Source organism: Kaistella haifensis DSM 19056, assembly GCF_000735695.2.
Lineage (GTDB): Bacteria > Bacteroidota > Bacteroidia > Flavobacteriales > Weeksellaceae > Kaistella > Kaistella haifensis.
In genome coordinates this window covers 1-57671 of record NZ_JASZ02000006.1, presented here as the reverse complement: position 1 = coordinate 57671, position 57671 = coordinate 1, and the positions used below count along the sequence as shown (strand labels likewise).

The 57671-nt window shown below is 36.1% G+C and carries 55 protein-coding genes, 1 tRNA gene and 1 pseudogene (1 of these 57 running past the window's edge); 25 read left to right on the top strand and 32 right to left on the bottom strand.

Translation table 11 applies throughout. The features are described from left to right. From AP75_RS04515 to AP75_RS04450, 14 genes and pseudogenes are all read right to left on the bottom strand, one after another. A pseudogene (locus AP75_RS04515) lies at positions 1 to 113 on the bottom strand (bifunctional nuclease family protein); it reaches 480 nt to the left of the window's first position. 77 nt (positions 114 to 190) lie between these two features. Continuing rightward, positions 191 to 937, bottom strand: a complete 747-nt coding sequence (locus tag AP75_RS04510; RefSeq protein WP_031504327.1) for a sensor histidine kinase — start codon at positions 935 to 937, stop codon at positions 191 to 193. Further along, positions 918 to 1562, bottom strand: a complete 645-nt coding sequence (locus AP75_RS04505) for a 7TM diverse intracellular signaling domain-containing protein (protein WP_084186144.1) — start codon at positions 1560 to 1562, stop codon at positions 918 to 920. The genes AP75_RS04510 and AP75_RS04505 overlap by 20 nt, the downstream gene beginning before the upstream one ends. A 157-nt stretch (positions 1563 to 1719) precedes the next feature. Then, a complete protein-coding gene (locus AP75_RS04500) occupies positions 1720 to 2667 on the bottom strand; it encodes an electron transfer flavoprotein subunit alpha/FixB family protein (protein WP_088263703.1) in 948 nt (315 codons plus the stop codon). Between the two features lie 30 nt (positions 2668 to 2697). Then, the gene (locus AP75_RS04495) at positions 2698 to 3444 is read right to left on the bottom strand and encodes an electron transfer flavoprotein subunit beta/FixA family protein (RefSeq protein WP_088263702.1); all 747 of its coding nucleotides are present in this window, start codon (positions 3442 to 3444) and stop codon (positions 2698 to 2700) included. A gap of 150 nt (positions 3445 to 3594) precedes the next feature. Then, positions 3595 to 4299: an SDR family oxidoreductase gene (locus AP75_RS04490; protein WP_088263701.1), complete on the bottom strand. Its 705-nt coding sequence runs from the start codon at positions 4297 to 4299 to the stop codon at positions 3595 to 3597. Positions 4300 to 4318: 19 nt separating this feature from the next. Then, a complete protein-coding gene (locus AP75_RS04485) occupies positions 4319 to 5701 on the bottom strand; it encodes a dipeptidase (RefSeq protein WP_031504324.1) in 1383 nt (460 codons plus the stop codon). Between the two features lie 100 nt (positions 5702 to 5801). Next, positions 5802 to 6068 carry a hypothetical protein gene (locus AP75_RS04480; RefSeq protein WP_088263700.1) on the bottom strand — a complete coding sequence of 89 codons (267 nt, stop codon included), beginning with the start codon at positions 6066 to 6068 and terminating at the stop codon, positions 5802 to 5804. Positions 6069 to 6214: 146 nt separating this feature from the next. Further along, positions 6215 to 7363 carry a class I SAM-dependent methyltransferase gene (locus tag AP75_RS04475; protein WP_088263727.1) on the bottom strand — a complete coding sequence of 383 codons (1149 nt, stop codon included), beginning with the start codon at positions 7361 to 7363 and terminating at the stop codon, positions 6215 to 6217. Positions 7364 to 7370: 7 nt separating this feature from the next. Then, positions 7371 to 8537 (bottom strand): methylmalonyl-CoA mutase family protein, encoded by a 1167-nt coding sequence (locus AP75_RS04470; RefSeq protein WP_088263699.1) that lies wholly within the window; start codon positions 8535 to 8537, stop codon positions 7371 to 7373. Positions 8538 to 8540: 3 nt separating this feature from the next. Beyond that, positions 8541 to 8894: an FtsB family cell division protein gene (locus tag AP75_RS04465; RefSeq protein ID WP_031504323.1), complete on the bottom strand. Its 354-nt coding sequence runs from the start codon at positions 8892 to 8894 to the stop codon at positions 8541 to 8543. 34 nt (positions 8895 to 8928) lie between these two features. Beyond that, a complete protein-coding gene (gene udk, locus AP75_RS04460) occupies positions 8929 to 9546 on the bottom strand; it encodes a uridine kinase (protein WP_031504321.1) in 618 nt (205 codons plus the stop codon). Between the two features lie 81 nt (positions 9547 to 9627). Continuing rightward, complete coding sequence (locus AP75_RS04455) at positions 9628 to 10188, bottom strand: SanA/YdcF family protein (protein WP_088263726.1); 561 nt, start codon at positions 10186 to 10188, stop codon at positions 9628 to 9630. 76 nt (positions 10189 to 10264) lie between these two features. Next, on the bottom strand, positions 10265 to 11389 hold the full coding sequence (locus AP75_RS04450) for a 2Fe-2S iron-sulfur cluster-binding protein (RefSeq protein ID WP_088263698.1): 1125 nt from the start codon (positions 11387 to 11389) through the stop codon (positions 10265 to 10267). 31 nt (positions 11390 to 11420) lie between these two features. On the opposite strand from AP75_RS04450, the gene AP75_RS04445 reads away from it, so the two are divergent. From AP75_RS04445 to AP75_RS04400, 10 genes are all read left to right on the top strand, one after another. Beyond that, a complete protein-coding gene (locus tag AP75_RS04445; RefSeq protein WP_031504319.1) occupies positions 11421 to 12002 on the top strand; it encodes a TlpA family protein disulfide reductase in 582 nt (193 codons plus the stop codon). Positions 12003 to 12020: 18 nt separating this feature from the next. After that, positions 12021 to 12989, top strand: a complete 969-nt coding sequence (locus tag AP75_RS04440) for an iron ABC transporter permease (RefSeq protein WP_088263697.1) — start codon at positions 12021 to 12023, stop codon at positions 12987 to 12989. Positions 12990 to 13011: 22 nt separating this feature from the next. Then, positions 13012 to 13935 (top strand): ABC transporter ATP-binding protein, encoded by a 924-nt coding sequence (locus AP75_RS04435; protein WP_031504317.1) that lies wholly within the window; start codon positions 13012 to 13014, stop codon positions 13933 to 13935. A 164-nt stretch (positions 13936 to 14099) separates the two neighbouring features. Then, a complete protein-coding gene (locus tag AP75_RS04430) occupies positions 14100 to 14552 on the top strand; it encodes a MarR family winged helix-turn-helix transcriptional regulator (RefSeq protein ID WP_031504315.1) in 453 nt (150 codons plus the stop codon). Positions 14553 to 14557: 5 nt separating this feature from the next. Continuing rightward, positions 14558 to 16951, top strand: a complete 2394-nt coding sequence (locus AP75_RS04425) for a 3-hydroxyacyl-CoA dehydrogenase NAD-binding domain-containing protein (RefSeq protein WP_031504313.1) — start codon at positions 14558 to 14560, stop codon at positions 16949 to 16951. 19 nt (positions 16952 to 16970) lie between these two features. Continuing rightward, on the top strand, positions 16971 to 18152 hold the full coding sequence (locus AP75_RS04420; RefSeq protein ID WP_031504311.1) for an acetyl-CoA C-acyltransferase: 1182 nt from the start codon (positions 16971 to 16973) through the stop codon (positions 18150 to 18152). Positions 18153 to 18185: 33 nt separating this feature from the next. Continuing rightward, a complete protein-coding gene (locus AP75_RS04415) occupies positions 18186 to 18539 on the top strand; it encodes a four helix bundle protein (RefSeq protein ID WP_031504309.1) in 354 nt (117 codons plus the stop codon). A 58-nt stretch (positions 18540 to 18597) separates the two neighbouring features. Then, positions 18598 to 20376, top strand: coding sequence for an acyl-CoA dehydrogenase family protein (locus tag AP75_RS04410; RefSeq protein WP_088263696.1), 1779 nt, complete (start codon positions 18598 to 18600; stop codon positions 20374 to 20376). A 135-nt stretch (positions 20377 to 20511) separates the two neighbouring features. Beyond that, positions 20512 to 20697, top strand: coding sequence for a type II toxin-antitoxin system HicA family toxin (locus AP75_RS04405; protein ID WP_088263695.1), 186 nt, complete (start codon positions 20512 to 20514; stop codon positions 20695 to 20697). A gap of 38 nt (positions 20698 to 20735) precedes the next feature. Then, positions 20736 to 21122, top strand: coding sequence for a type II toxin-antitoxin system HicB family antitoxin (locus tag AP75_RS04400; protein ID WP_031504306.1), 387 nt, complete (start codon positions 20736 to 20738; stop codon positions 21120 to 21122). Between the two features lie 270 nt (positions 21123 to 21392). Here the strand turns inward: AP75_RS04400 and AP75_RS14225 are convergent, their stop codons facing one another. Then, positions 21393 to 21551, bottom strand: a complete 159-nt coding sequence (locus AP75_RS14225; protein WP_158212064.1) for a helix-turn-helix domain-containing protein — start codon at positions 21549 to 21551, stop codon at positions 21393 to 21395. A gap of 356 nt (positions 21552 to 21907) precedes the next feature. On the opposite strand from AP75_RS14225, the gene AP75_RS04390 reads away from it, so the two are divergent. Then, positions 21908 to 24166: a cation:proton antiporter domain-containing protein gene (locus tag AP75_RS04390; RefSeq protein WP_088263694.1), complete on the top strand. Its 2259-nt coding sequence runs from the start codon at positions 21908 to 21910 to the stop codon at positions 24164 to 24166. A gap of 3 nt (positions 24167 to 24169) precedes the next feature. Continuing rightward, the gene (locus AP75_RS04385; RefSeq protein ID WP_031504303.1) at positions 24170 to 24613 is read left to right on the top strand and encodes a phosphohydrolase; all 444 of its coding nucleotides are present in this window, start codon (positions 24170 to 24172) and stop codon (positions 24611 to 24613) included. Here the strand turns inward: AP75_RS04385 and rluF are convergent. The 5 genes from rluF to AP75_RS04360 form a co-directional block, all read right to left on the bottom strand. After that, positions 24610 to 25332 carry a 23S rRNA pseudouridine(2604) synthase RluF gene (gene rluF, locus AP75_RS04380; protein WP_031504301.1) on the bottom strand — a complete coding sequence of 241 codons (723 nt, stop codon included), beginning with the start codon at positions 25330 to 25332 and terminating at the stop codon, positions 24610 to 24612. The two genes, AP75_RS04385 and rluF, sit on opposite strands and share 4 nt — an antisense overlap. A gap of 14 nt (positions 25333 to 25346) precedes the next feature. After that, positions 25347 to 26048, bottom strand: coding sequence for a tRNA pseudouridine(55) synthase TruB (truB, locus tag AP75_RS04375; protein WP_031504299.1), 702 nt, complete (start codon positions 26046 to 26048; stop codon positions 25347 to 25349). Positions 26049 to 26171: 123 nt separating this feature from the next. Continuing rightward, the gene (locus tag AP75_RS04370) at positions 26172 to 26984 is read right to left on the bottom strand and encodes an undecaprenyl-diphosphate phosphatase (protein ID WP_088263693.1); all 813 of its coding nucleotides are present in this window, start codon (positions 26982 to 26984) and stop codon (positions 26172 to 26174) included. Positions 26985 to 27075: 91 nt separating this feature from the next. Next, positions 27076 to 27378, bottom strand: coding sequence for a DUF3098 domain-containing protein (locus AP75_RS04365; RefSeq protein ID WP_031504297.1), 303 nt, complete (start codon positions 27376 to 27378; stop codon positions 27076 to 27078). Positions 27379 to 27380: 2 nt separating this feature from the next. Beyond that, the gene (locus AP75_RS04360; protein WP_088263692.1) at positions 27381 to 28280 is read right to left on the bottom strand and encodes a cell division protein FtsX; all 900 of its coding nucleotides are present in this window, start codon (positions 28278 to 28280) and stop codon (positions 27381 to 27383) included. Between the two features lie 131 nt (positions 28281 to 28411). Here AP75_RS04360 and rsmA point away from each other — a divergent pair, with 131 nt between their 5' ends. Further along, positions 28412 to 29179, top strand: a complete 768-nt coding sequence (gene rsmA, locus AP75_RS04355) for a 16S rRNA (adenine(1518)-N(6)/adenine(1519)-N(6))-dimethyltransferase RsmA (protein WP_088263691.1) — start codon at positions 28412 to 28414, stop codon at positions 29177 to 29179. Here the strand turns inward: rsmA and AP75_RS04350 are convergent. The 5 genes from AP75_RS04350 to AP75_RS04330 form a co-directional block, all read right to left on the bottom strand. Continuing rightward, complete coding sequence (locus AP75_RS04350) at positions 29176 to 29706, bottom strand: DUF1003 domain-containing protein (protein WP_031502919.1); 531 nt, start codon at positions 29704 to 29706, stop codon at positions 29176 to 29178. The genes rsmA and AP75_RS04350 overlap by 4 nt on opposite strands. A 25-nt stretch (positions 29707 to 29731) precedes the next feature. Beyond that, on the bottom strand, positions 29732 to 30496 hold the full coding sequence (locus AP75_RS04345) for a TIGR02757 family protein (protein ID WP_031502920.1): 765 nt from the start codon (positions 30494 to 30496) through the stop codon (positions 29732 to 29734). 47 nt (positions 30497 to 30543) lie between these two features. After that, on the bottom strand, positions 30544 to 31458 hold the full coding sequence (locus AP75_RS04340; protein ID WP_088263690.1) for a ribonuclease Z: 915 nt from the start codon (positions 31456 to 31458) through the stop codon (positions 30544 to 30546). Positions 31459 to 31607: 149 nt separating this feature from the next. Beyond that, positions 31608 to 34901, bottom strand: coding sequence for a cytochrome c biogenesis protein CcsA (gene ccsA / locus AP75_RS04335; RefSeq protein ID WP_088263689.1), 3294 nt, complete (start codon positions 34899 to 34901; stop codon positions 31608 to 31610). 136 nt (positions 34902 to 35037) lie between these two features. Next, positions 35038 to 35688, bottom strand: a complete 651-nt coding sequence (locus AP75_RS04330; protein ID WP_031502922.1) for a protein-L-isoaspartate(D-aspartate) O-methyltransferase — start codon at positions 35686 to 35688, stop codon at positions 35038 to 35040. Between the two features lie 121 nt (positions 35689 to 35809). Between AP75_RS04330 and AP75_RS04325 the strand changes: the two genes are divergently transcribed. The 6 genes from AP75_RS04325 (at position 35810) to AP75_RS04295 (ending at position 41706) form a co-directional block, all read left to right on the top strand. Beyond that, positions 35810 to 36772: a Gfo/Idh/MocA family protein gene (locus AP75_RS04325; protein WP_031502924.1), complete on the top strand. Its 963-nt coding sequence runs from the start codon at positions 35810 to 35812 to the stop codon at positions 36770 to 36772. A gap of 2 nt (positions 36773 to 36774) precedes the next feature. Further along, the gene (gene bla / locus AP75_RS04320) at positions 36775 to 37653 is read left to right on the top strand and encodes a class A beta-lactamase, subclass A2 (protein WP_088263688.1); all 879 of its coding nucleotides are present in this window, start codon (positions 36775 to 36777) and stop codon (positions 37651 to 37653) included. A gap of 63 nt (positions 37654 to 37716) precedes the next feature. Beyond that, positions 37717 to 38607 carry a 3-hydroxybutyryl-CoA dehydrogenase gene (locus tag AP75_RS04315; protein ID WP_088263687.1) on the top strand — a complete coding sequence of 297 codons (891 nt, stop codon included), beginning with the start codon at positions 37717 to 37719 and terminating at the stop codon, positions 38605 to 38607. Between the two features lie 340 nt (positions 38608 to 38947). Next, a complete protein-coding gene (locus AP75_RS04305) occupies positions 38948 to 40165 on the top strand; it encodes an IS4 family transposase (RefSeq protein WP_088263686.1) in 1218 nt (405 codons plus the stop codon). Positions 40166 to 40174: 9 nt separating this feature from the next. Next, positions 40175 to 41428 (top strand): hypothetical protein, encoded by a 1254-nt coding sequence (locus AP75_RS04300; protein WP_088263685.1) that lies wholly within the window; start codon positions 40175 to 40177, stop codon positions 41426 to 41428. 38 nt (positions 41429 to 41466) lie between these two features. Continuing rightward, positions 41467 to 41706, top strand: coding sequence for a hypothetical protein (locus tag AP75_RS04295; RefSeq protein WP_031503638.1), 240 nt, complete (start codon positions 41467 to 41469; stop codon positions 41704 to 41706). A gap of 62 nt (positions 41707 to 41768) precedes the next feature. Here the strand turns inward: AP75_RS04295 and AP75_RS04290 are convergent, their stop codons facing one another. The 5 genes from AP75_RS04290 to AP75_RS04270 form a co-directional block, all read right to left on the bottom strand. Next, positions 41769 to 42167: an META domain-containing protein gene (locus tag AP75_RS04290; protein WP_088263684.1), complete on the bottom strand. Its 399-nt coding sequence runs from the start codon at positions 42165 to 42167 to the stop codon at positions 41769 to 41771. Positions 42168 to 42356: 189 nt separating this feature from the next. Beyond that, entirely contained in the window at positions 42357 to 44759 is a 2403-nt protein-coding gene (gene pheT, locus AP75_RS04285) for a phenylalanine--tRNA ligase subunit beta (protein WP_088263683.1), read from the bottom strand. 176 nt (positions 44760 to 44935) lie between these two features. Then, complete coding sequence (gene dnaN / locus AP75_RS04280; RefSeq protein WP_031503636.1) at positions 44936 to 46066, bottom strand: DNA polymerase III subunit beta; 1131 nt, start codon at positions 46064 to 46066, stop codon at positions 44936 to 44938. 170 nt (positions 46067 to 46236) lie between these two features. Then, entirely contained in the window at positions 46237 to 46950 is a 714-nt protein-coding gene (locus AP75_RS04275; RefSeq protein ID WP_088263682.1) for a DUF2490 domain-containing protein, read from the bottom strand. 32 nt (positions 46951 to 46982) lie between these two features. After that, on the bottom strand, positions 46983 to 48791 hold the full coding sequence (locus AP75_RS04270; protein WP_088263681.1) for a TonB-dependent receptor: 1809 nt from the start codon (positions 48789 to 48791) through the stop codon (positions 46983 to 46985). 392 nt (positions 48792 to 49183) lie between these two features. Between AP75_RS04270 and uvrA the strand changes: the two genes are divergently transcribed. Continuing rightward, positions 49184 to 51970: an excinuclease ABC subunit UvrA gene (gene uvrA, locus AP75_RS04265; protein WP_088263680.1), complete on the top strand. Its 2787-nt coding sequence runs from the start codon at positions 49184 to 49186 to the stop codon at positions 51968 to 51970. 299 nt (positions 51971 to 52269) lie between these two features. Here uvrA and AP75_RS04260 read toward each other — a convergent pair. Both AP75_RS04260 and AP75_RS04255 read right to left on the bottom strand, forming a co-directional pair. Continuing rightward, positions 52270 to 52341 (bottom strand) — tRNA-Arg (locus tag AP75_RS04260). A 74-nt stretch (positions 52342 to 52415) separates the two neighbouring features. Continuing rightward, positions 52416 to 53432: a M28 family metallopeptidase gene (locus AP75_RS04255; protein ID WP_031503633.1), complete on the bottom strand. Its 1017-nt coding sequence runs from the start codon at positions 53430 to 53432 to the stop codon at positions 52416 to 52418. 76 nt (positions 53433 to 53508) lie between these two features. Here AP75_RS04255 and AP75_RS04250 point away from each other — a divergent pair, with 76 nt between their 5' ends. The 5 genes from AP75_RS04250 (at position 53509) to arsB (ending at position 57257) form a co-directional block, all read left to right on the top strand. Then, the gene (locus AP75_RS04250) at positions 53509 to 54651 is read left to right on the top strand and encodes a methionine aminotransferase (RefSeq protein ID WP_031503631.1); all 1143 of its coding nucleotides are present in this window, start codon (positions 53509 to 53511) and stop codon (positions 54649 to 54651) included. Positions 54652 to 54739: 88 nt separating this feature from the next. Then, on the top strand, positions 54740 to 55066 hold the full coding sequence (locus tag AP75_RS04245) for an ArsR/SmtB family transcription factor (protein ID WP_031503629.1): 327 nt from the start codon (positions 54740 to 54742) through the stop codon (positions 55064 to 55066). A 57-nt stretch (positions 55067 to 55123) separates the two neighbouring features. Beyond that, the gene (locus AP75_RS04240) at positions 55124 to 55591 is read left to right on the top strand and encodes a DUF6428 family protein (protein ID WP_031503627.1); all 468 of its coding nucleotides are present in this window, start codon (positions 55124 to 55126) and stop codon (positions 55589 to 55591) included. A gap of 19 nt (positions 55592 to 55610) precedes the next feature. After that, positions 55611 to 56225: a low molecular weight phosphatase family protein gene (locus tag AP75_RS04235; RefSeq protein ID WP_088263679.1), complete on the top strand. Its 615-nt coding sequence runs from the start codon at positions 55611 to 55613 to the stop codon at positions 56223 to 56225. A 3-nt stretch (positions 56226 to 56228) separates the two neighbouring features. Further along, positions 56229 to 57257: an ACR3 family arsenite efflux transporter gene (arsB, locus tag AP75_RS04230; RefSeq protein WP_031501733.1), complete on the top strand. Its 1029-nt coding sequence runs from the start codon at positions 56229 to 56231 to the stop codon at positions 57255 to 57257. Positions 57258 to 57671 lie beyond the last annotated feature (414 nt).

The following is a 57671-nucleotide window of genomic DNA, read 5'->3' as shown; positions in this document are numbered from 1 at the left end:
ATTACGATTGGTAATTTTACGTTGGTTTCTTCATCTTCTAGCAGAAGTGCGTACGCTCCGGATTGCGATTGGCTGTATGAAATTCCACGTATGATTAGTCTTTTGTAATCCATGGCTACAAATATAATTGATTTTTTAGATTCAGAATTTATAATTCTTAATATTTCTTAAAAAAAGCATTAAAGATCATCTACAAATCAACTATTTTGTCCAAAGAAATGTCAACGATAAACCAGCTTCCTTTCTCTATTTCAATCTTTTTAAAATCGGCATTCAAAAAACGAATTCGCGAATCGATGTTGTTTAAACCAATTCCTTTACTGATTTGTTTTGGTTGAAAGCCAATTCCGTTGTCTCGAACAGAAATTTTCAGCTCAGGATGATGGTAGTTGATTTCTATAAAAGCTTCTTTCGCTCCGGAATGTTTGATGATATTATTGATGAGCTCCTGGATTATCCGATAAATATGCGTTTCAATTACTTTATTAAATTGAATTTTTTCGCCAGTGAAAAGAAATTTGAACCGGATTCCATAAAACTTTTCTCCTTTTAAAAAGAGGTTTTCAATGGTTTTTACCAATCCAAACTGGGTAATCGAAGAAGGAGAAAGATTGTGAGAAAGTTCCCGAATTTGTAAACAAGAATTGTCGATAATTTCAGTAATTTCTTTAATAATCGACGAGTTTTTCGGTTTCATCTCTTCAGAATTCAGTGCTAAAAGATTAAATTTTATAGCTGTTAAATCACCTGCTACTCCATCATGCAACTCTTCGGCGATTCTTTTTCTTTCTTTTTCCTCGCCTTCCAAAACTCCATTTAATTTGCTTATTTGCTGTTGATGTCGATGTTTGGTAACTTGCATTAAAATTCGGTTTTTATCGTCATTAATCAATTTCACCTTGTAAGCCAAACCTAAACTAAAAAAAAAGTGTTTCAATGATGATTCCGATATAGAAATACTTGATTGGATTTTCCATATTCAAAGAAGAAATCCGACTTCCGCTGAACGCCATTAAAGCAAAAAAAACAAATGCACAAACGCCAACCAAAAAGAAATTTTTATGTTTTCCGGAATGTTGAATTGCATGGTAAAAAGTGATCACAAAAATGCTGAGCATTATGGGTAAATATAGAAATGTGAACAATTTCATGTACAAATGCGGAGTTTTGAAATAATATGCAATGATTGCCCAACCGAAAAATAAACCACCGAGATACCTCACGATTCTCATGATTCTGTTGAAATATTTTCTAATATGTTTATCGAGGTCCAGAAAGTGTAGCGCAAATCTGCAGTAGTAATTATAAAAAACAATTTGCAGAAAAAGACATGCGATGTAAGTGAAAATTTCCGCGTTATTTTGAGTAAGAAATCGAGCGATAAAATGCTCAAAAGCATAGTAAAAATAATCGTTTCTGCTTAACAGATATGTTAATAGAAAAACAATATAAAGCGCATAATATTTAAAGCTTCCTTCTCTAATGTAAATGAAAATTACTCCACTTATAATAAGAAAAAGTACCTGAAAAGAAATCGCCATATTCCATACAAACACATCCATTTTGGTATTTTAGCAGGATATTTAAGTAAAATTACTGTTTTTCGTTATGAAACAGAATTTTATCATGAAATATTTAACAATTTAAAGAATATTATTTTTGCAAACAAAAAAAACGCCGGAAAATTCCGACGTTTCGTGTATTTTTTAAGGAAAAAAATTATCCTTTCAAAGCTTTGATTTTCTGAGTTAATTCCGGGATAATCTGGAATGCATCACCTACAACTCCATAATCTGCTGATTTGAAGAAAGGAGCTTCAGGATCACTATTGATTACCACAATGGTTTTTGAAGAATTTACTCCCGCCAAATGCTGAATCGCGCCGGAAATCCCAATTGCGATATACAAATTAGGAGAAATTGCTTTTCCGGTTTGTCCAACGTGCTCGGAGTGAGGTCTCCAACCGATATCGGAAACTGGTTTAGAACAAGCAGTTGCTGCTCCTAATACGTTTGCCAAATCCTCAACCATTCCCCAGTTTTCTGGAGCCTTCATTCCACGACCTGCGGAAACTACGATTTCTGCTTCTTTTAAGTCTAATTTACCGGAACTTTGTTCATGAGAAATCACTTTGGTATCCTCATTCGCAACGGAAAGATCTTTTACTTCTTCAGTTCCTGCAACTGGATTTTCTTTAACACCGAAAGCGTTTTGAGAAACGGTAACGATAACACCCTGTGCATCAGCTTTCGCGTGCATAAACCCTTTTCCGGAAAAAGCTCTTCTTTTCACTTGGAACGGGGAAATACTTTCTGGTGCTTCCAAAACATTGGTAATTAATGAAAAATCTTTCATCACCGCCAACATTGGAGCTACAGAAGACGCATCAGTGGTGTGAGGAAATACGATGATATTGCCGTTTGCAACTTCTTTTACTGCTTGTGCGTAAGCTTTCGCGCTGAAGTTTTTCAATCCTTCGTCTTTCACATTGATTACATTATTTGCACCATATTTATACAAAAGATCTGAAGAATCTGTAGGATTAATGGTAATTGCGCTCACGGTTTCGCCCAATTGATCGGCAATTGCTTTAGCGTAAGAAACCGCTTCGAAAGCTGCCTTCTTGTAAATTCCGTTTATATTTTCTGCGTATACGAATACTGCCATTTTTTGAAATTTTAAATGTTGAATTTTAAATTAAATTACTTTTGCTTCCTCATGAAGTAATCTTACCAACTCATCAAGCTGATCTGCTGCAACCATTTTCACTGCAGCTCTTGCAGGTACTGAATCGTAGGAAACTCCTTCAACGCGAACTTCAGTAGAGGTAGGCTCTTGCACCTGTAATGGTTTTGTTCTGGCAGACATAATTCCTCTCATATTCGGAATAATTAAATCTTTTTCATCAACCATTCCTTTTTGACCAGCAATTACAGCAGGAAGTTTAACAGAAATTGTTTCTTTTCCACCTTCGATTTCTCGAACTGCTGTAGCTTCGGAACCGTTTACATCAAGTCCTACACAAGCATTTACAAAAGGCCGATTAAGCAATTGAGCTACCATTCCGGGAACAGCACCACCGTTGTAATCGATAGATTCTTTTCCACAAAGTACTAAATCGTAACCACCGTTTTGAGCGAAATTGGCGATTTCTTTTGCAACAGAAAAACTATCTTTAGGATCGGTATTTACACGAACTGCATCATTAGCACCAATTGCCAAAGCTTTTCTGATTACAGCCTCAGTACCTGCATCACCAACGTTGATTACCGTTACCGTTGCACCTTGAGTTTCTTGTAACTTAACGGCTTTAGTTAATGCAAATTCATCCAAAGGGTTGATAACCCACTGAATTCCGTTTTTGTCGAAAGCAGATTTATCTGCTGTGAAATTAATTTTGGAAGTAGTATCCGGAACACTACTGATACAAACTAATATTTTCATGTGTTAAATAATTTAAAATTTTTTAAAAAATACACCTCAATAATTTATTGATTACGGAGCTGTAATTTGTTTTTTCAGTTTTGCTAAGTTAAATAATAATATATTATGCATGCATAGTATTTTTTGAAAATTAATATTTCATACATAATTTTAACTGTTTGGTTTAGACGGCCTAATCTCGATTTTACTAGGTAAAGTACGTGGATTCATTTTGAAAAGATCGATGATTAACTCGCCGATATCTTCCGGTTGAATTTTCCACGCGTCTTTTTCCGAAGGTTCATTATCATTAAAATTAGAAGAAACCGAACCCGGCAAAATTGTGGAAACTTTAATATTGTACTTCCTTAAATCAATCATCGCAGCTTGGGTGAAACCTACAACTCCGAATTTCGAAGCATTGTAACCTGCTCCGTTTTCGAAGAAATTGGTTCCGGCCAAACTTGCAATACTGATGAAATATCCTTCTGTTTTCTTCAATTCTTCTACAGATGCTTTCAAACTATGAAATACACCGGTAAGATTGGTATCTATCATATTGTTCCAATCTTCAGTATCGAGTTGATCTACTGGTTTGAAAATCCCTAAACCAGCATTGGCAATTACATAATCTAACCGACCGAATTTTTTAATAATTTCCGAAACTGCATTTTTTTCATCTTCAAAAATTTTAACATCTGAAGCAATTCCTAAAACCATCGATTGATCTTTTGATAAATGGTTTGCTGCTGCTTCCGCATCTTCTTGTTTTCTACCGGAAATTGCTACTATAATTCCATTCTGCAGTAATACTTGTGCGATTCCAAAACCAATTCCTTTGGTTCCGCCTGTGATATATGCTACTTTATCTTTCATTTTTTAATAATTTGTTGTGCTATGCTTTAGCGTAATTTTCAAAGAAAAGCGGAATACTTTCGATTCCTTTATAGAAATTAAATAATCCGTAATGTTCATTCGGTGAGTGAATTGCATCCGAATCTAACCCGAATCCCATTAATACAGATTTCGCTCCCAAAACTTGCTCAAACATCGCTGTAATTGGGATACTTCCGCCACTTCTGTATGGTAAAACTTCTTTTCCAAAAGCTGTTTCCATTGCTTTTTTGGCCGCCAAAAACTCTTTCGTATCGCTTGGTAAAACATAAGGCATTCCACCGTGGTGAGGCGTTACTTTCACTTTTACATTTTTAGGAGCAATTTTCTCGAAATACTTCGTGAATTTTTCGGTAATCTCTTCTGGAGTTTGATAAGGAACCAAACGCATCGAAATTTTAGCGAAAGCTTTCGAAGGGATCACTGTTTTCGCACCTTCACCGATGTATCCGCCCCAAATTCCATTGCAATCTAAAGTCGGTCGAATCGAGGTTCTTTCCAATGTCGTGTATCCTTTTTCACCTTCAACATCAATTAAACCGATCGATTTTTTGAAACCTTCCGGATCATCTTTCAACTTGTTCATTTCTGCTCTTTCAGCATCAGAAACGTTATCGACATTATCATAAAATCCGTCAATTGTGATGTGACCGTCTTCATCGATCAATTTGGCAATCATTCTCGAAAGAGCGTGAATAGGATTTGGAACTGCGCCGCCGTAAAGTCCGGAATGCAAATCTCTGTTCGGACCTTCCACTTCTACTTCTACGTAGCTCAAACCTCTAAGACCGGTAGTTACCGTTGGTTGTTCCTTTGAGTAGATGTGAGTATCTGAGATCAAAATAACGTCGCAAGAAAGTTTTTCTTTGTTGTCATTCACGAAATCTTCTAGACTTTTCGATCCAACTTCTTCCTCGCCTTCTAAAATAAATTTCACATTACAAGGCAAAGAATTGGTTTTCATCATCGCTTCAAATGCTTTTAAATGCATAAAAAACTGTCCTTTATCGTCAGCAGAACCTCTTGCGAAAATGGCGCCATCTGGGTGAAGCTCCGTTTTCTCAATATACGGTTCGAAAGGTGGTTTTCTCCAAAGTTCCAACGGATCTGGTGGTTGCACATCATAATGTCCGTAAACCAAAACGGTCGGCAAATTTTTATCTAGAATTTTCTCCCCAAAAACGATAGGATAACCCTTGGTTTCGCAAATTTCAACTTGATCAGCTCCTGCGGATTTCAAAAATCCGGCAATGGTATCTGCACATTTCAAAACTTCATCTTTATACGCAGGATCGGCTGAAATAGAAGCAATTTTTAGTAGTTCAAACAATTCATCTACAAATCTCTGTTTGTTTTCCTGAATGTAATTTAATGTTTCTTGCATTTTATCTTTATTATTAATTATGAAAAATCGAATCTTGTAAAAATAAAAAAAATGCCTCGCAGGAGCAAGACATTTTATCTGTTTATAATAAAATTAAGAATTATTTGCTGTGATTTTCTGCAGTTTCTACTTTCGCTGAATCGGTTTTTACAGAAGTTGCGTGAGCATCTGTAATTTTTGCAGAATCTTTTGATACTTCTTCGGTATGATGAGTCGCAGCCGGCATTCCGTCTCCATGAATCTCATCGTCGCTGTATCTTTCTGTGTTTTCGTCTAATTTCAGAACTCCTTTATTGCCACCTGCTTGTATTTTTTTACAGCTAATCACCAAACTTGCAAGCGCTACACCTAAAATAATTTTTTTCATAAGTAATCTCTATTGTTTTTATAGGTTATATGAAATTGCTGAATTTTCACCACTTTTCGCATTGATCATTGGCGATTTCATATGTTTTTTTTGATTGTCCAAAAGTAAGAAATATTACGATTTGTCACAAAAAAATTAAATCTTTTCTAAACAGATTTCAAAATAATTTTCCCTTTTTGGCTTTGCGTGAAAATCAAATAGGAATTTCCACCATCCGAAATCTTATATTTTTTCTTGATTTCTTCAGGCGAAAGCGGATGATTTTTTGAAATTATATTGAATTTTTCTCCTTTTTTAATGGCTTTAGCTTCAATTTTTTCAACTTCCAAAATTCTTCCCGGAAAGGCATTCAAACGTTCATCCGAAGTATAAAAATGAGAATTCGGATGCAGTTTTTTTATGCTAAATTTTTCGGAAACCAAATTGAAAGCCCCCGATTTCAAAACCGCATTGTTCGGAATATAAAGAAATTTCAAAGGTTCAGAAAAAGCAGAAATTGAGCTTTTTTCTTCATTTAATTTATAAAAAAATTCAGGTTCGTCACTTTCTAAATTGATGGTAGAAACTTCAATTTCATCTGACTTTGAAGAAGAATTGATAAAAACCAAAAGTTCCTTAACCTCATTTTTCACCGCAATAATTTGAATTTTCGAAACAGATTTTAAAACAGAAACCAAGTAAGAAATATCAATCAAAGGAGAAAGTTTCACGATGAGTTCATCGGATATTTCGCTCAGTTTTTCTTGAATTTCCAAAAGATTGGGCGATAAATCTTCAAGAAGAAATTTTTTGTTCTTTTCGTGGTCTCTTCTTGCCGGATCAAGGTAAATCAGATCGAATTTTTCGGTGTTTTCAGTTAAAAATATTTCTAATTTTTCATTAATAAAATTCGCTTTTCTGCCCAAAACCATCCAATTATGTTTCACGATTTCAATAAGTTGCGAATTCTGTTCGATAAGGATAACTTTTTCAAAATTTTCCGACAGAAAATAAGCGTCAATTCCGAAACCGCAAGTGAGATCGAGGAAGTTTTTTCCTTGCAAATTTTTAGCTTTAAATTCAGCTGTAGATTGCGATGACGCTTGCTCCAAGTTGAGATTCGGAGGAAATACAATTCCTTCTTTCAACAGAAACCGAAATTTTCGTTGAGCTACTTTTTTTCCTTTGATCTGTTGGATGATTTCCAGCATTGACGCCTCTGGAAAAGGCGATTTTTTCAATAACAAAGAATGCAAATCGGTGGTTAGATTTGCATTGATGAATTGTTGTATTTCTGGTTTTAAAATATTTTTCAAAAGGCAATTATTCGTACATTTCACTTAATCGGACTGGTACAATTTTCGACGGATTATAAAGTTCTTCGACGGATTTCGTTTTCTCCAATTTAGGATAGAAATTCACGCCGATTAATTTTATTTTTCCCTCTTCCAACCATTGCTGTTCTTTGACCGCATTTTCATAAATTTTTTGCTGAATCCAACCTGTTTTCACCAATTCGGAATAACCACCATTTTCTTCCATTTCAAGGAATAATTTCCAGGATTTTTCGGCGAATTGTTGCGTAATGTTTTCGATGTAATAACTTCCGTTTCCGGCGTCATCAAAAACATTGATAATGCTTTCGTAAGCCAAAACAATTTGTTGTTTGAATGAAATTTCCTCGGAAAGTTCATCTCCGGTTCCCACCTTGAAATCGTTCGTAAAAACCGCATCAGCACCACCAATCATTGCAGATGAAAGTTCTAATGAAGCTCTAATAATATTATTTTCAGAATCATTTTGGGATTTGTTCCTCAACGAAGTTTCCGCAAAAATAAATGGAATTTCATTTAAGTTAAACTCTTTTGACAATTGATTGAAAAGCAATTTAAACGCTCTCAATTTTGCAATTTCAAAGAAATAAGTAGAACCAACTGCAAATTTAAAAACGATATTTTTAAGAATTTCCGCACCGAAAATTTCCGCTAAATCTTTAGCTTTCGCCAATGCAATTGCCAATTGCTGTACAATAGTTGCTCCGGAATTTTGATGAAGTGAAACATCGATTGCAATATTTCGGTCGAAACTTTTAGCTAAAAGTTCTTTACCCAATTGCACATTGATTTCACCGTTTTGGTCTTCCGAAAAAAGATCAATCAAACTGAAATAACGATTGGTTTCATCAACCGAAATATGTTCCGCAAAATCAATATTATTAATGAAAATAGCCTTTTCTTCAAGATTTTCAACATTTTGATTCAAAAGAAAAGCAAAAACATTCTCCTCCAAACTTTCGTGATATCGAGCAACCAAGTGCGTCGATTCCTCCACTTTCGGAAGATTTCGCAAAGGCTTGGAAACGGAATCGTAGTAAGGTTTTACATCAATTCCTTCCAGATTTTCTTTAGAAAGAATTTCATAGATATCTTCGGTTTTCAGTTGTTTCTTAACTAAATTTTCCCAATCTTGAATGGAGTTTTTTGCGAACATATCTTAAGGATTTTTTTTCAAATTGGCGCTGTCAACTACAAGGATGAAGATTTCTTCGTTGGGCTTTTTCATGAAATAATTTTCTCTGGCAAATTTTTCTTTTTCAGATTTATTATTCATAAGTTTCTTGTAGAACTCGTCATTTTTCTGATATTCGGTTTTGTAATATTCGAGCTGTTTTTCGTATTTATTGACTTCTCCGTTGAGTTCGTTAACGACCAAAAATGAAGTGTTATCGAAGAAAATCATCCAAACCAAAAACAAAAATACCGTGATAAAATACTTATTCAGAACATATTTCTGAATAAATTTTAACGCCGGAGATTTTGGTTTTATTTCTTTAATCAGCTCTTTCATTTCCTTTAAAATTTAAAAAATAAAGATACAGAAATTAATGTGATTTTTTCAAGGTATTATTGATCACCGTTGACAGAAAATCAATCGCCACGGTATTTTGCTTCATGTTGGGAACGATCAGATCTGCTTCATTTTTTGATGGCTCAATAAATTCCTGGTGCATGGGTTTCAAAGTGGTTTGGTAACGGTGCAGAACTTCCTGCAAATCGCGACCTCTTTCCTGCGTATCTCTTCGGATTCTTCGTATTAATCTTTCATCTGAATCCGCATGAACAAAGACTTTTAAATCATATTCTTTCAATAATTCAGAATTGGACAGTACCAAAATCCCTTCCACAATCAGTACGTTTTTAGGTTCTACCAGAACATGATCGCCGGTTCGGGAATGGGTAACAAATGAGTAGATTGGCTGTTCGATGTTTTCTCCATTTTTCAGCGCTTTTACATGTTTTAGCAAGAGATCAAAATCGATGGATTTTGGGTGGTCGTAATTGAGAACTTCCCTTTCAGCAAGGGTTAACTGCTGATTATCGTGGTAATAATTATCTTGTGAGAGTACATTAACTCCTTCAGTGTTCAGTTGCTGTAGAATTTTGTTTACCACAGTAGTTTTTCCAGAGCCTGTGCCGCCTGCAATTCCGATAACGAGCATAAATAAAAGTTTATGCAAAGATAGAATTTTGCACGAATGATTCTGAATTTTATGGCAGGAATTTAACTTGAAAATTGAAAATTAAGTTCCTTTTTTCTCAATTCCAAGGAGATAATAAACCACCGCGCTTACGCGGGCCAAAAATTCCCGAGATTGGTTTCTGTAAAAACTTTGATTGCTGAAAACGTCCTGCGCATCGAATCCCAACGCATTCATATTATTGTTTCTTGCATAAAAAAGTGCCCGCAAATTGTGGAAACCTTGGGAAACAATTATGATGTCGTTTTTCTTGTAAATATTTTTGCAATTATTAATGCTAGCTTGCGTTTTGAAACCTTTCGGATCTTCGGTAATGATGTTTTCCGGAACACCTTCCTGATAAACGAGATAGTTTTTCATTGCAAAAGGTTCGTCGTAGCCTTGGCTTTTTTCGCCACTGACGATGATTTTTTTTATTTTTCCATGATGGTAAAGCAGTGCGGTTGCATCCATTCTTTTGGTAAAATAAGGATTCGAAACTCCGGATTTCATTCTAGGTGAGGTCCCTAAAACCAGCGCAGTTTCTCTTGGCGGAACTTTCGAAATTTTGGTAAAAGTTCGTCCGTTAGTTAATGCCACAACCCAAACATTCGCTAAAATCATCAGCAAAACGGTGATTTCAACAAGGATAAAAAAAGATTTTAATATTTCTAAAATTCTTTGCAAAAGTTGCTCGCTTTTATGTTAGATCAAAATTAACCTTTATTTTCTTGCTTAAAACAAAAGACATGCACGCCAAAATCTTTCCCGACTTTTCTTCTTTTTCCGTCAAATATTCATTTTCTAAAAGTTCTACCTCACCTTCTTCCAAAACACATTCGCAACTCCCACAAATTCCTGATTTACAAGAATATGGCAACGGAAAACGTTGAATTAATAATTGTTGCAAAAGTTTGGTTTTATTATTTTCCAGCTTTGTTGAATAATTTTTCCCGAAAAGTTTAAAATCCACCGAAATCTCTTCTACCAAAGGAAATTCTTTTTCGACAGGATAAATATCATCATTAAACTCTTCAAATAATTCAAAATGAATATTTTTCTTTGGAATTCCGTTGTTGTAGCACGCGTTCGCCAACGATTTAATCATCTCTCCTTTTCCGCAGATCAGCACTTCGTCAACTGCATCCCAAATGGTACTTTCCTCGTCGGTATCGTCTAAATGCAGAATTTGATTAATGATTAGCTTGAGTTTTTTTTCATCTAATCTTCCGTAAAACAGGTTGTCCGAGGTTTTTTCCTGCGAAAAGAAATAGAAAATCTGCAATCGGTCGCCATATTTTTTGGCCAAATCATCGAGTTCATCTTTAAAGGCGATTTCTTCCGATTTTCTGTTTCCATAGAACAAAAACAACCGTGTTCTGGGTTCCGTATGCAATAATTGTTTGAAATGGCTAATTAAAGGTGTAATGCCAATTCCACTGGCAAATCCAATGATGGTACGGAATTCATGCGGTTTCGATATCAACGTAAACCGGCCTTTTGGTTCAGAAATTTCTAATTCGTCACCGATTTCATAATTTTCAAAAAGTTCTTGCGTAGAACTTTCCTCACTATTGATTTTTATACCTAAAGAAATTTTTTCCTCGTAAGGCGCAGAAGTCATCGAAAAATCATTCTGAAAAACCTTACCTTTTGCCGGATATTTTATGGTAACATATTGCCCGGCTTCGAAGCGGTAATTCGATTTCAAAACCTCCGGAATTTCAAATTCCAATGAGAAAGTGTTTTTGGTCAGCTGACGCTTTTTCGTTAATTTTAGCCTGTGAAATTCGGCTTGCCGCACCTTAGGTGAAAGTTTTTCCATATCAATTATGATTCAAAAATATAAAAATAAAATGAATAAATTAATTTTAAGCATTCTGATTTTGGCAATGGTTTCCAGTTGCAAAAAAGAAACAAAAACCGACGAACTTACGGATAATTCCATCACTGATTCGGTAAAAACTCCGGAATCGAATGAAGTTTCAGAAACGGCAATTCCTTTCAAAAAAATAGAATTAACACCGGATGAAACGTCAAAGATGCTTGCAAAAAAAAATAATGATACTTTATATGTAACCAATTTTTTCGCTACATGGTGCGGACCTTGTATGGTTGAAATCCCGCATTTCAAAGAGAAAATGAAGGAATTGAAAGGTCAACCCGTGAAATTCACATTTGTCAGTTTGGATGCAAAAGAAGATTGGGATACGAAGGTAAAAGCTTTTGCAGAAGAAAATCATTTGTCAGAAAATATCGTTTTGGTGGATGGTGAACAACTGATTCCTGAATATTTCCACGCCAATTTTAAACAATGGGACGGCGGTTCAATTCCGTTTACTTTGCTGCGAAAAGGCGATAAAACCGATGAAACTGTCGGAATGATGAGCAAAGAAATGCTGAATGAAAAAATTTCTTCTTTCATGGTGTCCAAGTAAAAAATAAAGAAAATTCTATTGAAAACCGGTTTCAGGTTTATTTGTTTTCTCATTATTATCGGAATTTTTATTTCGGTAATCATCAACTTGAATATTGGTTTTATAAAACTTAATTTTTCCGATTTTTTCATTTCAAATTCAGAGAATTCACAGATAGCACAACTTCGTATTAATCGGGTTTTAGCAATGCTTTTGGCTGGAATTGCGATTCCAACTTCTGGTTTTTTGTTGCAGGAATATTTTCAAAATCCTTTGGCTGGACCTTCCGTTTTAGGAATTTCTTCCGTGGCGAGCTTAAGTGTTGCTTTTTATATTTTTTTCTCACAAAATTTGGTGCTTCCAGAGTTTTTGCAAAATAGTTTTCTCAGTATTTCTGCAATTGCGGGAAGCTTTTTGTTGATGCTGGTTTTGCTGGCTTTTTCCAATAAATTTCAAGATAAATCTTTCTTGATTATTTTTGGATTTTTGGTTTCTGCATTGGCAGGAGCTATCGTTTCTATCTTGCAGTTCTATGCGGAAAATCAAAGCCTTAAAAATTATATTTTATGGAGTTTTGGAGCGAATAATCAGGTTTCTACCAATCAAATTTTAATATTATCGTTGATTGTAATTTTCGGAATTTACCTAAGTTTCAAATCCATAAAACCATTGATTGGAAATGCTTTAGGAACCGCTTATGCACAAAGTTTAGGAGTAAATTTGAATCAATTGAAATATTTGGTCATCATTGCTTCATCCTTGTTTTCAGCTTCTGTTACGGCGTTTTTAGGACCGATTTTATTTATTGGAATTGTTGTTCCTCATTTTTGCAGAATGATTTATAATCCGGCAAAACTTTGGCAACAATGGATTTTGAATATGATTTTAGGAATTTTCATCATGGAATTTTTCTGTATTATTTCAGAACTTACGCAATTTCCTTTGAATGTTATCACCTCCCTTTTCGGAATTCCGGTGATTTTGATGATGATTATGAAGAAAAAATAAATTTCGCTTTTTAGTAAATAAAATGTTTTTACAATTAAAAAATACAACAATCGGTTACAAAACTCCTTTAATAAAAGGCGTTGATACATCGTTGGATTTGGGCGAAATTTGTTTACTAATCGGTAACAACGGCGTTGGAAAAACTACTTTAATTAAATCGATTCTCAATCAGATTCCAACTTTGAACGGAGAAATTGTCCTGCAAAATCAACCTTTAAAAAGACTTTCCCAGAAAAAAATCGCGGAACAAATTGCAGTGGTTTTTTCAAAATCTCAGGTTCCGGCGAATTTTACTTTGACCGATTTGGTCGCTCTCGGAAAATATATTCATTACCCATATTATTTCAATCTAAATAATTCTGATTTACAGGAAGTTGAAAAAATTATCGAAAGTTTAAATTTAACTCAATACAAAGACTTTCCTTTGCAAAAACTTTCAGATGGAAACCTTCAAAAGGCATTTATAGGAAGAGCTTTAGCGCAAAATTCTCCAATGATTATTCTTGATGAACCTACCACTCATCTCGATGAAGAAAATAAAATCATCATTTTAAAATTGCTGAGAAATTTAGCTAAAAATCACAACAAATTGATTCTCTTTTCTTCTCACGATTGGCGTTTGGCAAAGGAATTTTCGGACAAAATTTGGTTGGTAAATGATGGGAAGTTAGAAGCTGGAATTGCGGAAGAAATCCTCTTAAAACACAATGAATTGTTGAATCCTGAAGTTTTTCGTTTCAACGAAAATTTTGTTGCTCCACAGATTTTCGCACCACAATTGGAAAAGGAAATGCTGTATTCTTTTCTTCAAAAAAACTTTAGAAAAAACCTTTCTTCCCTAAAATTTGAATTTAATGATCCGTTTTGGGTGATTTCTATTGATGAAATTCAACGAAAATTCAATTCTTTTAAAGAGATTGCCGAATTCATTGCAAACCATGATTAATTCTACATTTTTGAATGATTAATTATTTACTATGCATGCATAGTATTATGCAAATCATATATTTTATTTAGCTGATAATCAAATACTTAATGAAAATACTGAAAATACTATGCATGCATAGTATTTCTTTTTTATATTTGTATAAATCACATCGAAAGATAAATATGGACCATAAAAATAATGAAAGAGTTGAGAATGTAGATCTCATTTTGAAGTCGACTTGGCTTGCTGTTTCGAAAATGTATTCGGAGCTAGCGCAAGATCATGATGCTACTGCAGTTCAAGCACTTACGCTTTTAAAAATCGATCCAAAAGAAGGAACCAGAAGTACGAATTTGGGACCGAAAATGGCGATTGAACCAACGTCTTTAACAAGAATTATCAAATTACTGGAAGACAATGGTTATATCTACAAAGAAAAAACTACCAATGATAAACGCGAAGTCATCATTAAACTAACCGACAAAGGATTGACCAGTAGGAATTTATCTAAAGAAGTTGTGGTAAACTTTAACAAAAAAGTAGTCGAAAAAATTTCTTCTGAAAAAATGGAAGTTTTCAAAGAAGTGATGTATGACATTTTAAAAATAGCAAACGAACTGAATAATAAAAAATAATCAATATGAAAAGACGAATAAAACACGTTACCGTTCTCGGTTCAGGAATTATGGGAAGCGGAATTGCAGCGCACTTTGCCAACATCGGCGTTGAAGTTCTCCTTCTTGATATCGTTCCTTTTGAATTGACGGAAGCTGAACAAAAAAAGGGACTTACCAAAGAAGACAAAATAGTGAGAAACAGAATCGCTACCGAAAGTTTGGCCAAATTGGTAAAATCAAGCCCTGCGCTGCTTTACAAAAAAGAATTTGCCGACAGAATTTCTGTAGGAAACTTTGATGATGATTTGCAAAAAATAAAAAACACAGATTGGATCATCGAAGTTGTGGTAGAAAGATTAGACATTAAAAAATCGGTCTACGAAAAAATCGAACAATTCCGCAAACCCGGAACTTTGGTTTCTTCTAATACTTCCGGTATTCCGATTAATATGCTCGTAGAAGGCAGAAGTGACGATTTTAAACATTATTTCGCTGGAACGCACTTCTTTAACCCGGTAAGATATTTACCACTTCTAGAAATTATTCCTACCAAACATACTGATGCTGAAATCGTGAAATTCTACATGGAATATGGCGCTAAATTCTTAGGAAAAACTACGGTTTTAGCAAAAGATACTCCAGCATTCATCGCAAACAGAATTGGAGTTTTCTCGATGATGAATTTACTTCACGAAGTGAAAAATTTAGGTTTAAATGTAACCGATATTGATAAATTAACCGGACCTGTTATCGGACGTCCAAAGTCGGCTACGTTCAGAACTGCGGATGTGGTTGGTTTGGATACTTTGGTTCATGTTGCTCAAGGTGTTGAAAAATCGGGTGTTGAAGCACAAAATTTCAATGATGTGTTTAAGTTGCCGGAATACATCCAAGAAATGGTAGACAACAAATGGTTAGGTGCTAAAACTGAACAAGGATTCTACAAAAAAGTAAAAAATGCTGAAGGAAAATCTGAAATCCATGGTCTGAATCTAGACACGATGGAATATGAACTTCAGGGTAAATCCAGCTTCCCTACTCTTGAGCTAACCAAAAACATCGATAAGCCGATAGACAGATTCAAAGTTTTAATTGGTGGCAAAGACAAAGCTGGCGAATTGTACAGAAAATCTCTGGGTGCTCTTTTCGCTTATGTTTCACATAAAATCCCTGAAATTTCAGACGAGTTGTACAAAGTTGATGATGCCATGAAAGCTGGTTTCGGTTGGGAAAACGGTCCTTTCGAAATTTGGGACGCTGTTGGTGTTCAAAAAGGTATCGAACTCGCTAAAGAAGCCGGATATGAAGTATCTGATTGGGTGAAATCGGTAACAAGTTTCTATAAAGTTAATGATGAAGGTCAAAGTATTTTCTTCGATCAAAATTCTGGAAATTATAACAACATTCCTGGTCAAGAAGCCTTCATTATCCTTGATAATATTAGAAAAAATAAAACCTTGTGGAGCAATTCTGGTTCTGCAATCCAGGATTTAGGAGACGGAATCATCAATTTCGAGATTCGTTCAAAAATGAATTCTCTAGGTGGTGAAGTTCTGGATGGATTAAACAGAGCCATCGACTTGGCAGAAAAAGAACACGATGGTTTAGTAATCGGAAATCAAGGCGCTAATTTCTCTGTCGGAGCTAATTTAGCCATGATTTTGATGATGGCCATCGAGCAAGATTGGGACGATTTGAATATGGCAATTGCGTACTTCCAAAAATCGATGATGAGAGTTCGCTACTCCTCTATTCCTGTAGTTGTTGCTCCTCACGGAATGACTTTAGGTGGTGGTTGCGAAATGACCATGCACGCTGATAAAGTAGTGGCTGCTGCTGAAACTTACATCGGTTTAGTAGAAACCGGAGTGGGTGTAATTCCTGGAGGTGGTGGAACTAAAGAATTTGCGATCAGAACTTCAAAAGAATTCCACAGTGATGATGTTAAAAACAACCGTCTTCGCGATGCTTTCATGAATATCGCGATGGGTAAAGTGGCAACTTCCGCTTACGAAGCTTATGATATGGGAATTTTGGAAAATCATAAAGACATCGTTGTGGTAAACAAAAACACCCAGATTCTTGAAGCAAAAAAAGTAGCAAAACTAATGGCAGAAAAAGGTTACACGCAACCAATTCAGCAAAAAGTAAAAGTTTTGGGTAAAGATGCACTTGGGATGTTCTATGTAGGAACGGACCAAATGGTAGCTGGGAATTTCATATCGGAACACGATAAATTAATCGCTGATAAACTTGCAAATGTTTTAGTAGGTGGAAATCTTTCGGAACCAACCGTAGTTACCGAACAATATCTTTTGAACCTCGAAAGAGAAACTTTCCTTCAATTGTGTGGTGAGAGAAAAACATTAGAAAGAATTCAGTACATGCTACAAAACGGAAAACCACTTCGAAACTAATAATTAAAATTTACAACAAATGTCAAGACAAGCATATATAATAAAAGGATTCAGAACTGCCGTGGGAAAAGCCCCGAAAGGATCGCTCCGTTTCACCCGTCCAGATGTGATGGCGGCAACCGTAATCGAAAAACTAATGGCTGCAGTTCCACAACTCGATAAAGACAGAATCGACGATTTGATCGTAGGAAACGCAATGCCGGAAGCGGAACAAGGTCTAAATGTTGCCCGTTTAATTTCATTAATGGGTTTAAATACCGACAAAGTTCCTGGTGTTACTGTGAACAGATATTGCGCATCAGGTTCGGAAGCGATTGCAATTGCTTCTGCAAAAATCCAAGCTGGAATGGCAGATTGCATCATCGCAGGAGGTACAGAATCCATGTCATACATTCCGATGGGTGGCTACAAACCGGTTCCGGAAACCGAAGTCGCAAAAACCAATCCCGATTATTATTGGGGAATGGGTTATACAGCGGAAGAAGTTGCAAAACAATACAATATTTCCAGAGAAGAGCAAGATCAATTTGCTTTAGAATCGCATTTGAAAGCTTTAAAAGCTAATGAAACCGGCGCTTTCAAAAACCAAATTGTATCCATTCCGGTTGAGTATAATTTCCTTGATGAGAATCAAAAAATCCAAACCAAAAAATTCGATTTCTCAGTAGATGAAGGTCCAAGAGCAGACACTTCTTTGGAAGGTTTAGCAAAACTTCGTCCGGTTTTCGCAAACGGTGGAAGCGTTACCGCCGGAAATTCCTCGCAAATGAGTGATGGAGCCGCTTTCGTAATCGTGATGAGCGAAGATATGGTGAAAGAATTAGGTTTGGAACCTGAAGCAAGATTAGTTGCTTATGCGGCTGCTGGTTTGGAGCCAAGAATTATGGGAATGGGACCTGTTTATGCTATTCCTAAAGCTTTAAAACAAGCTGGTTTAGAACTAAAAGACATCGATTTGATCGAACTTAACGAAGCTTTTGCCTCTCAATCTGTTGCCATTAAAAAAGAATTAGGATTAAATCCTGATATCTTAAATGTAAATGGTGGCGCAATCGCACTCGGACATCCACTGGGTTGTACAGGAACGAAATTAACCGTTCAACTTCTTGATGAAATGAGAAAACGTGGCAACAAATATGGAATGGTTACTATGTGCGTAGGAACAGGACAAGGCGCTGCTTCGATATTTGAGTTACTATAGAAGAAAGAGCAAAGAAAAAAGAATAAAGACTTCATGAAACATAACTTTAAAAACCTGAATATTTGGAACTTATCCATTAGTTTGGCTAATGACATTTACCCGGTGACAGAAATGTTTCCTAAAACTGAAGATTTTGGCTTGAAATCTCAAATTAGAAGATGTGCTGTTTCTATTGCATCCAACATTGCAGAAGGCTCCAGTAGATCATCAAATAAAGATTTCTCCAGGTTTCTCGAAATAAGTATGGGCTCTTTATTCGAACTTCAAACTCAATTAATTATATCAAAAAATAGAAATTTTATAGAAGAGGAAATTGCAAATGATCTAGATATTAAAATCGTCGATTTGCAAAAAATGATTTCAGGTTTCCAAAAAACACTTTTGTAAGTCTTTGTTCTTTCCTCTTTTTTCTTTTATCAAAAAAAAAATTTAAACTCTAAAAATAATGGCCAATACACTTAAAGGCGGCGAATTCATCATCAAAGATATTCCTGCAAAAGAAATCTTCACTTTGGAAGAAATCAGCGAGGAGCAAAAAATGCTTCGCGAATCCATCAAAGAATTTATCGATAAAGAAGTGGTTCCTCACCGCGAACGTTTCGAACACAAAGATTATGCATTAACTGAAGAAGTGATGCGCAAATTAGGTGAAATGGGTGTTCTTGGCGTTGCTGTTCCAGAGGAATATGGCGGTTTGGGAATGGGATTCATCACCACAATGCTTGCCTGCGACATGGCTTCCGGAGCCAATGGTTCTGTAGCAACTGCTTACGGCGCACACACCGGAATCGGAACTTTGCCGATTTTGCTTTACGGAAATGAAGAACAAAAGAAAAAATACCTTCCAGATTTAGCTGCCGGAACCAAATTTGGCGCTTATTGTCTTACTGAACCAGATGCAGGTTCCGATGCAAACTCCGGAAAAACAAAAGCAAGACTTTCCGAAGATGGGAAACATTACATCATCAACGGACAGAAAATGTGGATTTCCAATGCCGGTTTTGCTGATACTTTTACTTTTTTTGCAAAAATTGATGATGATAAAAACATTACAGGTTTCGTCATTAACCGTTCGGAATTGGAAAATCCTGAAAGTATGACTTTCGGTGAGGAAGAACACAAACTGGGAATCCGCTCCTCTTCTACCCGACAGGTTTTCTTCAACGATATGAAAGTTCCTGTAGAAAATCTTTTAGGTGAAAGAAACAACGGTTTCAAAATCGCTTTGAACGCATTGAACGTTGGTAGAATTAAATTAGCTGCCGCAAACCTTGACGGACAAAGAAGAATTCTTGCTTATGCTACCCAATATGCCAACGAAAGAAAACAATTTGGCGTTGCAATTTCAACTTTCGGAGCAATCAGAAAGAAACTTGCTGAAATGGCGACCGGAATTTTTGTTTCCGAAGCTGGATCTTACAGAGCTGCCAAAGATATTCAAGATAAGATTGATGAATTAATCGCTGGCGGAATGAATCATCAAGAAGCGGAATTGAAAGGTGTGGAAGAATTCGCAGTAGAATGTTCGATCCTAAAAGTTTTCGTATCCGATTTAACCCAAAATACCGCAGACGAAGGAATCCAAATCTACGGTGGAATGGGCTTCTCCGAAGATGCTCCTATGGAAGCAGCTTGGAGAGATTCCCGAATTGCAAGAATCTACGAAGGAACCAACGAAATCAACCGTCTATTAGCGGTAGGAATGCTCATCAAAAAAACAATGAAAGGCGAAATCGATCTTTTGAAACCTGCGATGGCAGTTGGAAAAGAATTGATGGGAATTCCTTCTTTCGATGTGCCAGATTATTCTGAATTCATGAGCGAAGAAAAGGCAGTAATTGCCAATTTGAAAAAAGTTTTCTTAATGGTTTCCGGAGCTGCACTACAGAAATACATGATGGAAATCGAGAAGCAACAACATTTATTGTTGAATGCTTCCGAAATCTTGAACCAAATTTACATGGCGGAATCTGCAGTTTTAAGAGCTGAAAAACATTTTGCAGCAGATTCTGTGGAAGCGGCAATGGCTCAACTGAACCTTTACAAAGCAGTAGAAAAAATCATCGTAGCGGCTAAAGAGGGAATCATTTCTTTCGCAGAAGGCGATGAACAAAGAATGATGCTTTCCGGTCTTAGAAGATTCACCAAATACGCGAATCAACCAAACGTAATTGCACTTACTGAAAAAGTAGCTGCTCATTTCGTAGAGAAAGGTCATTACTAAAATTAGTTTTGAATAATAGTAAAACGCCTCGGGAAACTGGGGCGTTTTTTTGATGGCTAAAAAGTAAATAATAAATTACTTTTTTATTTGGAATAGAGTAAACAATTATATACTTTTGTATAACAAATTCAAGGGATGAAAACGAGTGAATTGTTACGAAAACTCTCAAAAGCTGGCTGTTACATGGTAAGACAAGGAAAAGGCAGCCATGAAATTTGGTTCAGCCCGATTACCGGAAAAGAATTCGTTGTCCCAAATCACGGTTCACAAGAAATTGGAAAAGGACTTGAAATAAAAATTAAAAGAACAGCAGGAATTTAAATTCAGAAAATGCTGTAACACACTTAAATCTTAAAAAAATGAAAAATTATAAATTCGTAGTAGAAAGAACTCAAACTGGTTTTTCCGCATTTGCCGAAGATGAAAATTTACCTGTATTTACCACAGGCAAAGACTTTGAAGAAATAAAAACAAATATCCTCGAAGCGCTTAATTTATACCTGGAACATGCCGGAAAAAAAGCTGCAACTGCCGAAAATATTATCACAAAACTAGACTTGCCGAGTTTCTTTGAGTTTTATTCGATTATCAATGCAAAAGCGCTAAGCAAACGCATTAATATGAACGAATCGCTACTGTCTCAATATGTGAACGGCAAAAAGGAGCCCTCCGAAAAGCAAATCCAAAAAATCCTAACCGGTATCAAAGATTTAGGAAAAGAATTGATGCAGTTAGAAATCGCCTAATCTCCGTACAAAAATTCCAAAAACATAACCGAACCGAGAGGTTGCAACATCATTCAACCCCGCTCCCTCTCGAATCCTTTCCCGTGGAATCCTATCAAAAACTCACCTCTTCAACAATCCCCTCAAAATCTCCACTTCTTTTTCCAGTTCAAGCAGTTTTTCATTGGGTTTTACAGGGAAATTCGGGGGATAACTGCTGATTAAATCCGACAGCAAATCATAATTTAACGCCATCGACAATTTCCAGATAATCCCAAACTGCAGCGATGGCTACCGAAAATAAGCGTGAACAGTACTTGTATTTACCCCAATTCGCCTTGCCGCTTCGGGCGGTGAAACATGCAGTTCCATAAGTTTTCGGCGAATAAACTTCCCAACATGCGGATAAGGATGGGCTCCGGGTTTCAAATAAGTGTGTGTTGGAAACATAATTCATTGGTTTTATGAGGATTAAAATTAATAAATTTTAGTTTCACATAACAAAATATATGCTTAAGAATAATCTTATTTAGTCTTAGACTATAAATTATTAGTTTAAAACTACAACTTTTTAGTTTAAGACTATATATTTTAAGCTTAAGACTATAATCTTTAAGCTTAAGACTCAATATTTTTAGTCTTAAATTTAAATTTTTCTGTCTTATACATATATAGATATTCTTTAAGGATATATTTTTTGCTCCATTACGTTTTGTGAATAAAAAACGACATTAAATTAATGAAGAAAGACTTTGATAAATTGAGCCAAAACATTATTTTTGAGGGAAAACTAAGAAATACGCAGGATGGGACATTTACCAAAGCTTATTGAAGATTTAGCATTGATATTAATTGTTGCCGCATTTGTCGTTCTTATTTTCCGGAAAATCAAGCAACCGCTGGTTTTGGGATACATCATTGCTGGCTTTTTGGTAAGTCCGAATTTCAAAATTTTTCCATCTATTGCCGATAGCGAAAACATCAAAACCCTTGCAGAAATCGGGGTAATTTTCCTCCTTTTCAGTCTGGGGTTGGAGTTCAGTTTCAAGAAACTGATGAATGTTGGCGGATCGGCTTCTGTTACTGCATTTATAGAAATTATTTTCATCACTGTTGCAGGATATTTCACCGGTAAATTATTGGGTTGGAGCACCATGGATAGTATGTTTCTCGGTGGGATGCTTGCGAGTTCATCGACTACGATTATCATTCGCGCCTTCGATGAGTTGGGCGTGAAGACGAAAAATTTTGCTAAAACTGTTTTCGGAGTACTCGTGGTGGAGGATATTGTAGTAATCCTATTAATGGTTTTGCTTTCAACGATAGCGGTTACCAAAGAATTTGAAGGAATCCAAATCCTTTTTACCGTTGCAAAATTACTGTTCTTCCTGGGTCTTTGGTTTTTGTTGGGAATCTTCTTATTACCCACTTTTTTAAAAAAAATTAAACACCTTGTTGACGAGGAAATCCTGCTGATTTTATCGATAGGTTTGTGTCTTGGGATGGTTTTGTTGGCAACTAACGTAGGTTTCTCGGCCGAATTGGGTGCGTTTGTAATGGGATCTATTATCGCCGAAACTACCCTTGCGGAAAAGGTAGAACATACTTTGAAACCGGTGAAAGACCTTTTCGGAGCAGTATTTTTCGTTTCTGTGGGTATGATGATTAATTATGATGCGATGATCACCTACGCATGGCCAATTTTAATTGTCACACTACTCACTTTGTTCGGCAAAATGGTGAGTTCTACATTGGGAGCGCTTATTTCCGGGCAACCCCTGAAACAATCGGTACAAGTGGGAATGAGCATGGCACAAATTGGGGAGTTTGCTTTCATTGTTGCGACTTTAGGTTTGTCTTTGGGCGTAATTTCAGATTTTCTTTTCCCTGTCGCAGTGGGAGTTTCTGCGATTACCACGTTCACAACTCCTTATTTAATCAAGTTTTCCGAACCGTTTTATAATTGGTTGGTAAAGGTAATTCCGCCGAAATATCTTGCAAAAATTAACAAATATTCTGCGAATACCCAAAGCATTCAGGCCGAAAACAGTTGGCAAACAATTCTGAAAAGCTACGGTAGAATCATCGTAATCAACGGAATTATCATTATCGCAGTATATCTGTTGTTTTCGAATTTTATCATTCCTACCATCAATGAAAATCTGGAGAGCAATGATATTAAAAACATTATCGGTAACGCACTTCCGATTCTATTTATCCTTCCATTTTTATGGGCTTTAATGGCGAAAAGGCCAAGTTCTGGTTCGTACAAAGAACTTTGGACCAAAACAAAATACAATCGTGGTCCTTTATTAATCATCGAAATTGCCAGATTTGTGCTTGGAATAGCTTTTCTAGGATTTTTTCTCGATCGTTTTGCTTCTACCCAAATTTCTTTCTTCATCACCATTCCTGTTGCGTTGATTCTTATCATTTTCTTCTCCAAAAAACTGAACCGTTTTTACAATAGACTCGAAAAAAGATTCATCAGTAATCTGAACGACAGATCAGAAAAATCTGATCCGGATGCGGTCACCAGATTAGCAGGAAAAACTGATGGCATGAGCAATCTTGCTGCTTGGGACGTGCACATCATCGAACTGGAAGTAAATCCGCTGGCGGATTATATTGGTAAAAATCTTAATGAATTACAATGGCGCGAAAAATACGGGATAAACATTGGCTACATTCGTCGCGGTGAAAAATTGATTCATACGCCCGACCGAAATCAGATTTTGATGCCTTATGATAAAGTCGGAATTATCGCAACCGATGATCAGTTCCAAATTTTTAAATTTATATTTGATAGCCGAGAACTTGTTCCAGAGCAAAATACAGATCATATTAAATTGGGTAAAATCCTGATCAATCATCATTCGCCCGCGAAAGGTTTATCCATCCGTGAATCCGGAATCCGGGATAAAACAGATGGCTTAGTAATTGCCATCCGACGAGGCGATGAAAGAATCCTAAATCCCGATTCTTCAGAAATTTTGCAAGTTGACGATATTGTTTGGGTAGTTGGAAACGGTAAAAAGATTGAAAAACTTAATGTAGAAATATAAAAGATGAGCAAAGAAGAACTGCTGAATAAGGCGATTAAAATAGCTGATCGAGCGCACAAAGGACAAACCGACAAATTTGGAACTCCTTATATTGGGCATGTGATGCGGGTGATGAGCTACGGAAAAACTTATGACGAAAAAATCGTGGGTGTTCTGCATGATGTGATTGAAGATTGCCCGGAAATCACTTACGATTTTCTTTTAGAACAAGGTTTTCCCAATGATATCGTATTTGCGATTGAATGCCTTACCAAGAAACCTTCGGACCAAAATTACACAGAATTTATCAGACAAACCGAGCGTTCCGCCTTAGCAGTTTCGGTGAAACTCAATGATTTAAGAGACAATATGGATTTGACGAGATTTACAAAACCGTTAACTGAAAAAGATGCCAAAAGATTGAACAAATATTTAATGGCTTATCTCTATTTAAAGGAAAAATATTAATCGGCAACTTTCTCGGAATCACCGAGTAATTCGTTCAGTTCGGTCATTTCGGATTTGGTTAAATCACGCCATTTACCGATGGGCAAATCGAGTTTGATGTTCATAATTCTGATTCGTTTCAGCTTCTTCACTTCATACCCCAAATATTCGCACATTCTGCGGATTTGTCGGTTCAGCCCTTGGGTTAAAATAATTCTGAACGATAAAGTATCGATCTGTTCCACTTCACATTTATTCGTGATAACGCCTAAAATAGGAACTCCGTTTCGCATTTTATGGAGGAATTGCGGCGTGATAGGTTTATCGACTCGCACGATATATTCTTTCTCGTGGTTGTTTCTGGCGCGAAGAATTTTGTTCACAATATCACCATCAGAAGTCAATAAAATAAGACCTTCACTAGGTTTATCTAATCTTCCGACCGGGAAAATTCTTTTCGCATGGTTCACGAACTCGACAATATTGTTTTTTTCGCGTTTAGTATCGGTGGTACATACGATTCCAACCGGCTTGTTCAGGGCGATATACACGTGTTCTTCTTCGGTTTTTCGGATCGAAATACCATCAACCAAGATTTCGTCTTCATCGGAAACTTTCGTGCCCAATTCTGGCGCTGCGCCATTTACCGTGATTCTTCCCTGCTCCAACATTCGGTCGGCTTCCCGACGCGAACAGAATCCAACTTCCGAAAGATATTTATTGATACGTGTTTTTTCCATGATGATGAATATTATTAAAGGCCATCGGAAAATCTGAAATCATTTTCCAAATACTGTGTTGAAGCATTTTCTATGGAGTAATCTCCGATTTTTGTTCGTCGTAAATTGGTGAGATATGCTCCAACACCCAATTCCTGACCAATATCGTGCGCTAGACTTCGGATATAAGTACCTTTCGAACAACCAACGGTAAAGCGTACAAATGGTAAATCAATTTCGATATTATTGAGGTAATGAATCGTGGTTTTCCTTGATTTCATTTCGACTTCTTTTCCGGCTCTGGCAAGATCATACGCGCGGTTTCCATCGATTTTTATAGCGGAGAAAACCGGAGGTTTTTGTTCGATTTCTCCAAGGAATTTTTCTAAAGTTTCTTTGATAAATTCTTCTGAAATATGTGAAAAATCTTGATGCAGTATTTCTGGTTTTTCGGTGTCGTAAGATTCGGTTTGTACGCCGATTTTAATTTCAGTTAAATATTCTTTTGGCGCATCCTGAATTTCCGGGATTTTCTTGGTGAATTTTCCGGTACAAACTATTAAAAGTCCTGTTGCGCGAGGATCCAAAGTTCCTGCGTGACCAATTTTGAATTTCTTCGGAAGATTGAATTCGTTTTTGAGTTTATATTTGAGTTTATTCACGGCCTGAAAACTCGTCCAGTCCAGAGGTTTGTCGAGTAAAATGATTTGTCCTTCTAAGAAATCCTGATTGGTCATTTTGATAAACTATTGTTGAAAAAAATCCCGAAACCGCAGCCCGACCTGAGTGGAGCTCTTTTCGCCGCAACGAAGTGAAGGCGAAAAAGCGGGAACGGAGGGCGGATAAAGCTGCCCAAAAAATTATGCAAATTGTGTAAAATAAATCAACAAAACGATTCCAACGATGATTCGGTACCAACCCCACGGTTTGAAACCATATTTTGTTAAAACTCCTATGAAAAACTTGATTGCGATCACCGCAACCACGAATGCTACGACGTTTCCGACTAAAAATAACATTAGATTATCTCCTTGCATCAGCATTTCGTAGCCTTTTTGTTCTAATCCATTGTGGTTCCAATCTTTCAGGAAAATCGAATAAGTGGTTACCGCCAACATGGTAGGAACCGCGAGGAAAAATGAAAATTCTGCGGCTGCTTTTCGGGTGAGTTTTTGCTGCATTCCCCCGATGATGGAAGCGGCACTTCTGCTGGTTCCGGGCATCATCGCAAGACATTGCCAAAAGCCAATAATAATCGCACTTTTGTAGGAAATATCTTTCTCATCATCAACGATTGGCGTTTTGAATAATTTATCGATAAAGAGCAAAACTACTCCACCCAAAATGAGTACAATCGCGATGGGAACGGGATCGCCGAGAACAGCTTCAATTTTGTCATCAAATAGTTTTCCTAAAACCAAAGCCGGAACTACTGCAACCGCAAGTTTTAAATAAAAATTAATGTTTTTAAAATCGAAAAATTTTTTCCAATATAAAAAAACTACCGCCAGAATTGCCCCAAACTGAATGGAAACCTGAAACATTTTCACAAATTCATCTTCCTGAATTCCGAAAAGTGAGCTGGTGAAAATCATGTGTGCGGTGGATGAAACTGGAAGATATTCGGTTAATCCTTCGATAATGGCAATGATGATTGCTTTAATTAAATCCATTTTAAGGGAGTTGTTTTATTAAAAAAAACTTTGTCAAAGCGCACCTTAAGTAAATATTGCTTTGACAAAGTTTGTTTATAAGAGATTAAATTTATTTGTTTCTTTTCAAAATCGCATAAACTTCTACGGCAAAACCGGCGATTACCAAAAGCGGCGCAATGCGGATTCTGCGAATGGAGAAAATGTCTTCGTTCCAGGAATTGGGATCGTATTTCCCATCTACGGTATTGGCATCAGCTCCCATCATCAATAGAAAACCTACAATAATTAGCGCCAAACCAATCAGCATCCATTTATAGTTTTCTTTGCCGAAATAGAAACTATTTTCCTGAGAAACTTCTACTTCTTTTTGTCCGATATGATCAGCGGAGAAATTTTTATATTTTTTTGCCATTTTTAAGAATAATATAAGTCATCAACATTCGATCTTAAGAATCTCCAAGTTGCGAAAATTGTACTGATTACGGTAATAAGAACACCTAGAAGGAAAATGCCGACCACCAAAATAATCAACTGATTATTGTCTTGGGCAAATGGAGTTCCGATTTCGGTGATGAAATAATACCAAGCTCCGAAAAGGACTGCCAAACCAAGGACTGCACCGATGATTCCTAATATTACAGCTTCTTTGATAAACGGCTTTAAGATAAATCTGCGTTTGGCTCCAACCAACTGCATCGTCTTGATAATAAATCGTTTAGAGAATATTTTCAGCCTGATTGAATTGTTGATAAGGACCACTGCCAAAATCAAAAACAAGATCGAAAATCCTAAAATCCACTTCAAAATATTATTGAGATTATTATAAACTTCGACCATTAAAGTGCTGTTGTTTTTCACATCTACAATTCCTGGTGTAGCTTTGATTTGTTTAATGGCTTCATCGATTTTTACAGGATCTACATATTCAGGTCTCAATGCGATTTCCACTGATGACGGGAAAATATTCTCTTCGAAAAGTGCGCTGCTTTCAATTCCCATACTTTTTTTAGCTTCTTGAGCAGCCATTTCTCGACTGATATAAGTTGCGCGTTTCACGGGAGTTAAACCTTGAATTTTCTTGAAAGCTTCAGCTTCTCTTTTTACAATTTTTACTGAATCTTTAGCATCATAATTTTCATCAAAATAAGCATTCACTACCAATTGTTCCTTGATATAATCGGAATATTTTTGAGCATTGATGAGGATTAGCCCCATTAATCCTAATAAAAATAATACCAGCGCAATACTAATCACTACCGTAATATTGCTTGAGCGAAGCCGTCTCTTGTTAAAATCTTCAACTGTCTTTGCCATTAAATAAAAAATTTCTGCTAAAATAGAAAAAAACTTCCGTAATTTGCGGAGAATCCTAGAAAATCGGTGTTAAAAAAAACATAAAGGAAATCTTCCGCACACCGCATTTACATTAATTGAATATTGAATTTATGAGCGTTAGAGCAAAAAAACATCTCGGTCAACATTTTCTCACAGACGAAAATATTGCACAGAAAATCGTAGAAGGATTGAGTTTGGAAAATTATAAGAAAATTCTGGAAGTTGGTCCGGGAATGGGTGTTCTCACCAAATATCTTTTGGAGAAAGATGCTGAAGTTTTCGTGGCAGAAATCGATGCGGAATCTGTCGATTATTTGAAAAACCACTATCCAAAATTGCAGGAAAACCATTTCACTGGCGATTTCCTGAAAATCAACATTGCGGAAACCTTTGGTGATCAGGTTGCGGTTATTGGGAATTTTCCTTACAATATTTCGTCTCAAATTTTATTTAAAATTATCGACTTCTACGAAAATGTACCGGAAATGGTCGGAATGTTTCAGAAAGAAGTTGCGGAAAGAACAGCAGCGGTTCCGCGAACCAAAGATTACGGAATTTTATCGGTTTTGGTACAGGCGCTTTATGACGTGAAATATTTATTTACTGTTCACGAAAATGTCTTCAATCCGCCTCCAAAAGTAAAATCCGGTGTTATTCGATTAACCCGAAACCCTAAATCCGGATTGGCAGGAAACGAAATTCTGTTCAAGCAAATCGTAAAAGCAGGTTTTAATCAAAGACGAAAAAAACTCTCCAATTCTTTAAAGGTTTTAGAAATTCCGGAATCGCTGAAAAATCATCCTTTTTTGGATAAGCGGGCGGAAGAACTTTCGGTTGAAGATTTTATATCATTTACCCAGGAATGGAAAAACGCCTAATTTTCTGGCGTTTTTTGTTCTGTATTTTCATCATTTTTTTTCAAATCTTCGAGTTGTTCTTGCAGATTTGAAATTACACCCCGAAGTGCTTTGATATCGTTTTTGTTGGACGAAACATTGCTTTTTAGCATCACATTTCTTGCTTTTTCGATGTGGTCGTCCTCATCTTCATCTTCGGCAATATCTTCGATATCTTCCTGGATATCATCAATATCTTCACTGATTTCCTCAATATCATCTTGGATTTCTTCGATGTCTTCTCGGATATCTTCAATATGTTCGTGGCTTCGATTGACCGACATTTGAATGAAAATTGAAAAATAAATTGCTTCCAAAGACAAAACTGTCGTAAGTACCAAAAGCATTTTATCCAACGAAACTATCCCAAAAATCGGCAATAGAAATGCTGTGATAAAAACCAACGTATGTGCGACGAGTGAAGGAACAGAACCGATCCACCACATAATTTTATCTGTCACTTTCTCAAGGAACAGAATATTTCTTTCTCTTAATTCTTTTCGGCTCATATTTTTTAAATTTATGCAAAATTACTTAAAAATCTTTCGAAACACCTAAACCAAACAAGGCAAAGTCATATTTCGCGGGATCTTCCGCATTAAGTTTCCGTAATATCAAGTCCAATTCTTCCACGGTTTTCCAATCATTTTGTTTTCTTTGAAGTAAATTTAGTTTTCTTGAAATATTTCCCGTATGTACATCCAAAGGAATGGAAAGATATTTCTGATCCAGGTTTTCCCAAATCCCGAAATCGACTCCTTTCTTGTCTTTCCGCACCATCCAACGGAGGAACATCATTAATCTTTTCGCAGAAGAATTTTTATACGTTGAACTTACGTGTTTATGGCTTCTATGAATCGTTTCACCAAGAAACTGACTTCTGAATCGTTCCAAAGCGTAGTAAAAATTATGCTCATTTTCTTTCATTAAAAACAAATTTTCCAAGCTGTCATTTTCCTGATAAATTCTCTTCAAATTCAAAATAAATTCCCGAAAATCTTCTCCGGTGAAAGTTCTGTGAATGCTTTTTCCTTCAAGAAGATCCAAATCTTTCCGTGTAGCATTTTTCACAAAATCGAAAGGAGAATGATCCATAAAACTCATCATTTTTTCGGCATCATTGATGATCGATTTTCGGTTTCCCCAAGAAATGGTTGCCGCCAAAAATCCTGCGATTTCGATGTCTTGTTTAGAAGAAAAACCGTGCGGAATCTGAATTGGATCCTGTTCGATAAACTCCGGATTGTTGTAGAAATCGGCTTTTTCGTCGAGGAAAATTTTTAATTCATCAAAATTCATTGCTAAGAAAATGATTGGTGTGATGATGAAATTTCAATTAAAAAAAATTAAATTTTAATCGGTTCTAATGCTTTTGGCAAAAACGAATTGGGGAAAACTTCTCTTGCCTCGTCGGTGAAAACATTTAAATCGTGATATCGGTTGGAGAAATGTCCTAAGATCAATTTCCCAACGTTGGCTTTTCTGGCGATTCGGGCTGCTTCCAAAGCGGTTGTATGTCCGGTATAATCAGCCATTTCCTTTAAATCGTGAAGAAAAGTAGATTCGTGATATAAAACATCTACGTTTTCAATTATCGGCAAAATAGTTTCCAAATATCGAGTATCACTGCAGAACGCATAGGAAACAGATTTGCTGGGTTCCGTGGTGAGGATCTCGTTTTTCAGAACATAACCATCACTCAAAATAAAATCTTTCCCGAGTTTTAAGTTGTGATAATCGCAGGTTTCAATTTCGGGATATTTTGAAATTTCCGCCATGTTGAGATGACGTTCTTTTGGTTTTTCTCGGAACAAATATCCGTTGCAATAAATCCTGTGATCAAGGGGAATGGTGTACACTTCTACTCGATTATCTTCGTAAATTTTCTCGGAATTTTTACTTTCGAGCTCGTGATATATCACCTCAAAACCTTTGTGTGTTTCGGTAATTTTGAAAATGGTTTCCAGCATTTCCTTGATTCCTTTCGGACCGTAAACATTTAGTGGGGTGTCTCTTCCCAAAAGTCGGAAAGAAGCGATCAATCCGGGCAAACCAAAACAATGATCACCATGAAGATGCGAAATAAATATATGATTGATTTTGGAAAATCTTGCTTTTGCTTTTCGAAGCTGAACTTGCGTACCCTCGCCACAATCGATTAAAAATGCACGTTCTTCCATTTCTAGGAACTGAGCCGTGGGAGAAGAATTCACCGTAGGAATTGCCGAATTAAAACCGAGAATGGTAAGATAAGTACTCAAACTGTTGGGTGGTGGGTTTAAATGTTAATGAATTTCAAATACAAATTTAATGAATATTTGCTGAAATTAAGCAATAGCATTAGTTTTAAAAAAAATTAAAAAAAAAATCCCAAAAATAAATTCGGGATTTTATAATAATTTAAAGTTTATTATTTCTTTAATTTTTTAAATCTAAAATAAGAAACGACTGCTAAAATCAACATGGTTGATAAACCGATGTAGACCCAAGCCGGAACCGGAACTGGATCTCCTGCTGCGTAAGAATGCAATCCGCTCAGGTAATAATTCACACCGAAATACGTCATTACCATTGAACAAAAAGCAAACATCGCTGCAACGTGGAACGCCCATCTGCTTCGTAAACCAGGAACCAATCTCATGTGCAAAACGAAAGCATACACCATGATGGAAATGAATGCCCAAGTTTCTTTCGGATCCCAACTCCAGTATCTTCCCCACGATTCATTTGCCCAAATTCCGCCCAAGAAATTTCCAACGGTTAATGCGAAAAGTCCGATGGTTAAAGACATTTCTGAAACGATGGTTAATTCTTTAATTGTCGTATCGTGGTGAATTTTGTATAAATTTTTACTTGAAATAATGTAAAATAGCAAAGTAATTACCGCGATAATCATTGACAATGCGAAGAAACCGTAACTGGAAGTAATAATCGCTACGTGAACAATCAACCAATAAGATTTCAGTACCGGAACGAGCGGAGTAATCTGCGGATCGAGAGCGGAACCACCGTGCGCAAATCCCATCATAATTACTGCAACCATAAATCCCGCAGCCGGAATCAAAGCGTTTGAATTTCTATAAAGGAATAATCCCGCAGAAATCCCTACCCAAGAGATGAAAATAATCGCTTCGTAACCGTTGCTCCAAGGCGCGTGACCCGACATGTACCATCTTGCGATAAGTCCAAGGAAATGAGCAAAATATCCGATACAACCGATTGCAATAATGGCTTTAATGGCGACACTCAAAATTTTGCTTGGTTTGAATAAATCTACAAATCCTAAAATAAGCAATAAACCACCGATAATGGTGTAGAAAATAAGGAGTTTAAAGTAGATATTCAATTGGTTCATGAAAACTTCTACATCAACTTTCGATTGCGAAGGAATGACGTTTTTTCCCCAAGTTTTCTGATAATCTTTTAGCTTGCTCAGTTCCGTATCCGCTTTTGACCAATTTCCGGTTTGCTGAGCTTCCAAAACACTTGAAAAATAAGGTCCCATCACTTTTTGGGAAGCTTCATCTGGTTCGAAATTTTGGTCCAGCCAAGAATGCCAAGTGTTGTTCGGATCATTTTGAACCGGAACAATTCTCATAAACTGGCCACTGAAAAATTCGTTAAAAGCCTGAACTCTATCATTCAAATCGATTACGGCTAAATCATATTTGCTTTGTTCCGCCGGTTTTTTTCTGAAAGCTGCTTGATAATCTGCTTCCAAAACGTAGTGCAACTGGCCTGTTTCGTCGGCCGGAAACATATTCATTAAAGATGTATAGCCGTCTTCGTTGGCTTTTACTTTCTTTTTCAATTCGTCACCACCGTTAATTACTTTAATTAAAGGAACCATGGTCCAGCTTGGTGTATCCGTATTGATCGACAAAAACCATTGGTTTGCTGTTAATTTTTTACCATCGCTGCCTCGGAATTCATCTCTTTTATAAAGCTTTCGAAGAACATCTAGCGCTTGAGTATTCATAGGAACAATCCGACCTTCGTAATTCTGAACCAAAAGATACCCGAATTTGTCCGCATGTTCTTTTGAAATACGGTTTCTCGAAATAATTTCGTCCGCTGAAATCATTTTTGGAGATTTCAAAGCAAAAGAATTGGCGGTTTTTTTCGGCGCAGGTTCTTCCATTAAAAGAGCATCTGCATTGCCGTGGTTGTGTCCGTCGTTTGCGGAATGGGTTTGTTTTCCGGAGCCATCTGTTCCGTGGGTATCGATTTCTTGCGCGCTGAAATGTAGACTTAATAAAAGCAATAAAACCGTAGCAATTCTTTTCTTATTCACCGATTTCAAATTTTCATTAAGTTTCCAGAAGTGAGTACCTTTCCAAAAGAAAGTTACGAACATTCCTAAAAACAAGAAAGCATATCCGATATACGAGATCAAAGTTCCCCAGAAATCGTGGTTCACAGAAAGTACGGTTCCTTTCCTATCCGGATCGAAACTTGCCTGGAAAAATCGGTAACCGCCATGATTTAAAACGTGATTCATATAGATTTTATAAGGCGTTTGTTTGCCTTCGTCGATAATCTGAACATGGCTTTCATAAGCACTTGGCGATGAACTTCCAGGGTATGTTTCCATCACGAATTTATCCAATTTCAAAGAGAAAGGCGTGTTGTAAACTTTCGGGCCGAAACCAAGCATCACATTCATCCCATCAATAGCGATTTGCTTGAAAGCATTTGGGTTTCCTTTTTCAACAGAAAGATCCACGATTTGCTTCGTTTTCGGACCTTGAACTTCTACCGTCAATTGATCCGGAACGTCTTTATCTTTCTTTCTATCACCTTCATAAGCGATGAGTTTTCCCTTCTTCAAACCTTCAGGAACAACCAGTTTCAGTTCGTTTACGGTGTAAAGACTTCTCAAAGCCAATGGTTGAAATTCATCTTTTTTCGTAGTTCCTGTTGCTTGGGTTGCCATCGTCATGAAATTAGCGTCGACAGGTGTTTTGATCATTAATTTTCCATTATCATTTCGGAATTCTACCGCACCTTCAATCGCTCGGTTGTACGTTACCAACGTTCCGTTAATCGATTTGGCTTCACCCGGTTTGATGTAATAGTTCTCGCGTCCGGTATTTCCCGTTGAAACTACATGTAAATATTCAGTTCCATTAGGGTCGGCAATCAAACTGTCCTTTTTTCTCTGAATATATTGCAATTGCTTTACATTAATTTGCTTTCCATGGAAATCATAACCCGCTTTGAAGGTTTTACCGAAAAGTTTAGCAATCAATTTGGTTTTTTTTGCTTCATCGGAAATCAAAGTAAATGGAACATCCTGATAATTTAAGATATCTCCTTTTTCTTCAATTTGAATTTTAAAATAATTCTTATCGGTAATTACTTCATTTGAAGTTTCTCCTTCACGGATGTGCATAATGCCTTCGTAGCTTATGTATCGCGTGATTGCACCACCAATGAAAAGCAAAATAAATGAAAGGTGAAACACCAAAACCGGCCATTTTTCGCGACGAAGAAGACGATATCTGGAAATATTCCCAATGAAATTTAAAATAAGGAGAAACATGATGGCTTCAAACCATTTTGCTTCGTAAATTAGGGCTTTTGCGACAGGAGTGCCAAAATCGTTTTCCAGGAAAGTTGCATACGCCATAGAAATAGCAAAAACCAGTAACAAAACCGCCATTGTACGCGTTGAAATAAGAATGTTTTGGATTTTTTTCATTTTTTTGAAACTATCAGATTATATCAAAATTCAAATAGTTGCAAAAATACATTAGTTATTCTTAAAAACCGAATTTGAAAGATGTTATTTATCAGTTTCTAAAAATTCCACTCCAAAAAAAAATCAATGAAACCAACTACTGACTGGTATTATTCAGCATTGGTACAAATTTATACGCTCCGAATTCTTCTTTTATAAATTCTTTTTCAGATTTTTTGGTAAATCGGGTAAGGATTTGTTCCTCCGTTTTTCCCAGCGGAATTACCATCATTCCTCCTACTTTCAACTGATGAAGCAATTCTGTCGGTAAAATTTCCGCACCACAAGTCACCAAAATTTTATCAAAAGGAGCGAAAGTCGGCAAACCGGCAAAACCATCGCCGAAACTCTGAAATTTTGGTCTTAAATGCAATTCACGGAGTTTTTTCTGTGAGAAATCATGCAGTTCTTTTTGCCTTTCAATCGTGTAAACTAACGTATTCATCGCCACCAAAACCGCAGTTTGATAACCGCAACCTGTACCGATTTCCAATACTTTATCTTTCTCTTTTAAGTGTAGCAATTCGCTTTGTTCCGCCACGGTCGAAGGATGAGAAATTGTTTGTTTCGCCAAAATCGGAAATGCGCGATCTTCGTATGCGAAATCCTCAAAAATACTTTCCAAAAAAAGATGACGTGGTACTTCATTCATCGCTCTTAAAACATTTTCATCGGAAATCCCGATTTTCTCCCGAAGATATTCCACCAAAATTTTTCTTTTTCCTTTATGTAAAAACGTATCCTGCATGTCACAAAAATAGGAATTTTAGTTGATTTTTTCGCGTCGAACGCCATTGGAAATTAAAAAAGCATATACTCCCAACTCTCAACTGACAACTAATTATTATCTTTGGAAAAATTAATTTTCTATGCTAAAAGCAGGTTTAGTTGGTGCGGGACATCTCGGCAAAGTCCATTTAAGATTATTAAATCAGTCTGAAAAATATGAATTGGTAGGTTTTTACGACGCAGATCAGGAAAACGGAAAAAAAATTGAAGCTGAATTCGGATATAGATATTTTGACGATTTCGATGAATTATTGAAAGAAATCGACATGCTAGACATTGTAACGCCCACGGTTTATCATTACGATTACGCGATGAAAGCGATTCAAAATCATAAACATTTTTTTATTGAAAAACCGGTTACGCAGACTTTGGAACAAGCAGAAGAAATTCTTTATAAATGTAGAGAATTCGGCATCAAAGCGCAAGTTGGACATGTTGAAAGATACAATCCTGCGTTTATCGGTTCGAAGGATTTTATTAAAGATCCGATGTTTATTGAAATTCATCGTTTGGCAGAATTTAATCCTAGAGGAACGGATGTTTCTGTAGTTTTGGATTTAATGATTCACGATTTGGATATATTGCTTTCTATTGTAAAATCTAAGGTGAAAAACATTCATGCAAGCGGAGTTTGCGTAGTTTCTAAAACGCCGGATATTTGTAACGCCAGAATTGAGTTCGAAAACGGTTGTGTAGCGAATTTGACCACTTCCAGAATTTCGATGAAAGCGATGAGAAAATCAAGGTTTTTCCAACAAGATGCTTATATTTCCGTAGATTTCTTGGAGAAAAAAGCAGAAGTTATCAGAATGAAAGAAGCGCCTGAAAATCCAAGTGATTTCGACATGATCATTGAAAATGCAGAAGGCGAAAAAAACCAAATTATTTTTGAATATCCAAACATTCAACCGAACAATGCTATTTTAGACGAATTAGAAAGTTTTGCTGATGCGATTAATGAAAATCGAGAAGTAGAAGTTTCTTTAGAAGACGGAACAGAAGCTTTGAAAGTGGCTTTGGAGATTATGAAGTTGATCAGTTAAAAATGAAAAAACTCACGCTATTATTTATACTAATCTCTTTTTTCACTTTCGCACAAAAAGCTGAACTGAAAAAGGAAATTTCTAAAATTACCGAAGGTAAAAAAGCTACCGTTGCTGTTTCTGTAAAAGGAATCGACTTCCCGTTTGAATTTAATAATGAGAATTTAAGAAAAAAATTACCACTACTGAGTGTTTTCAAGTTTCATATTGCGCTTGCAACTTTGGATATGGTAGATAAGGGACGATTGAATTTAAACCAAAAAATCTTTATTAAAAAAGAAGATTTGCACGAAAAAACTTGGAGTCCGCTCAGAGAAAAATTTCCAAATGGAAATTATGAAATGACGCTTTCCGAACTACTAAAATATATGGTGGCAAATAGCGATAATAATGCGACCGATAAAATACTGAACGTAATTGGAGGCACGCAAATCGTGCAAAATTTTATTGATTCGAAGAAAATCAAAGATTTTCAAATTCGAGTGAATGAGGAAAGAATGAACAGCGCCGACTGGAAAAGTATGTATGAAAATTGGTCGACGACAGAATCATTGGTGAAGTCGCTCATAAAATTTGATAAAGCCAAAATTCTCCCAAAAACTTCACGAGATTTATTGATGAATATAATGCTCGGAACTACAACCGGAACCAATAAAATCGTGGAACAACTCCCAAAAGGAACACCTGTAGCACACAGAACTGGATCTTCCGGAAAAATTGACGGACTAACAGTTGCCGAAAACGATATCGCGATCATTACCCTTCCTAACGGAAAAAAGTATGCAATTGCAGTTCTCGTTTCGGATTCTAGGGAGTCTTATGAAGTAAATTGCAAAATGATTTCCGATATTTCTAAAACGGTTTGGAATCATCTAAATTAAGCAGCGAAACCTTGACAAGGTTAATTTAACAAGCTTGTATTTAAAAATAAAAAAATAGCACTAATGAAAAACATAGTCGTAATCGGCGCCGGAACAATGGGAAACGGAATTGCCCATACTTTTGCGCAAACCGGTTTTAAGGTAAATTTGGTAGATGTTTCAGAGGAAGCCCTACAAAAAGGAATTTCTACAATTTCTAAAAATCTTGACAGAATTATCGCCAAAGGAAATCTTACGGAAGAACAAAAAGCAGAAACTCTTGGAAATATTACCTCGTTTACTCAACTTTCTGAAGCTTGCGAAAATGCAGATTTAATCGTAGAAGCGGCAACAGAAAACCAAGATTTGAAGCTGAAAATTTTCAAGCAAATGGACGAGTTAGCGCCGGAAAAGTGCATTTTGGCTACCAATACTTCATCAATTTCTATCACGAAAATTGCTGCGGCAACAAAACGCCCAGAGAAAGTAATCGGAATGCACTTTATGAATCCGGTGCCGATTATGAAATTGGTAGAAATCATCAAGGGCTACTCTACTTCAAAAAAAACGTTTGATGCGATTTTTGAAATGTCTAAAACATTAGGAAAAGTTCCTGTAGAAGTGAATGATTATCCAGGTTTTGTGGCCAACAGAATTCTAATGCCAATGATTAATGAAGCGATTGAAACACTTTACAACGGAGTTGCAGGTGTAGAAGAAATTGATACGGTAATGAAATTGGGAATGGCTCATCCAATGGGACCATTGCAATTGGCAGATTTCATAGGATTAGACGTTTGTTTAGCAATTCTAAATGTGATGTATGACGGTTTCAAAAATCCTAAATATGCTCCAAATCCGCTATTGGTAAACATGGTTATGGCAGGAAAATTAGGCGTGAAATCTGGTGAAGGTTTCTATGATTATTCTGAATCTAAAAAAGCTGAAAAAGTAGCGAAAATGTTCCAGCGATAATTCTAAAACTCAAAAAATTCTTTTGTTAATTCAGCTAATGATGCAGATTTTTAGTAAGAATCTGTAAATTTGTTGAATTAGCGATTTTTTATGCGAAATAGAACTCAAGAAAAATTTTTGCAAATTTCCATCTTCATCCTAACTTTAGTGATGATCATTTTGCGGTTTTTGCTTAATGAAAAAGGACGCGTAAATCCCCAGTCATGGTCGGAAGATTTTTCTTCCGACTTTTTGTATTTAAAATTGTTTGATTTTTTTTGGTTAACTTGTTGATTTTCAATGATTTAATTTGGATTAATGGGTTTTATTTCGTATCTTTATATCTGATAATCAATAACTTATGTCAGTATTTAAAGACCACAAGATTTCTCTTAAACAAGTTTTGGATTTTATTCCCGAAGCTCTTTTGAGCCATCTTTCTGCAACCACGAAGGTGGACTATTACAGCAAGGTGCTTCATGGCAAGAAAATGTTCTACCTTTTGCTTTTCTGTATCTTCGACAATGAAAAACTAAGCCAGAGAACTCTTGAAGATACATTTAACAGCAGCGGCTTCAAAGCACTTTTCGGTTTGGGCGAGAAAGAAAAAGTACGCAGAAGCTCCATCTCGGAGAGGCTCTCCAAAATTGACCCTAATTATTTCAAAGAAATCTACGAGCAGATGTACGGAAGATTTTCGCAACTCTACGATAAAGCCGAGATAGAGAAATACAACCTTATCCGGGTGGACAGTACTATTGTCGCCGATACCTGCTCAAAACTCAAGGAAGGCATCGACCAAAAAAGCGGTAAAAAATTGGTGAAGTTTAGTTTTTCTTTTGATGGTGTTCTGCCTTCGGGAGCAGAGGTTTTTACCGGACAGAAATATTCTGCAGAAGACAATGCGCTGCCGGAAGCCATCCTAAAGCAGGTAAAAAAGGAAGAACATCACGGTAATATTTATGTTATCGACAGGGGTTTGCAGTCGGTAAGGGTGATGAAGGAATTTGAAGAAAAGTCGGTAAAATTCATTGTCCGTTCTAAAGAAAACCGCAAGTTTGAAGAAGTCGAATCCTATCTCACTTCGCAAGGTTTGGAGAGATGGGATGACTGGAGAGTCTTGAAAGACAGTAAAGTAAAACTCTACACCGGAATCCCGGTACAAAACAAGCGTGGAAACGTGCATCACCGCGAAGAAAAAGTAGAAACTGATTTTCGATTGGTGGTAATCCGTAACGAAAAAACAAAGAAAGAGTTTTGGTTTTTAACCAACGAGTTTGAACTCACCAGCAAGGAAATTGCTGACTATTACCGCAAACGCTGGGATATTGAAGTTTTCTTCAGATTCCTAAAGCAGGAACTCAATCTGAGCCATTTGGTCTCGCTCAACAAAAACGGCATCGAAGTGATGGTATACATGACGATGATTGCCTCAATGCTTTTGCTGATTTACAAAAAAGCCAACGCTTTAGGCTACAAAACCGCAAAAAGGCGCATTGCCATGGAACTTCGCGATATGATTACCGAAATACTTATCATTTTTGCAGGCGGAGACCCCGGAAAGGTATTCAAAACTTAGTCATAAAAAATGGCCGGAATTTCTTCCGACCATGACTACGTAAATCCCGACTCGCTCCGATTTATGAGAACGGCGGAAGTTTTCCCGGTTATTGATAATACAACGACGCCACTTGGTTATCCTTTGAGCTTAAAATTTTTTACGATTTTTGGTTTGGATTTGTTTTGGGCAAGTAAACTCATAGGAATTCTCTCTTATCTTTTCATCGTTTATTTTGCTTGGAAAAAAAGATTTTATTTAAAAGAAACCATTCTTGTGGGCGGGCTTTTCAGCTATATTTCAATATTTTCTTACACGATGAGCGAATCCCTTATTTTGCCAATTGTTTTTCTTTTTCTTTATGCTGGAAGGCAGATCATCATAGGCGAACTCACCGGTTTTAAGGCTTTTTTCTATCTAAGTTTATCACTACTTGTACTTTACAATATCCGTTATCCTGCCCTTTTTATGATTGGTGCGGTCTTTCTTTATGGCGTTTTAAATTATCGAAAATCTTACGGTAAAACCTTTATTTATTCAGCTTTCGTAGGTTTTGGATATGTGGTGTTGTATAAATTTCTTTTCATCGATTATTTTAATGATGACTATATCGATGAATTTTTAGAAATCGGGCTTCATCCAACATCAAAATTATTGATAGAGCTGGTTCAGGGAATGGCGACCACATTCAACCCGTTCATTCACATTGCAAATCCAGCGGGCGGAATCATCAATTACGGAATCTACGGAATTGGTTTGTTGAATATTCTGTTGATCGGTTTTATTTTCATTAAAAATAAACTTTCAGAAACGGAACGATTTTTTGTTTTCGTAGGAATTATTGGGATTATTTGTTCGTTTTTTATACAATATTTTTATTCGGTAAATCCCATTGATTATCGATTAATGGCTCCATTTTCATTCCCAATTTGGTTGGTTTATTTCAGAAAAATATATCAAATTTTCGGAAAACTCACCTATGGCATTACCATTTTAAGTTTAATGACCGGTTTTATTTTCACTTGGCTTTCCCGAGGAAATTATCTTGAAAACCGACGAGAAATTACCAAATTCTTGAAATCTGAAAATTTGGAAGAAGGAAGAATTAATTTCTTTATGGAAGATGAAAAGTTACTAGATAAAATGCAAATTGCCGAATTGATAAGCACCGTAAACCCTAATGTAAAGGTAACTTTCAAACCAAAAGATACGCTTCAGAACAATACCCTGACCAAATATAAAGTTTTAAGAAAAATTAAAATTGACAAGAATAAATATCAATAATATTTTTTATCTTTGAAAAAGTTTAAACATTAGAAAAAATGAAATTACCAAAATTTTTATTAGCCGACAATTCAGATTTTCCTGAAGATTTATTTGTTGTTCACACGGAATATCCTAGATTTATCCTAAACGTAGAAGAAGAGGAGGTTGAATGGTTGGATGATTTGGAAGGTGATGACGAGGAAACTATGGCCGATGAAGCGACCAAAGTGGTTGAAGCAGCCTTCAAATGGTGCGATGACGAACTCGCTAAATATGACGAAGAAGACGACGAATAATAAAGAAACAAAAAAAGGAACTCAATCGGGTTCCTTTTTTTACTATTATTTTAATTGAAAAATTATTGTTTACTGAATTTCAGAAGCAGCAAATTTCCTTTGTACAGCTCTAATGTATTGCCGCTTACGACATACTTATTGGCCTCACTCAACATACTGAAAAAATTAGATTCTGCAGACATATCAGCGCATGCCATTTTGGTGGAAGCAATATTTTTTGCTGAAAAGTTGCCCGCTGTGGCATCTAAAAGAACTTCACCGAAATAACTGTTGCAACCTCCGTTTCCGGTGATTTTATCTGTTTCTATATTCAATGTAGGCGTTTTACCTTTCACTTGCTCCGCCAAAATCCATTTCGTTCCTGCTATATTCGCCTGAGAACCTCCAACTTTAGTGCTCGAAAGCGAAGAACAAGATGCTAAAGCTGCGGCTGCAAATATTGATAAAAAAATGTTTTTCATAAGTATAAATCTTTATATTAGATGATATTTTGCTGTCGCCTGATTTATTTTTAAATAATCACGACGCATTTTTATTGATTCAAATTTAAGTAATATAATTTACCCAGCCTTCATAATCGAAAAATTTTGCTCCTCAAAACAAAAAAAAGCATCTCAAAAGAAGATGCTTTCTGTTTCGTAAAACTATTTCTATGACCTTAGTTCTGCAGAAAATTCTTTTTGGAACATGTTGATTAGGGAGTTCATCACTTCGCTAATTTCTTTATCTTCCAAAGTTTTTTCTTCGTTTAAAAGTTCAAAACTCAATGCGTAAGATTTCTTGCCTTCCGCAAGATTCTTGCCTTCGTAAACATCAAAAAGATTGATGTTTTTCAAGTATTTCGAAGGATTTTTCTTCGCTGCCTGATACAATTCGGAATAAGTGATATTTTTATCAATCAATAAAGCAAGATCTCTTCGGATTTTATTGAATTTTGGAATATCAACAAATTTTAAATTTCCATGAGAACGAAGTTTTTGACAAGTTTCAACTTCAATTTCAGCGTAGAAACACTCCTGATCGATATCTGCATCTTTCAAAAATTCCGGAGAAACTTTACCCAATCTTGCGATCACTTCCCCATCTGAAATCAATTGCAAAGCATCAGAAAAACGCTCATCTTCCAACGCTTTTTCTTCAATGTTTAAATTCAATTTATCCAAAAGAACTTTAACATAAGATTTTAAATAATAAAAATCGGTTGCGGATTTCGATTGGATCCAATTTTCAGCCACATTTCTTCCCGAAACCAAAATCGCAAGTTGCTTTCTTTCCGTGTATTTTTCTTTTTTATGATAAATTTTTCCGAGCTCGAAAAATTTAATATCCTGATTTTTTCTTTTAATATTATAATCCGCATTTGCCAAAAGTCCTTCCAACAAAGACTTTCGCATGAAAGCCAAATCGCTACTCAATGGATTGAGGAGTTTCACTGCATCGGTTTCATCTTTCACAGAAGTAAGGGAATTATTCATCACCTCGTTAAAACCATTGCTTTGTAAAGTTCTCGCCCAAGAATTTTCGAGAGCGTCTTGATCATCAAAACTCAATTTCACTGGTGTAAAAGAGATTTTTTTTGGTGCATCAATCTTGTTGTAACCATAGATTCTTAAAATTTCTTCAATTACATCGATTTCTCTGGTAACATCTGCACGATAAGGTGGAACTGAAATTTCTAAACCATTTTGAATTTCGTTTAAAACTTCAATTTCAAGAGATTTCAGAATTTCTTTGATTTTTTCTTTATGAATTTTGGTTCCTAAAATTTGTTCAACTTTAGAAAATCTTAAAATAATATAATTGTGCTCAATTTTTTGAGGGAAATGTTCCAACAACTCCCCTTTCAAAGCTCCTCCGGCAATTTCTTGAATCATTGAAATGGCCTGACTGATAGCAGTACGTGTATTATTCGGGTCTACTCCACGTTCAAAACGGAAGGAAGCGTCGGTGTTTAAACCGTGATATTTCGCTCCTTTTCGAACAGCAACAGGATTGAAATATGCACTTTCGAGGAAAATGGTTTTCGTGTTTTCGGAAACTCCGGAATTCAATCCGCCAAAAACTCCAGCGATGCACAAAGGCACGTTGTTTCCGTCTTTAATCATGATTTCTGTTCCATTCAAAGTTCTTTCAACACCATCCAAAGTAGTGAATTTTGTTCCCTCTGCATTTACCCCAACTCTTACTTTCTTTCCTGCAATTTTATCAGCATCAAAAGCATGAAGAGGTTGTCCTAATCCATGCAAAATATAATTGGTAATGTCGACAATATTGTTGATTGGGCTTAATCCAATGGCTTTCAAGCGCTGTTTCAACCAATCCGGAGAATCAGCTACCTGCACGTTTTCGATTACTGCACCAATATATCTTGGAGCTAATTCTGAATCCTCTACTTCCAGCTGAAAATCGGTTGCTCCTTCGATATTTAAAGTTTTCGAAGTGATTTTTTCGAATTGCGATTTCATTTGGTTTGAAACCAAAAATGCATTCAAATCTCTAGCAACTCCATAATGCGACATCGCGTCAGTTCGGTTCGGAGTCAAACCAATTTCGTAAACTTCATCAGTAGCAAGGTCAAAATAATCTGCAAAATTTTTCCCGATTTCGAATTTGTTTTCATCCAAAATCATGATTCCGCCGTGATCATCGCTCAACCCTAACTCATCTTCCGCACAGATCATTCCTTGAGAAACTTCTCCACGTATTTTTGCTTCTTTGATCGCAAATGAACTTCCGTCTTTGGCATATATTTTCGTTCCGATTACCGCTACGGGAACAGTTTGTCCGGCTGCAACGTTCGGTGCACCACAAACGATATTCAATATTTTTCCGCTTCCTACATCTACAGTGGTTTTCTTTAATTTATCAGCATTAGGGTGTTGTTCGCAAGTCAAAACTTTTCCTACGACAATTCCTTCCAGGCTTCCTTTTACGGATTCATATTTTTCAATTCCTTCAACCTCCAAACCAATATCGGTAAGATATTCTCCTATTTTATCAGATTTTAATTCGGTTTTGATGTAATCCTTGAGCCAGTTGTTTGAGATTTTCATTTGATTTTCCTATTTATTTTGAGGATAAATGTGCCTTTCGGTTTTTTGAAATTTGGGGTAATGATGTTATATCGTCGTACCCCGATAATTTTGCAAATATCGTGTTTTTGGAGTTTAAAAAAAATTGAGATCTGAAAAATTTCAAATCTCAATTCATTATTTTTTTTAATTAAATCTTACATTCCGATTACCGGCATTGAAAGCATTAAAATATTTTCTTCAGCTTCTAAACCATCAACCGGCTCGATAATTCCCGGTCTGTTCGGTTGCGACATTTTCATGGTGATATCATCAGAACTCAATACAGAAAGCATTTCTGTAAGGAATTTGGAACTAAACCCTATATTTATATCTTCCCCATTGTAATCACAAGGAATTTGCATATCCGCCTTGTTTGCATACTCTGTATCTTCCGCATGAAGGTGAAGAATGTTTCCGGACAACTTAAATCTCACTTGGTTGGTAGATTTGTTGGACATAATGGAAGCTCTTCGGATCGAACTTAAAAGTAAATTTCTGTTAATGGTCAACACGTTTGGATTTTCTTTTGGAATTACCGCAGAATAATTCGGATATTTTCCATCGATTAATCTACATATCCAAATATTGTTTCCAAAAGTGAACTTCGCCATATTTTCATTAAATTCAATGATTACTTCATCATTAGAATTTGCTAGAATATTTTTGAAAATTGCCAAAGGTTTTTTCGGCATGATGAACTCAATAGGTTCAGCATTGATCAAATCGGTTCTTTTATAAACGACTAATCTGTGCGAATCTGTGGAAACAAAGTTGGTTTCATCTTCTTTAAATTGAAACAGAACGCCAGTCATCACCGGTCTAAGGGAATCATTACTTGTTGCGAAAAGTGTATTGGTAAGTGCTTCACTTAATACACCTGCAGAAATTTTAACACTTTGTGCAGCGTCGAATTCGGGTAATTCTGGGTAATCTTCCGCGTTATCCAATGCCACTGCGAAATTGTCTTTTTCATCTAGAATTTCTAATAAACTTCCATTTCCATCTTCAGAATCCTTTACGGATAATGTTAAAGGCTGTTCTCCATAAGTTTTTACAAAATCCTGAAAAATCTTTGCAGGAACGGCAAATTTTCCGGTCTCGTCAGATTTTACTTCCAAAGTCGTTACCAAAGTGGTTTCGCCATCGGACGCGGTAATTTTCAAATTATTTCCATCAACTTCGAACAGGTAATTTTCTAAAATTGGTCTTGACTGAGAACTTGAAATCACTCCACTTACCGTGTTCAATGCTTTCTGTAACTCTCCGCTTGCAACAATAAATTTCATTTGTTATGTTATTTTATCGGTAAAAATGGAACTGCAATTGTGTAAAATCCCCTTTTAATTCCATACAGTTTCATTTATTTTTTATTATTTTGACAAATATATGAATTTGGTACAAAAAAAGTGTCAAACTTTTTCATTAAAAAAACTAAATGCTGCAAAAGTTATCAACATTAATCAGCTCCTGGAAAATTATAAGATTTATCGTCGGAACTATCAATGGTGATATTCAGAGCGAGATATAGAAAATGCAGGTTTTTGTTGCCCGATTTCGCGAATTCTCTTTGCCAGAGGTAGCCGCTCGCGATTCCGAAATTCTCATCAATCTGATAACCAAAGCCTCCAAAAACACGATTTCTGGCAAAAAGAGGTTTCTCGGTTGCTACAAAAAATACTTCATCATAAGCGTTCACAAAGAGCGTTCCTGGTTTTACAGATTCGGAATTAAGCGGAACCGAAACGTTCATTCTGTAACGAAAACGGATTCGATCGGAATGCTGGTCTTTCTTTGGTTCATAAAACCAACTTTTCTCAGCTCTTATTCGGTTTTCAAATTTAAATTTATTAACTTTTAAATCAATAACATCTTGTAACCAAATTCGGAATTCCTCTTTATCCATCGCATGATTTTTGTAGTTTCCGTAACGGCCAATTCCTACAAAAGGTTTATGATTTGGTGTTAAATTATAACCTATTCCACCTTTTATTTCGTAATAATCCGGATAAGAATAATCTTCAATTCCACGCATTTGTCCTTCACCATAAATGAAAAACTTTGGATGTATTTTATAGGTAATCGTTACGGAGTTAAAACTGGAAATATGCTCCTGACCGAAAATCGGGGAAAATATCGCTAAAAGGAGCATCAATATTAATATTTTTTTCATCTTTTTAAAAACGTAAAAATAAACAAAACTTATTAAAAACCAGTTTTGAAACTTACTCCGATATGAAACCACCGACCAGGCATCGGAACACCAAATGTTTCAGTATATTCAGTATCTAGAATATTGTTTACCATAATATAAATATTGTAATTTTTGGCATCATAACTCAATTTTTCATCCAGAATTTGATAACTTCCTGTCGAAACTCTTTCATTATATCGGTAAATCAATTGGTTTGTAAATTTTTTCAAGAAGAAAACTTCTAATTTAGCCACAAACTGATGTTTTAAATTTTCCATCACATACCGCGACAACAAGCCGGTTGGTTGCTCGTAGTTACTTTCTAAAAAAGTATAGCCCACAGAATATGATTTTAGGAAGGAATTAAAATGTTGAGCCAATTCCACTTCTACCCCTTTAGTCTTGATTTTACCGATGTTTTCAGCACGCCAAATATCGTTTGCATTTTGCTTTGACCAATCGATGGAATTATCTGAATCCCTTAAAAATCCACTGATTTTTCCCAGAAAACTCTGCTTTTGAAATCGGTATCCAATTTCAGCTGACACTGCATTTTCGGGCTTCAAATTGGGATTTCCCGCTTCAGTCTTGCTCACATAATATAAATCGGTAAACGTTGGAATTCTGTTAACTTTTGCAATATTTCCATAGATTTTATGATGTTCACTAAAATTAAATCCTAGGTCCAAACCTGGATAAAAGAAATTGCCTTCCGTATCATAATTTGCCCACGAAATTCCGGGAGAAATATTCAATTTATTTTCAAGAAAAGAAAAATGATGTTCAAAAAAAACTTGTGTCACAAACCTCTCGCGATGTCCCAAATTGTTACTGGCAAGGAATTCTTTGCGAAGTTCCAATCCCAAACCAGTCGTTCCCAAATCTGATCGGTAACTTCCGTTTAGCTCGGCTCCAAAACTATTTCCAATGTGCATATTTCGATAAATTTCCGGTTTATTGCGGATATATTCGTACATATCTTGTCCTCTTCGCCAGTAAACTGCAGAATTTAATCCCCATTTTTCGTAATTTTTATCAATTCCTAAACTCACAATTGAAGCTTGCGTTTCTTCGTACTGATCTTTTGCGGCAGGTGTTGCATAAAAACCATTCGCTCCGAACTTTTTCTCCTGAATTCCGGCCTGAAAGTTCACATTTCCATTTTCGATTTTGTATCGGTTTTGGTAAAAAATATTGTTGATTTTGTAATCAGTATTGTAGCGGTAGCCATCAGAACTGCTCGAATTTACCTGAATAAAATTTGAAGAACGTGTATTTCCAAAATTAGCCCCAACTCCTAAAGAATAGGTTTTGAAATCTCCGCCACTTGCCGTAAAAACGATATTCTCATCGGAAGAAGGTTTGGTGATAATATTAATAACTCCTGCATAAGCATTTTGACCAAAACGACGTGCAGCAGGACCTTTCACGATTTCTATTTTTTCCACAGAAGCTAAATCAAAGGGAATATTCATAGAATTATGGCCAGTTTGCGAATCATTAATTCTAATTCCATTTACCAAAATCAAAACCTGCTCGAAACTGCTTCCACGAACAGAAATATCGGCTTGAACCCCATTTCCTCCTCTTTTTCGAATATCCATTCCTGTGAATTGTGCCAAAACTTCTTCGATGCTTTTCGCAGGAGAATTTTCTAATTCTTGTTTGGAAATTACAGTGATATTTTCATTCACCTTTTTCAGTGGAAGATTCAGAAATTTTCCTTGCACCGTAATTTCGCTAATCTCACTTTCCTTTTCCTGCGCCGAAAACATTCCAATTACTCCCAAAAACAGAACGGAACAAACTAGTTTTTTCATTTACGATATATTTTTATAGATTTATTTGAATTAATGATAAATATTCTTTAGAAAAAAACATCAAGCATAATTATGTTTATACTAAAAAATAGTGGCAAATATAAACACTTATTCTCGTCACAAAAAAGCTTTTCTGTAATATTTACTTCATTTAAAAACGAATAAAATACTGCTCAAAAAACTGTATGTCGTAAATATCTGAAAGCCAAAAATTTTGGCTTTTTTTAATTAATAGTGCAATGAAATAATTAGATAATTAATTGATGATTTCACTACTTAATTCTTAATGCAGAAAAATAATATTTTGGTGGGAAATCTCCTGATACTTAAAATGAAAGTCTATGAAAGTTTCTGAGCAAAAAACCGTATTTTTGTAGGTCTCAATTTTACCTATGACTAAAAATCCAGAAATCGATATTAAAAAGCAAATTTTCGTTAAGAACGCTCATCTTAACAACCTGAAACACATCGATGTTCTTCTTCCGAAGAATAAATTAATTGTGATTACGGGCGTTTCCGGGAGCGGAAAATCTTCACTGGCTTTCGACACCATTTATGCCGAAGGACAGCGCAGATATGTAGAAAGTTTAAGTTCTTATGCACGACAATTTCTTGGAAAATTGGAAAAGCCGAAGGTGGACGACATTAAAGGTTTGGCGCCTTCGATCGCGATTCAACAAAAAGTAATTTCTTCGAATCCGCGCTCTACCGTCGGAACTTCAACCGAAGTTTACGATTATCTGAAGTTGTTTTTCGCAAGAGTTGGACGAACTTTTTCGCCAATATCCGGTCGGGAAGTGAAGAAAGATTCGGTTTCTGATGTGATCGATTTCATTAAGAAAAATGAAAACCAAACTTTTCTACTGAGAAACCCATTGAATTTTGACCTTTCCAAATTCAACGAGCAACTGAAAACGCTAAAATTATCAGGTTTTACAAGAATTGAAGTCAATGGAAATGTTGCAGGAATTGAAGATCTTGAGAGTTTCGGATTTGTTCCTGAAAAAGACATGGAAATTCAGCTGGTGATTGATCGTTTTCGGTATGAAGAGGATGAAAACTTCTTGCAAAGACTTGCCGACTCTATTCAAATGGCGTTTTACGAAGGTCATGGTTATTGCTCACTGAAAAATATCGAAACCGGAAAAATCACCGAATTTTCAAATAAATTTGAGTTGGACGGAATGACTTTCATGGAACCCAATGTTCATTTTTTTAGTTTTAATAATCCTTATGGAGCTTGTCCGGAATGTGAAGGATACGGAAAAGTCGTTGGAATTGATGAAGATTTGGTAATTCCCAACAAGAACCTATCGGTTTATGAGGACGCAGTGGCCAGTTGGAAAGGTGAATCCATGAGCGATTGGAAGAAAGAATTCATTAAAAAAGCAGGAACGCAATTTCCTATTCATAAACCCTATCATCAACTTAGTAAAGAGCAGAGAAACTTTCTCTGGAAAGGCGATAACTCCAGAAATTTCCCCTCGATCAACAACTTCTTCAAAATGGTGGAGGAAAATCTTTACAAAATTCAATATCGCGTGATGCTTTCCCGATTTCGAGGAAAAACCATTTGCCCGACTTGCGAAGGATTGAGATTGCGCCAGGAAACGCAGTACGTGAAGATTGATGGACATAATATTCAGGATATGATCGAGCTTCCATTGGATGAATTGTTGCCATTAATCAAATCTTTAAGACTCAATAAACACGACGCAGAAATCGCAAAACGGTTGCTTTATGAAATCACTACCCGACTTGAATTTTTAGACAAAGTTGGCTTAGGATATCTCACGCTCAACCGAACTTCTAACACCCTTTCCGGTGGCGAAAGTCAACGGATTAATCTTGCAACATCTTTGGGAAGTTCCTTAGTTGGTTCCATTTATATTCTGGATGAACCGTCGATTGGATTGCATTCTCGGGATACTGAAAATTTAATTGAAGTCTTAATAAATCTTCGGGATTTGGGCAATACAGTGATTGTGGTAGAACATGACGAAGACGTTATGAAAGCCGCCGATTATATCATCGATATTGGTCCAGAAGCAGGATATCTTGGCGGTGAGCTAGTTTTTGCTGGAGATTTCAAAGAATTGAAAAATTCAGATTCACTTACCGCTCAATATTTAACAGGAAAATTAGAAATTAAAGTTCCTGAAAAACGACGAAAAGCAAAGGAATTTATTCAAATAAAAGGTGCGCGACAAAACAATCTGAAAAACATCGATGTCAATATTCCATTGGAAAGTTTGGTCGTGATTTCCGGAGTTTCGGGAAGTGGAAAATCAACATTGATGAAAGAAATTCTCACGAACGACATTCAAATTCAATTGGGAATGGGCGGAAAAAAAGCCGATTATGATTCGGTGGAATTCCCTAAAAAACTCATCAAAAATATAGAACTGATTGACCAGAACCCAATCGGAAAATCTTCGCGATCCAATCCTGTAACCTATTTGAAGGCCTACGACGATATTAGGGATCTTTTTTCCAAACAAAAACTCGCGAAATTGCAAGGTTTGAAACCAAAACATTTTTCGTTCAACGTAGATGGCGGAAGATGCGATGAATGCAAGGGCGAAGGCGTAATCAACGTTTCGATGCAGTTTATGGCTGATATCGAATTGGAATGCGAAACTTGCCACGGAACGCGCTTCAAAAACGAAATTCTTGAAATCAAATTTGATGAAAAAAACATTTCGGATGTCCTCCACATGACCGTGGATGAAGCATTGGAATTTTTCAGCGAAAACGACGAGCAGAAAATTGTGACCAAACTGAAACCACTGCAGGAAGTAGGTTTGGGATATCTTCAACTCGGGCAAAGCTCTTCTACTCTTTCTGGCGGTGAAGCTCAAAGGGTGAAACTAGCTTCTTTCCTTGTGAAGGGTGTTTCCAACGATAAAACACTTTTCATTTTCGATGAACCTTCTACTGGTTTGCATTTTCACGACATCAATAAATTGTTGACTTCCCTTCAAGCTTTGATTGAATTGGGACATTCGGTGATTGTTATTGAGCATCAACCCGACATCATCAAATCTGCAGATTACATCATCGACATCGGTCCGGAAGCAGGAAAACACGGTGGTGAGGTGGTTTTTGCAGGAACTCCGGAAGATTTAATTAAGGATAAAAAATCACATACGGCGAAATATTTAAAGGAAAAACTGTAACATAATGATGATTTAACATTCAATTTAGGTACTTTATCCACAAAAAAATGTGAATAAAAAGTGTTTTTTAACATTTAGTTTACATTACTTATTAAAAATTGTATTAAATTTACTATGAAAATAAGAGAGAATGAGGACTTTTTTCTATTTCAATATCCACAGAAATACCATTAAATTGATATAAAAATTTAAGAGAAGCATCGTCGGCTTCTCTTTTTTGTTGTTGTCTAATTAAAAAATGAGATGTTTTTATCTATTGAATCCGTTGCTAAACAGCGGATTCTCTTATTTGCGGAAAGTGACTCCACCAAGAATCGAACTTGGATCTAAAGTTTAGGAAACTTCTATTCTATCCGTTGAACTATGGAGCCGACGATCAAATGTACAAAAAACAAAAACTCCGCTGCAAAAGCAACAGAGTAATTATTTTGGATCTTGAGATTTTCTACTGATTTTTTTTATCGACCACAATTCTATCTTTTCTATTTGCCAATTCCCAGGCAGTTGCGAAAACAAGTTGAGCGCGTTTCTGAAGCGCTTCATAATCAATTTTATCAGCGTCATCGGTTGGCTGATGGTAATCTTCATGAATTCCATCAAAGAAAAAAGCAACCGGAACGCCGTTTTTGGCAAAATTATAATGATCGGAACGGTAATACAATCTTTGCGGATCTTTTGGATCGTCATATTTATAATTTAGCTCCATTTGGGTTACTTTATTATTGGCTTCCACATTAATTTTCTTTAAATCTGAACTCAACATTTCGGAGCCAATTACATACACATAATTTTTTCCGCAATTTTCAGGATCGCATCTTCCGATCATATCAATATTAAGATTAGCTACGGTATTTGCCATCGGGAAAATCGGGTTTTCAGCATAAAATTTTGATCCCAACAATCCATGTTCTTCGCCGGTTACATGAAGAAAGAGTATCGATCTTTTCGGTCCATGTCCCGATTTTTTCGCATTCTGGAAAGCTTTTGCAATTTGCATTACCGCAACAGTTCCACTTCCATCGTCATCAGCTCCGTTGAAAACCACACCATTTTTGGTTCCTACATGATCGTAATGTGCAGAAACCACGATGATTTCTTCGGGTTTTTCTGTTCCTTTGATAAAAGCTAAAATATTTTCAGAATCTGGCAAACCACGCCCTCTTCCTGTATTCAAACTAGCTGCAGGAATTTTTTGGTAATAAGAATTCATTCGATCTGGATGAGAAATACCCATTTCCATATATTGCTTAATCATATATTCACCGGCTTTTTTCTGTCCTGGACTTCCGGTATCGCGACCTCCCATTTCGTCGGAAGCAATCACATAAAGATTTTTCTTTAAATCCTGTTGCGAAATAGTTTCTAATGATTGTTTAAATACTTTACCATCATAAGAATAGTTCACAGAAGCACAACTGCTAAGCATCACCACCGAAAATAGCGGAAGAAAAAGGTTTTTCATAATTATTTTTTTGAAGTTTAAAAGTAACAAATAAATTTTAAAACAAATCTTAAAGTTTATTTTTAAATTTGATGATATGATTAAAAGAAAACATTCAGGCAAAGACCTTACGATATTCTCTGAAATGACGGCGCTTGCACAACGAAACAACGCGGTAAATCTTTCACAAGGTTTCCCCGATTATGAAGTTGATGACCGACTGAAAAAACTTCTCGCTGAAGGAACCGAGAAAAAATTTAATCAATACGCACCCATGAGCGGACTTCCTGTATTGGTTGAAAATCTTATCACCTTTAACCAAAATAGAAAACTGCCGATTTCCTTGGTCAATGAAAACATCACCATTTCTCCGGGAGCAACGTACGCGATTTACACTGCACTAGCCGCGATTATTGGTTTTGATGACGAAGTGATCGTTTTGGAGCCTTCGTACGATTCGTATGTTCCAGCAATTGAAATGAATGGCGGTTTGCCGGTTTTTGTGAGTTTAAAAAACGACTTTGAAGTGGATTTTGATATATTGAAAAATGCAATATCAGAGAAAACAAAAGCGATAATCATCAATTCACCACATAATCCTTCCGGGAAAATTTGGAAAAAATCCGATTGGGATCAACTTGCGTCGATCATAGATTCTACAGAAATCATCGTAATTTCCGATGAAGTTTACGATATTCTCACTTATGATGAGAACGAATTTTGTAGCGCTTTTCATCATCCAAAACTTCGCGAAAGATGTTTCAGTATATTTTCTTTTGGTAAAATGTTTCACATCACCGGCTGGAAAGTGGGTTATATCTTGGCTTCGGAGGAACTTACCCTCGCCTATCGCCGTGTTCATCAATATTTAAGTTTTAGCGTGAATTCGCCTTCACAATATGCTTTAGCAAAATATCTCGAAATCTTTGATGCTGAAGAAAACCGAAAAATCATGCAACAAAAAAGAGATTTTTTCCTCAATGAATTCAAGAATCTTCCGTTTTCATTAAAAGAAAAAGCCGAAGCCGGATATTTTCAGGTATTGGGTTATGAAAACATATCGAATATTTCAGATAAAGAATTTGCAATTTGGCTAACAGAACAAGCAAAAGTTGCAACTATTCCACTTTCGGCGTTCTATCATGAGGAAACCAACACTGGAATGATTCGTTTCTGTTTTGCGAAAAAAGAAGAAACCATCGCTGATGCATCTTCTAAAATCAAAGACTTTTTAGGTTAGAAATATCATGTTTTTAAAAATAATTAAATGAAATGTTTGGTGTAAATCTTATTTATCGTAATATTGCAATATTAAATAGATAAAAAAAATGGGCGCAACAAAAACTGAACATTTTACCGAGAACCAAAATAAAATGGCAACCATCGCAAAAGCAATGGGACATCCGGCTCGAATTGCTATTATCGAATATCTAATGAAAGTAAATGAATGCATTTGCGGCGATATCGTGAATGAACTTCCGTTGGCACAACCGACGGTTTCTCAGCATTTAAAAGAACTTAAAAACGCAGGAATTATCAAAGGAAATATCGAAGGAAATTCAATCTGCTATTGTATTGATGAGGAAACAATTAAGATTTTCAATGCTTATTTTTCGTCTATTGTACAAACTGTTGCCAAATCCAAATGCTGCTAAGCATTTTTTTAATTATCTATATCGCAATATTGCATTAAAACTATAAAATCAAATACAATGAAACTTTCAGCAGTAAAACAGATTTTGCCAACATTAGAAAATGTTGAATTTCAATTGGAAAACGGGACTTTCGTTCCAGAACATTTTCATGTAACGGAAGTCGGAATGATCAACAAAAATTTCATCGATTGCGGCGGCGTAATTCGCAATGAAAAAGTGGTGAATTTTCAACTTTGGAATGCCGACGATCTTGAACACCGCTTGAAACCAGGAAAATTACTAAACATTATCAAACTTTCCGAAGAAAAATTGGGAATTGAAGACCACGAAATCGAGGTGGAATATCAAAGCGAAACCATCGGAAAATACGATTTGGAATTCAATGGAAAAACATTTGTTTTGCGCAATAAAATGACAGCTTGTTTGGCTCAGGATGCGTGTGGAATTCCCAGCGAAAAGGTGAAAAGAAATCTATCCGAACTGAAACCTGTTTCAAAATGTGCCCCAAATTCTGGTTGCTGCTAATTACAAAATCAAAATAAACATGAATCCTACGCTATCAAAAACAATTTCCGGACTTGTAGAAAACTTTAAAATCACGGACGAAAGAAAAGCAACTTTACAACCACTTATCGATTTTATTCAAGATAAAAAAGATAAAAATCTGCCTATAAATCTCAATTTTATTTGCACCCACAATTCCCGAAGAAGCCATCTATCACAGGTTTGGGCACAAGTTGCAGCCGCTTTTTACAAAGTTCCAAATGTGAGTTGCTATTCCGGCGGAACTGAAGAAACCGCGTTGTTTCCGAAAGTTGCAGAAACATTGAGCACTCAAGGGTTTCAGGTGTTGAAAATTTCTGCTGAACCAAATCCTGTTTATGCCATTAAATTTGATGAAAATAGCAAACCAATCATTGGATTTTCAAAAAAATACGATCACGCTTTCAACCCGGAAAATGGTTTCGCAGCGATTATGACTTGTTCTCAAGCTGATGGCGGTTGCCCTTTCATCGCAGGGACCGAAAAACGAATCCCAATCACTTTTGAAGATCCAAAAGTTTCTGATAATACTCCTCAACAAAACGAAGTTTACGCAGAAAGAAGTTTGCAAATTGCTTCGGAAATGTTCTTTGTTTTTTCTCAAATTAAATCTTAAAAAATGCAACCAAAACTCAAATTTCTCGATCGATTTCTTACGCTTTGGATATTTTTAGCGATGCTTTTGGGAATCGGAATTGGTTATTTTTTTCCAAGTATTGCAGAGAAAACCCAAATGATTTCGGTAGGTTCTACAAATATTCCGTTAGCAATCGGATTGATCGTGATGATGTATCCTCCACTAACAAAAGTGGATTATTCACTTTTACCAAAAGCTTTCAAAGACACCAAAGCCATGTCGGTTTCGTTGCTATTGAACTGGGTAATTGGACCAATTTTGATGTTCATTTTAGCGATCGTTTTCCTTAGAGACGAACCTGATTATATGATGGGATTAATCTTGATTGGACTCGCAAGATGTATCGCAATGGTGCTGGTTTGGAACGATTTGGCAAAAGGAAACCGTGAATACGCCGCGCTATTGGTCGCTTTAAATAGTGTTTTTCAGTTGATTTTTTATAGCATTTATGCATGGTTTTTCATTAATATTTTGCCGCAAAAATTAGGTTTCGGAAGTTTCCAAATTTCTGTTCCGATGAGCGATGTGGCCGAAAGTGTTTTCATCTATCTTGGAATTCCTTTTCTTGCCGGATTTTTGAGCAGATATTTTTTAATTAAATCCAAAGGAACCGAATGGTACAACCGAAAATTCATTCCTTTTATTTCGCCATTTACTTTGTATGCGCTGCTTTTCACCATCGTTTTGATGTTTAGTTTGAAAGGCGACAAAATCATTGAATTGCCTTCTGATGTCTTGAAAGTTGCAGTCCCGCTAGTGATTTATTTTATTGTCACTTTTTTCATCAGTTTCTTTGTTGGAAAAGCTTTAAAATTACCTTACGACAAAAATGCATCAATCGCTTTCACTGCAACAGGAAACAATTTCGAGCTTGCAATCGCTGTAGCAATCGCTGTTTTCGGGATTCATTCGCCCCAAGCTTTTGTGGGTGTTATCGGCCCTTTGGTTGAAGTTCCGGTGCTTATCTTGCTGGTTCGGGTAAGTTTATGGCTGAAGAAAAAATATTATTAAAACGCTATTTAAAAATTCAAATTCTCTTTAATTTTAATAAAGAAAAACAAGCAATATTCTGAAATCCACAATTAATCAACGAAAGAAGATGATTGGGGATTTTTGCTAGATATGATCGAAAAATTCGGCACATTATTGGTTTATATAGTCTCTCCTTAAACCACCTATAATTTACTGATTATTAGTATTTTGGGTTCAAAATAGCTTGTTTTTTATTGCAAGAATTTGTATCTTAGAGCTTTAAAACCTTGCAAATATGTTGGGGAAAAATCCAGAAAAGAAGCCAGAATTATTCCGCCCAATGTTGGTGGATTTTATTGACCACGAGCATGAACTTGTTCTACTTTCAGAAAAAATAGATTGGAATTATTTTGAGAAAGAATTTTCGCCCTTGTATTCCAAAGTGGGCAATCC

Coding starts and splice junctions, on each gene's coding strand:
- AP75_RS04505 (WP_084186144.1), bottom strand. CDS start 1,562: ATGGATGTGTTTGTATGGAATATGGCGATTTCTTTTCAGGTACTTTTT.
- AP75_RS04500 (WP_088263703.1), bottom strand. CDS start 2,667: ATGGCAGTATTCGTATACGCAGAAAATATAAACGGAATTTACAAGAAG.
- AP75_RS04495 (WP_088263702.1), bottom strand. CDS start 3,444: ATGAAAATATTAGTTTGTATCAGTAGTGTTCCGGATACTACTTCCAAA.
- AP75_RS04490 (WP_088263701.1), bottom strand. CDS start 4,299: ATGAAAGATAAAGTAGCATATATCACAGGCGGAACCAAAGGAATTGGT.
- AP75_RS04485 (WP_031504324.1), bottom strand. CDS start 5,701: ATGCAAGAAACATTAAATTACATTCAGGAAAACAAACAGAGATTTGTA.
- AP75_RS04480 (WP_088263700.1), bottom strand. CDS start 6,068: ATGAAAAAAATTATTTTAGGTGTAGCGCTTGCAAGTTTGGTGATTAGC.
- AP75_RS04470 (WP_088263699.1), bottom strand. CDS start 8,537: ATGTTCGCAAAAAACTCCATTCAAGATTGGGAAAATTTAGTTAAGAAA.
- AP75_RS04465 (WP_031504323.1), bottom strand. CDS start 8,894: ATGAAAGAGCTGATTAAAGAAATAAAACCAAAATCTCCGGCGTTAAAA.
- udk (WP_031504321.1), bottom strand. CDS start 9,546: ATGCTCGTTATCGGAATTGCAGGCGGCACAGGCTCTGGAAAAACTACT.
- AP75_RS04455 (WP_088263726.1), bottom strand. CDS start 10,188: ATGATTTTAGCGAATGTTTGGGTTGTGGCATTAACTAACGGACGAACT.
- AP75_RS04450 (WP_088263698.1), bottom strand. CDS start 11,389: ATGGAAAAACTTTCACCTAAGGTGCGGCAAGCCGAATTTCACAGGCTA.
- AP75_RS04445 (WP_031504319.1), top strand. CDS start 11,421: ATGAATAAATTAATTTTAAGCATTCTGATTTTGGCAATGGTTTCCAGT.
- AP75_RS04435 (WP_031504317.1), top strand. CDS start 13,012: ATGTTTTTACAATTAAAAAATACAACAATCGGTTACAAAACTCCTTTA.
- AP75_RS04430 (WP_031504315.1), top strand. CDS start 14,100: ATGGACCATAAAAATAATGAAAGAGTTGAGAATGTAGATCTCATTTTG.
- AP75_RS04425 (WP_031504313.1), top strand. CDS start 14,558: ATGAAAAGACGAATAAAACACGTTACCGTTCTCGGTTCAGGAATTATG.
- AP75_RS04420 (WP_031504311.1), top strand. CDS start 16,971: ATGTCAAGACAAGCATATATAATAAAAGGATTCAGAACTGCCGTGGGA.
- AP75_RS04415 (WP_031504309.1), top strand. CDS start 18,186: ATGAAACATAACTTTAAAAACCTGAATATTTGGAACTTATCCATTAGT.
- AP75_RS04410 (WP_088263696.1), top strand. CDS start 18,598: ATGGCCAATACACTTAAAGGCGGCGAATTCATCATCAAAGATATTCCT.
- AP75_RS04405 (WP_088263695.1), top strand. CDS start 20,512: ATGAAAACGAGTGAATTGTTACGAAAACTCTCAAAAGCTGGCTGTTAC.
- AP75_RS04400 (WP_031504306.1), top strand. CDS start 20,736: ATGAAAAATTATAAATTCGTAGTAGAAAGAACTCAAACTGGTTTTTCC.
- AP75_RS14225 (WP_158212064.1), bottom strand. CDS start 21,551: ATGTTTCCAACACACACTTATTTGAAACCCGGAGCCCATCCTTATCCG.
- AP75_RS04390 (WP_088263694.1), top strand. CDS start 21,908: ATGGGACATTTACCAAAGCTTATTGAAGATTTAGCATTGATATTAATT.
- AP75_RS04385 (WP_031504303.1), top strand. CDS start 24,170: ATGAGCAAAGAAGAACTGCTGAATAAGGCGATTAAAATAGCTGATCGA.
- rluF (WP_031504301.1), bottom strand. CDS start 25,332: ATGGAAAAAACACGTATCAATAAATATCTTTCGGAAGTTGGATTCTGT.
- truB (WP_031504299.1), bottom strand. CDS start 26,048: ATGACCAATCAGGATTTCTTAGAAGGACAAATCATTTTACTCGACAAA.
- AP75_RS04370 (WP_088263693.1), bottom strand. CDS start 26,984: ATGGATTTAATTAAAGCAATCATCATTGCCATTATCGAAGGATTAACC.
- AP75_RS04365 (WP_031504297.1), bottom strand. CDS start 27,378: ATGGCAAAAAAATATAAAAATTTCTCCGCTGATCATATCGGACAAAAA.
- AP75_RS04360 (WP_088263692.1), bottom strand. CDS start 28,280: ATGGCAAAGACAGTTGAAGATTTTAACAAGAGACGGCTTCGCTCAAGC.
- rsmA (WP_088263691.1), top strand. CDS start 28,412: ATGAGCGTTAGAGCAAAAAAACATCTCGGTCAACATTTTCTCACAGAC.
- AP75_RS04350 (WP_031502919.1), bottom strand. CDS start 29,706: ATGAGCCGAAAAGAATTAAGAGAAAGAAATATTCTGTTCCTTGAGAAA.
- AP75_RS04345 (WP_031502920.1), bottom strand. CDS start 30,496: ATGAATTTTGATGAATTAAAAATTTTCCTCGACGAAAAAGCCGATTTC.
- ccsA (WP_088263689.1), bottom strand. CDS start 34,901: ATGAAAAAAATCCAAAACATTCTTATTTCAACGCGTACAATGGCGGTT.
- AP75_RS04330 (WP_031502922.1), bottom strand. CDS start 35,688: ATGCAGGATACGTTTTTACATAAAGGAAAAAGAAAAATTTTGGTGGAA.
- AP75_RS04325 (WP_031502924.1), top strand. CDS start 35,810: ATGCTAAAAGCAGGTTTAGTTGGTGCGGGACATCTCGGCAAAGTCCAT.
- bla (WP_088263688.1), top strand. CDS start 36,775: ATGAAAAAACTCACGCTATTATTTATACTAATCTCTTTTTTCACTTTC.
- AP75_RS04315 (WP_088263687.1), top strand. CDS start 37,717: ATGAAAAACATAGTCGTAATCGGCGCCGGAACAATGGGAAACGGAATT.
- AP75_RS04305 (WP_088263686.1), top strand. CDS start 38,948: ATGTCAGTATTTAAAGACCACAAGATTTCTCTTAAACAAGTTTTGGAT.
- AP75_RS04300 (WP_088263685.1), top strand. CDS start 40,175: ATGGCCGGAATTTCTTCCGACCATGACTACGTAAATCCCGACTCGCTC.
- AP75_RS04295 (WP_031503638.1), top strand. CDS start 41,467: ATGAAATTACCAAAATTTTTATTAGCCGACAATTCAGATTTTCCTGAA.
- AP75_RS04290 (WP_088263684.1), bottom strand. CDS start 42,167: ATGAAAAACATTTTTTTATCAATATTTGCAGCCGCAGCTTTAGCATCT.
- pheT (WP_088263683.1), bottom strand. CDS start 44,759: ATGAAAATCTCAAACAACTGGCTCAAGGATTACATCAAAACCGAATTA.
- dnaN (WP_031503636.1), bottom strand. CDS start 46,066: ATGAAATTTATTGTTGCAAGCGGAGAGTTACAGAAAGCATTGAACACG.
- AP75_RS04275 (WP_088263682.1), bottom strand. CDS start 46,950: ATGAAAAAAATATTAATATTGATGCTCCTTTTAGCGATATTTTCCCCG.
- AP75_RS04270 (WP_088263681.1), bottom strand. CDS start 48,791: ATGAAAAAACTAGTTTGTTCCGTTCTGTTTTTGGGAGTAATTGGAATG.
- uvrA (WP_088263680.1), top strand. CDS start 49,184: ATGACTAAAAATCCAGAAATCGATATTAAAAAGCAAATTTTCGTTAAG.
- AP75_RS04255 (WP_031503633.1), bottom strand. CDS start 53,432: ATGAAAAACCTTTTTCTTCCGCTATTTTCGGTGGTGATGCTTAGCAGT.
- AP75_RS04250 (WP_031503631.1), top strand. CDS start 53,509: ATGATTAAAAGAAAACATTCAGGCAAAGACCTTACGATATTCTCTGAA.
- AP75_RS04245 (WP_031503629.1), top strand. CDS start 54,740: ATGGGCGCAACAAAAACTGAACATTTTACCGAGAACCAAAATAAAATG.
- AP75_RS04240 (WP_031503627.1), top strand. CDS start 55,124: ATGAAACTTTCAGCAGTAAAACAGATTTTGCCAACATTAGAAAATGTT.
- AP75_RS04235 (WP_088263679.1), top strand. CDS start 55,611: ATGAATCCTACGCTATCAAAAACAATTTCCGGACTTGTAGAAAACTTT.
- arsB (WP_031501733.1), top strand. CDS start 56,229: ATGCAACCAAAACTCAAATTTCTCGATCGATTTCTTACGCTTTGGATA.